The organism is Streptomyces sp. NPDC001663 (genome assembly GCF_042893105.1).
Classification (GTDB): domain Bacteria; phylum Actinomycetota; class Actinomycetes; order Streptomycetales; family Streptomycetaceae; genus Streptomyces.
The window spans coordinates 230687-287330 of record NZ_JBIAUR010000011.1 but is presented as its reverse complement, the minus strand read 5'-3'; the positions used below and the strand labels follow the sequence as shown (position 1 = coordinate 287330).

The following is a 56644-nucleotide window of genomic DNA, read 5'->3' as shown; positions in this document are numbered from 1 at the left end:
GTGCTTGCCGAAGCGCCAGCCGACGGCGTACGCACCCGTGTCGCTCACGACCGTGAGCAACAGGAACGTCAGCACGCGCCAGGCGCCGTCGTCGGCCGTCAGCATCAGCGCCACGAAGGTCGCCAGGAACGGCACGTAGAACGCCGCGAAGACGCCCGCCGTGACATCCCTGAGGTAGCCCTCGGGCGGCTCCGTCATGCGCCATACGAGCACTGCCAGCGCCGTGAGCGCCATGGCGACCCACGCGCCCTCGGCGTCGCGGACGTACCCGGCGACGACCATCGCCGCACCGCCGAGTGCCAGCGGGACCAGGGGCGCCTTGATGCCCTTGCGCTCCTGGAGCCGGCTGGTCAGCTCCCACAGACCCACCACGACGGCGACGGCGACCACACCGACGAAGACGGCCTTGACGACGAACAACGACGCGATGATCACCACGCCGAGACCGACACCGACTCCTATGGCCGCACCCAGGTCGCGCCCCGCGCTCTTCTTCTGCGGCGGGGGCGCCGGCTGTGGGGCGTCGGGCATGGGCTCCGGATTCTGCGGCACCGCCCCGTGGGGCTGCACCTGCGGCGTGTCGTAGGTCTGCGCCTGCGGCGTCTCGTCGCGGAACAAGGGGCCGCTCAGCCGAGCAGCCCCCCGGTCGTCATCCTGGTCTCCGCCATACGCGGGTACGTCGGGCACGGTGGGCATGGGGCGAGTCTGCTGCGCCTCAGGCGCATCGTACGCGGGACCCGCCGGGGCAGCCCCCTGGACAGGTCCCTGCGCGGTGGGCCCCCAGTACCCGGCCTGCGATCCGGTGTGTGGCGGCGCTCCCCAGGAAGAGTCGTTCATCAGACCTCGAGCAGCTCCGCTTCCTTGTGCTTCAGGAGCTCGTCCACCTGCGCCACGTACTTGTGGGTGGAGTCGTCGAGCTCCTTCTCGGCGCGGCGGCCCTCGTCCTCGCCGACCTCGCCGTCCTTGATGAGCTTGTCGATGGCGTCCTTGGCCTTGCGGCGCACGGAGCGGATGGACACGCGCGCGTCCTCGGCCTTGCCCTTGGCGACCTTGATGTAGTCGCGACGGCGCTCCTCGGTGAGCTCGGGGAACACCACCCGGATGATGTTGCCGTCGTTGCTCGGGTTGACGCCCAGGTCCGAGTCGCGGATGGCCTGCTCGATGTTGCGCAGGGCCGTCTTGTCGAACGGGGTCACTACTGCCATGCGCGGCTCCGGCACGGAGAACGAAGCCAGCTGGTTGATCGGCGTCGGCGCGCCGTAGTAGTCGGCCACGATCTTGTTGAACATCGCCGGGTGCGCACGACCGGTGCGGATCGCGGCGAAGTCCTCCTTGGCGACCACGACGGCCTTCTCCATCTTCTCCTCGGCCTCGAGGAGGGTCTCTTCGATCACCACTTGCTCCTGCGTGTCTTGAGTAGGCCCGGCTGCTGTTCCATGTGCGTGGGGGCGGCGGCCGGCTGCGTCGCGTCTTCTTCCTGCACGGTTCCCGACCGGCAGGACATTGTCCATCCCCCGGTCAGGGTCCATGGGTGTTGCTGGTCAGTGCCGGCTGTCCTGGTCACCCACAAGCGTGCCGATCTTCTCACCCTTGACGGCGCGGGCGATATTGCCCTCCACCAGAAGCTCGAAGACGAGGATCGGCAGCTTGTTGTCGCGGCACAGCGTGATGGCGGTGGCGTCGGCGACCTTGAGGTCGCGGGTGATGACCTCGCCGTAGCCGAGGGAGTCGAACTTGACGGCGTCCGGGTTGGCCTTCGGGTCGGAGTCGTAGACGCCGTCCACACCGTTCTTGCCCATCAGCAGCGCCTCGGCGTCGATCTCCAGGGCGCGCTGGGCGGCGGTGGTGTCGGTGGAGAAGTACGGCATGCCCATACCGGCGCCGAAGATGACCACGCGGCCCTTCTCCAGGTGTCGTACGGCACGCAGCGGGATGTACGGCTCTGCGACCTGGCCCATGGTGATGGCGGTCTGCACCCGGCTGTCGATGCCCTCCTTCTCCAGGAAGTCCTGGAGGGCGAGGCAGTTCATCACGGTGCCGAGCATGCCCATGTAGTCCGAGCGGGCCCGGTCCATGCCGCGCTGCTGCAGTTCGGCGCCGCGGAAGAAGTTGCCGCCGCCGATGACGACCGCGACCTCGGCGCCGTCCCGGACGACGGCGGCGATCTCGCGGGCGATCTTGTGCACCACGTCGGGGTCCACACCCAGGCCCCCGCCACCGGAGAAGGCCTCGCCGGACAGCTTCAGCAGAAACCGGCCGCGTACTTTGCCGTCGTCGCTCTTCTGGGGCTTGGTGGTCATGGAGATCCCGCCTCTTTCACGTGTTGCACATACGAAGAAGGCCATTGCCGGTGGGGTGTCGTTCGCAACCCATTCTCGGCAATGGCCTCCTCGTCAGATCTGCTGTCGTCCGTCACGCGCCCGCGTGACGGCGTACCGGACGACTGCACCCGACCCTATCGGGCCGACGCGCCGCTCGCGGCACGGACTCAGATGCCGACCTTGATGCGCGTGAAGCGCTTCAGGGTGACACCGGCCTCGTCCAGGACCTTCTGGACGGACTTCTTGTTGTCGAGCGCGTACGGCTGACCGAGCAGCGTGGCGTCCTTGAAGAAGCCGTTGAGGCGACCCTCGACGATCTTCGGCAGGGCGGCCTCGGGCTTGCCCTCGGCGCGGGTGGTCTCCTCGGCGACGCGGCGCTCGGACTCGACGACCTCGGCCGGCACGTCCTCCTTGGAGAGGTACTTCGGCGCGAAGGCGGCGATGTGCTGGGCGACACCCTTGGCCAGGTCGGCGTCGGCCTTGTCCAGCTCGACCAGGACACCGATCTGCGGGGGCAGGTCGGGCATGGTGCGGTGCATGTACGCGAAGACGAAACCGTCGGCGAACTGCGCGAAGCGGTCCAGGACGATCTTCTCGCCGAGGTTGGCGTTGGCCTCGTCCACGAACGCCTGGACGGTCTTGCCGGCCTCGATCTCGGAGGCGAGCAGGGCCTCGAGGTCGGCCGGGGAGGTCGCGGCGACGTGCTGCGCGATCTGGTTGGCGGCGGCCTGGAACTTCTCGCCCTTGGCGACGAAGTCCGTCTCGCACTTCAGCTCGACCAGGACACCGGAGGTGTTGTCGTCGGCGATGACGGAGACCACGGCGCCGTTCTCGGCGGAGCGGCCCTCGCGCTTGGCGACGCCCTTCTGGCCCTTGATGCGCAGCGCCTCGACGGCCTTGTCGACGTTGCCGTCGGCCTCGTCCAGGGCCTTCTTGCAGTCCATCATGCCGGCGCCGGTGAGCTCACGAAGCTTCTTGACGTCGGCGGCGGTGTAGTTCGCCATGAGTCTGTGAATCTTTCTCGAAGTCTGGAAGATCGAAGATCTACGGGGTCCACGACCCCCATGTAGTCGGGGCCGCTGACTCTCCGCCGACCTACGGGTGAACGGCGGGAGCGGACTTCACCACGCCGGAGGCGCTATCAGGTGCAGTACCGCTCCCGCCGTCAACGACTGACGCTGACGAGTCAGGCCTGCTCGGCGTCCGCGGCCGGAGCCTCGGCGGCCGGAGCCTCAGCCGCGGGGGCCTCGGCGGCCGGAGCCTCGGCCGGCTTCTCGGCCTCGGCGGCGGGAGCCTCGTCAGCCTTCTTCTCACCCTCGAGCAGGTCGCGCTCCCACTCGGCCAGCGGCTCGCCCGCGGCCTTCTCGCCCTTGTCGCCGGTGGCGACGCGGGAGCGGGAGATGAGGCCCTCGGCGACGGCGTCGGCGATCACACGGGTGAGCAGGGTGACGGAGCGGATCGCGTCGTCGTTGCCCGGGATCTTGTAGTCGACCTCGTCGGGGTCGCAGTTGGTGTCGAGGATGGCGACGACCGGGATGTTGAGCTTCCGGGCCTCGCCGACCGCGATGTGCTCCTTCTTGGTGTCCACGATCCAGACGGCGCTGGGCACCTTCTGCATCTCGCGGATACCACCGAGGGTCTTCTCCAGCTTGGCCTTCTCGCGCGAGAGCACGAGAAGCTCCTTCTTGGTCAGACCCGAAGCGGCGACGTCCTCGAAGTCGATCTGCTCGAGCTCCTTGAGGCGCTGCAGACGCTTGTAGACGGTGGAGAAGTTGGTGAGCATGCCGCCCAGCCAGCGCTGGTTGACGTAGGGCATGCCGACGCGGGTGGCCTGCTCGGCGATGGCCTCCTGCGCCTGCTTCTTCGTGCCGACGAACATGACCGTGCCGCCGTGGGCGACGGTCTCCTTGACGAACTCGTAGGCGCGGTCGATGTACGACAGCGACTGGAGCAGGTCGATGATGTAGATGCCGTTGCGCTCCGTGAAGATGAAGCGCTTCATCTTCGGGTTCCAACGACGGGTCTGGTGACCGAAGTGGACGCCGCTTTCCAGCAGCTCCCGCATCGTGACGACGGCCATGGCCGTTCTCCTTGAGTTTCTCGGTTGTGCCGCGGATGCCGGACGGCTCCCGCGCCTGACGCCCACATGCGCCGTGCCACAAGGACCGAGGGGCGCTGACACCGGCTTTTGATCACCTGATGTCGGGGCGTGCGAAGTCGACCCGGTGACCCGGATCGCCAGAAGAAGTGTACGGGACCGGCGAGGCACCGGGTGACGCCGCTGTCCACAACCGGGGAGTAGTCCACAGAGTCCGGCCATGATCGGCGGAGGTGCGGGACGGTTCTCGCATGCGAGCGATGCGATACGTGCACCTGATGGGAGCAGCGCTGTCGGGGCTGATCCTGGCCGTCCTGACCCCCTGGGCATGGGCGGACGACCCACTCCCGACTTCGGACTCCGGCCCACCGGTCCCCGCGATCGGCCGCGCCTGGCCCGTGGGGACACATCCCATGGTCCTACGAGGTTGGGAGCCCCCGGCGACGGTGTACGGCCGGGGTCATCGGGGCGTGGACCTGGCAGCGTCGGCGGGGACGCCGGTGAGAGCGGTGGCGGCCGGACGGGTGTCCTTCGCGGGCCGGGTGGCGGGGCGGGGCGTGGTCTCCGTGCAGCTGACCGGGACGGATCTTCGAACGACGTACGAGCCGGTACGGCCGTCGGTGAAGAGGGGAGACCAGGTAGCGGCGGGCGAGCCCGTGGGAACGGTGGAGCCGACGGGCAGCCACTGCGCGGTCACGTGCGTGCACTGGGGCTTACTGAGAGACGAGACGTATCTGGACCCACTGTCACTACTACCGCCGTGGCTGCTGAACAGGGGACCGTCGAGGCTGTTGCCGGTACTCGGAGTGCCGCTGCCCTCCGCATAGCCGCCTTGGCTGCGGGCAGTCGTGCCGCTGGGGCGACTCCCGACCCAAGGAGTGCGGCATCCGGCCGGCGCCGGCGAGCGGGCCCGCCCCCATGCAACTCCCACGGCGCCTCAGCCGCGAACCCCCCGCAGCGCCATGGCCACCGCCGCCTCAGTGATCGCCGCCGGATCCTCCGCCGCCCCCAGCTCGATCCGCCGTACAGCCGCATCCACAACGCCCTGCAACAACATCGCAGCCAACCGAGGCTCCGAATGCCCCATCTCCCCCAGCGCCTCGGCAATCATCGCGACAAGCCCCCCGTGCGCAGCCCGGATCTTCTCCCGGGCCCCCGCATCGAGTTCACTCGCCGAAATCGCCACAACGGCCCGATGCCGCCGATCCCCCACCAGCGCAAGCTGCCGCCGCACATACGCCTCGACCTTGGCCTCGGCCCCGTCCGCCGCCGCCATCGCCGTCGACACCTCGGCCGCCCACACGGGGAAGTCGACCTCGCACAACTCCTCGACGACAGCCGCCCGCGACCGGAAGTACTCGTAGACGGACGACCGCGCAAGCCCCGTCCGCTCGGCGAGAGCCGGAAACGTCAACGACTCCGTCCCGCCCTCGGACAACAACGACCGAGCCGCGTCCAGCAGGGCGGCTCGCTGCATCGACCGGTGCTCGGCCACGGAGGCCGCTCGAATCCTTGGCACGTCAACCACTTTACGGACAGGCCACCCCCGACGGGAGTGAGTCGCCTGGACGCACTCCCATTCGGCCGGGTCAACGACCGAAGCTCGCCAGCTTCGCACGCAGCTGCAGCACCGACTTGGTGTGGATCTGACTGACCCGGCTCTCGGTGACCCCGAGCACGTTGCCGATCTCGGCGAGCGTGAGCCCCTCGTAGTAGTACAGCGTGACGACGGTCTTCTCCCGCTCGGGCAGCGTGTTGATCGCCCGTGCCAGGAACCGGCGCAGCTCCCGGTCCTCGGCCACCTCCACGGGATTGTCGGCGGCGGTGTCCTCCAGCGTGTCCACCAGGCTCAGCCGGTCGCCGCCGCCCTCGCCCCCCACGTGCAGCAGCTCCTCCAGGGCCACCACGTTCGCCAGCGACAACTGACTGAACACGGCGTGGAGTTCGTCCACCGGGATGCCCATCTCGGCGGCCACCTCCCCCTCCGAAGGTGTCCGTCGCAGCCGGGCCTCCAGCGTCGCGTACGCCCGCTCCACGTTCCGCGCCTTCTGCCGCACCGACCGCGGAATCCAGTCCAGCGCCCGGAGCTCGTCGATCATCGCGCCCCGGATCCGCGTGATCGCGTACGTCTCGAACTTGATCTCCCGGTCGATGTCGAACTTCTCGATCGCATCGATCAGCCCGAAGACCCCGGAGGAGACGAAATCGGCCTGCTCCACGTTCGGCGGCAGACCGACGCTCACCCGTCCCGCCACGTATTTCACCAGCGGCGAGTAGTGCAGGATCAGCTGCTCCCGCAGCCGCTCGTCCCCCGTGTCCTTGTACGACCGCCACAGCTCGTCGAGTGTCGAGGGAGCGGGCGGCCGCACGCTGCCACCGTCGCGGGCGGCTGGGGGGATCGCCGCCCGGTCGGACCCGGAGGTGTGTTGGGGCATTCGTCGCCTTGTGCCGTTCTGCCGTGAAGTGGGGTTACCTGGGTGAGCTGTCGGTCTGATGTCGAGATGCCGGTCTGCGTCGGAATCCTCGTGAGCGTAGCGTGACTGGAGTGTCGCGGTGCGCGAAGGTCGGCGCGGAATGCGTGCGCAGATACGTTCCGCAGGGCGCCCCACCGAGTCACGAAGGTCGCTGTGCGTGACCGCCGGGGGACGCCAACTGCGGGTATTTCCACTGGTGTCAGGCTTCCCCCGGACGGCCGAACACGCTCGGTCAGCATCGACCGCGACCCCCGCGGACGGAGATCATCGCCTGGCGTGTCAACTTCCAGCCGTCGCCGTGTCGTTCGACGTAACCGAGTGATCGGAGTTCGTACAGTCTCGCGACGGCGTCGTCCGGCGTGGTCTGCGCGCCGCGCGCGATCTCGCCGGCCCGCGCCGCGCGACGTCCGGGCAGGGCGGCGAGGACGCGCCGCGCGGCCGGCTCCAGCAGGTCCCGCGGCAGCACGGTACCGCGCCGGTCCGGGGCCAGCTCCCCCATGTCGCCGACCAGCTCGACGACTTCCGCGGCGTCGGTGACGAGCACGGCGTCGCCTCGCAGGAGTTCGTGCACCCCCGCGGACAGGCCGCTGGTGGCCGGCCCGGGTACCCCCATCGTGTGGCGCCCCAGCCGCTGCGCCGCCCGCGCGGTGACGAGCGAGCCGCTGCGGTAGGCGGCCTCGACGACCACGGTGCCCCTGGTCAGGGCGGCGATCACTCTGTTGCGGACGACGAATCTGCTCGGCGTCGGGTGTTCTCCGGGCGGCAACTCCCCCACGACGAGTCCCTGTTCCGCGATCCTGTTGATCAGTTCGGTGTGTCCGCGCGGGTAGGACCGGTCGACACCGCAGGCCAGCACGGCGACGGTGGCTCCGCCGGCGCCGAGGGCGCCCCGGTGCGCGGCGCCGTCGACGCCGTAGGCCCCGCCGGACACGACCACCCATCCGCGCTCGGCGAGGTCGGCGCCGAGGGTGGCCGCCATGTGCGCCCCGTACTCGGTGCAGGCCCGCGCGCCCACCACGGCGACCGAGCGGAGCGCCCACATCCGCAGACTGGGCCGCCCCCGGACCCACAGCCCCACGGGCCGCGCATCTCCGAGATCGTCCAGCTGCCCCGGCCATTCACCGTCACCCGGCACAAGGAAGCGAACCCCGGCATCCCGCGCGGCGGCAAGATCCCGCTCGGGCTCGGCCTCCTGCGCCCGGTCCAGCAACCCGGCCCACCGCTTGTCGGTGATCCCGACCAGCTGCGGCCCACCGCCCCGCAGCACCCGCGCGACCTCGACGGCCCCCATCTCCCGCACCCACCGCCCACCGACCTCGTCCCCGGGTTCGAGAACCCGGCTCAGGAAGACACGGGCGAGCAGCTCGCCGTCCGGATCGTCGCCGGCGGTCATGTCAGCGCCCCGATGGCCATGGGCACGCCTCGCGGCACACCGGTGCGCAGTTGCAGCGCCAGGGCGACGTCCGTCGCGTCGGGGCGGTCGTGTCCGACGAGGTCGGCGACGGTCCAGGCGACACGCAGGACGCGGTCGAGCCCGCGGGCGGTCAGCACGCCCCGCTCCAGGTTGCGTTCGGCCTCGTCCATCGCGCCGCTCGCGGCGTGCCAGCGGCTGCGCAGCTCACGGCCGGGGACTTCGCTGTTCGTCCGCCATGGCGTGCCTGCCAGCCGCGCCGCCGCCCGCTCCCTGGCCGCCCGAACCCGGTTGGCGACCGTCGCGGTGGACTCGCCCCGCGCGCCGCGCCGGGTCAGCTGGTCGCGGGTGACGCGGTCCACCTCGACGCGCAGGTCGACGCGGTCGAGCAGCGGACCGGACAGCCGGGCCTGGTAGCGGCGGATCGCCGAGGGAGGACACTCACAGAAGTCGTCCATCTGCGAGAAACGACCGCACGGGCAGGGATTCGCCGCGAGGACCATCAGAAAGCGCGCCGGGAACCGCACGACACCCGCACTGCGCGCGATCACGACGTGCCCCGCCTCCAGTGGCTGCCGCAGCGCGTCGAGGACCTGGCTGCTGAACTCGGGCGTCTCGTCCAGGAAGAGGACACCCCGATGCGAGAGCGACACGGCTCCGGGCCGCGCGATCCCCGGTCCGCCGCCCACGAGCGCCTGCATCGTGGCCGAGTGGTGCGGGGCGCAGTACGGAGCGACGTCGATCAGGGGCTTGCCCGGCGGCAGCAGTCCCGCCACCGAGTGCACCGCCGTGACCTCCAGCGACTCCTGTCGACTGAGCCGGGGCAGGATGGCGGGCAGCCGCTCCGCGAGCATCGTCTTCCCGGCACCGGGCGGGCCCTCGAGAAAGAGGTGATGGCCGCCCGCCGCGGAGACCTCCACCGCGGTCCTCGCCGAGATCTGGCCGACCACGTCCGCGAGGTCGTGCCCCTGGTCGTGCTGTGCCGCGCCCAAGCTGTGCATGCCCGTGGCCGCGCCCGTACCGGGCACGCGCAGACCGGCCAGGAGCGGATCCGGGCGACCCACCTCGTCCGGTTCCTCGTCGGGCACGGGTTCGTCGGTGAGGACGGCGATCAGCTGCCGCAGGCTGCGCACCCCAAGGACGGACACGCCGGGCACCAGCGATGCCTCGGCGGCCGCGCACTCGGGCACCACCACCTGCTCGTAGCCGGCGTCCGCCGCGGCCAGCACCGCCGGCAGGATCCCCCGGACGGGCCGCACCCGGCCGTCCAGACCCAGCTCCCCGATCATCACGATATCGGCGAGCACCCGCGGATCGATCCGCTCCGAGGCACCGAGGACGGCACAGGCGACGGCAAGATCGAAACCACTGCCGGCCTTCGGCACCGATGCCGGGCTGAGCCCGACCGTCAGTTTCTTCTGCGGCCACTCGCCACCCGAATTGACCACCGCAGCCCGCACCCGATCCCGGCTCTCGCTCAGGCTCTTGTCCGGCAACCCCACCAACGTGAACGCCGCCACGCCCGGCTCCAGATCGGCCTGGACCTCGACCACCACGCCCTCGACGCCCACCAGCGCCACCGAGCACGTACGCGCGAATCCCATCAGGCCACCCCCCGCGCATGCTCGACCACGGGCGCGCCGCGGTCGGGGAGCAGGACGCCGACCAGGTCGATGCGGACGCCTCCCGGCGGAGCTCCTCCGTGTTCCTGGGCCCAGCGTTCCGCCAGGCCACGCAGGCGTTCCGCCTTCGTCGGCGTGACCGCGGCCATGGGGTGTTCGAAAGCGCCAGCGCGGCGGGTCTTCACCTCGCAGACCACCAGGACGTCGCCGTCCCGGGCCACGATGTCGATCTCACCTGTCCTGCCAGCGCGCCAGTTGCGCTCCAGGACGGTCATCCCGGCGTCCACCAGCCGCCTGGCGGCCAGATCCTCGCCGTACTTGCCCATCGCACCTCGTGCGTTCATGTCGGCACCACCTCCGGCGCCAACCGTCACGCATCCGGCCCCACCAAGTGGATCTTGGTGGACTACTCACCGGTTGTGGATATCTCCGTCACCCGCTCGGCAGCTCGAGATCGCTCTTGTTCAGCTCCTCGATGTTCACGTCCTTGAACGTCAGTACGCGAACCTGCTTCACGAAACGAGCCGGCCGGTACATGTCCCACACCCAGGCATCCGCCATGGACACCTCGAAGAACACCTCACCCTGGACCGAGTGCACCTGCATCTCGTAGTCGTTGGTCAGGTAGAAGCGCCGCTCGGTCTCGATCACGTATTTGAACAGACCGACGACATCGCGGTACTCCCGGTAGAGCTTCAGCTCCATCTCGGTCTCGTACTTCTCGAGGTCCTCGGCGCTCATGGCATGTTCCCCTTCAGCCGTGCGATCCCCCCATTGTGCGCCAGTCCCGCGCCCCTCTAGACAATTTCCGTGTCAAGGGTTACGGGTCCGGCCGGGGGACCTTCGTCGAGCAGCCGGCGGAGCAGCCCGGCGAGTCTGGTCGGATACACCGTCTCATGTGCCTGGCTCAGTTCCTGACACGTCCACCAGCGTGCTCCGGCGACGCTACGCCGCTCCAGCTCCGTCAGCCGCGTCGGCGCGGTCGCCGTCTGGCTCGTACGGGCCAGGTAGTACCACTCGTCCTGGTCCCAGCGGCGGCCCGCGAACGGGAAGGAGCACATCCGCCGCCACAGCACCGGGCCGAGTTCGACCTCGGTGATGCCGGTCTCCTCCGCGAGTTCCCTGAGCGCGGCCTCTTCACGAGTCTCGTCGCCCTCCACGCCGCCGCCGGGCGTGAACCACCAGTCGTCGGCCGGATCGCCCGGCTCGTGCCCGTGCAGGAGGAGGATGCGGTCGTCGGGGTCGAGCAGTACCACCCGGGCCACCTTGCGCAGCCCGCCGCGGTAGGAGTCCTCGTATGCGTCGATCGCCTCAGCGGGCACCCACGGGCTCCGTCCGCGTACGGGAGCGCCGGTTGCCCATCCGCTTGGCGACCGGGCCGTACGCGCCACCGGCGAGGACAAGGACGGCTCCCACGACGATCAGCGTGACGATCGTATGCAGCGGGCCCGGGGAGGAGATCGCCCCGAGCGTCTCGAAGCCGGTCGGGCGCTCCAGCATGCCCTTCATGGGCCAGACGACGGAGTCCACCCGGGCGGTCACGGCGGAACGCGCGACGGTGCCCTGGGCCGCGTCGCTGATGTGCGCGGAGGAGTCCAGGGAGCCCTGGCGCTCGTCGCCGAGGAGGAACAGTCGGCCCTTGGGGACCGTCACGGTCGGGATCTTCTTGTCCTCGACCACGCTGCCCTTGAGATAGGCCTCGTCGATCTGCTTGCCGTTGACGGTCAGCTTGCCGTTCGTGCAGCAGGAGACCTTGTCGCCGCCGACCGCGACCACGCGCTTGACCACGGCCGAGTTGGTCACCCAGCTCTTGTCCGTGAAGACGACGACGTCGCCCCGGCGGATCTCGTCGCCGTCGACGCGCTGCGCCAGGACCCGGTCGCCCGCGTCGATCGTCGGCGTCATCGAGGTGGTCGGCACGGTGTACGGCCGGTAGACCACCGCTCCCCAGGCGAATCCTCCGAGGAACAGCACAATGCCCAGTGCGACAGCGATTCCGGACAGTCGCTGTCCGGTCCTGCTGCCCACCGGGCTCGTGCTCTTGCCGCCGCTGCGCGGGGCCGTACGCGTAGTGCTCTCGCCACCCATGGGTCCGCACCCTACCCGGCGGTACCAGAGCCGGTCAGCCCCTCCGGGTCGACCGACGTCACAGCTGCACCAGGCTTTCACCAAGGCGAGGTCAGGCAGGGTGCACGGGGCGGCTTCAGCGGGTCTCGGCCGCCGCGATCTTCCTACGACGCCACAGCGCCACCGGCACCACGCCCGTGAGGGCGAGCGCGTTCGGCGCGGCCGTCAGAGCGGCGGACGCCGAGGACTGGTTGTTCAGGCCGGGCTGGTCGAAGGTGTCCGGGACCGGGAGCGTGTCCCAGCGGGTGATCGGCCATGCGATGACGATGGCGCGTCCGACGACCTTGTCCACCGGAACCATGCCGTTGTGCTTGTCGCTCTGGTTGTAGCGGGAGTCGCGCGAATTCTGGCGGTGGTCGCCCATGACCCAGATGTAGCCCTTGGGGACCTTCACCGTGAACTGGCCGCCCTGGTCGTCCACGCTGCACGGCGTGTTGCCGGCGTAGACGAACGATGTGTCGTTGAGCGCCTTGCCGTTCACCTTGAGCGGTCCGCTGCCCTTGCAGGAGACGGTGTCGCCGCCGACGCCGATGACGCGCTTGATGAGGTCCTTCTCCTCGGCGGACGGCATCAGGCCGATCCAGCTGAGGACCTTCTGCAGCGCGTTCGGAGTGGCGGTCGGCTCGCCCGCCAGCCAGTTGTCCGGGTCGTGGAAGACGACGACCTCGCCGCGCTCGGGCTTCGAACCGAACCACGGGGTGAGCTTGTCGACGAGGACGCGGTCGCCCTGCTGGAGGGTGTTCTGCATCGAGTCCGAGGGAATCGAGAACGCCTGCACCAGGAACGTCTTGATCAGCAGCGCCAGCACGAGCGCGATGCCGATCAGAATGGGCAGCTCCTTCCAGAAGGAGCGCTGCTTCTTGGACTTGGGGGTCGAGTCGCCCGGCCCTTGATCCCCGGGTTTGGTCTGCTCGTCGCGCGCGGGCCCGTCGTCGGCCGCCGGGGAGTCACTCCCGGAGGTCACGGCGCTGTCCGCGGCCGGGACGGCTTCCACGGGGTGTCCGCGGTGCTCCTCGCCGTCGTGTCCGGACCGTGCGCCAACCGCCACATCCCCCACGCCAACTCCTTACTCTGTGCCGCCGCCTGCCCCATATACGGCGCAGGCCCACCACTCCCATAACGAGCGGGAGTTCCGCAGGGGTCGGGAGCTGGATCGTTCCGTTCAGATCGTCGGGAGCAACCCTATGCGACAGCTGCGGGGACGCGGTCGTCCCCGACACGGAGTTGGAAACGGAGGAGAAAGTTTTAGGTTCTTTCAGCATGTTCCAGTGGCCGAAGGGCCAGGCGATGACCTTCGCCCGTCCCACCACTGAGTCCACGGAGACCGTGCCGCCGTAGTCGGTGTTCATGTGGGCGCGGGAGTCCGCGGAGTTGCCCCGGTGGTCGCCCATCACCCACAACCGCCCCTGGGGGACGGTGATATCGAACTGCTGCGTGGAGGGGGCGTTTCCGGGATAGAGGTAGTCACCCTCGGTCAGGGGCACGCCGTTGACGGTCACCCGCCCCTGCGCGTCACAGCACTTGACGTGGTCGCCGCCGACCCCGATGACCCGCTTGATGAGGTCCTTCTCGTTGTCGGACGGCAGCAGGCCGATGAAGGTGAGCCCCTCCTTGACCTGTTTGACGACGACCGGGTCGTCCTTCTTCGTCGTGGTCTGCTCGTCCGCGAGCCAGCCGCCGGGGTCCTTGAAGACGACGACGTCGCCACGCTTGGGCTTGGAGCCGAACCACGGGGTGAACTTGTCGACCAGGACGCGGTCGCCGATCCGGATCGTCTGCTCCATGGAACCGGACGGGATCACGAACGCCTGGACGAGGAACGTCTTCAGGACCAGGGCTATGAGCACCGCGACGCCGACGAGGAGGGGTATCTCCTTGACGGCGCTGCGCCGGCGCTTTCGCTTGACCTTGCGCTGCAGCTTGCGCCGCTCGGCACGGGTACGGCCGCCGCCCACACCGCCGCCGGTGCGGCGGGAGCCGGTGGGCAGCAGGTCCTCGGTACCGAAGGGGTTGCTCGGCGCGGCACCGCGCGGTTTGCCACGGTTACCCATGCGCACCGTCCGCGGCGGGCACGCGCGCGTAGGCGCCGGGACGCTGCAGGCGGGTCCAGTGGGCGGTGGGCCACACGATCCAGTCGGCCCGTCCGATGACGTCGGAGACCGGGATCATGCCGCCGCCGGGCGAGCCGAGGTGGTCGCGGGAGTCGCTGGAGTCGCTGCGGTGGTCGCCGAGGACGAAGAGGGTGCCCTGGGGCACGACGACCTTGAAGGGCACCGTGGACGGGGTGTCGCCGGGGAACAGGAAAGTCGACTCGTCGACCGACCGGCCGTTCACCTCGATCCTCCCCTCCTTGTCGCAGCAGACCACGTGGTCTCCTCCCACACCCACGACGCGCTTGATGTAGTCGGCGTTCCCGAAGTACCCGGTTCCGTCGAACACGACGACATCGCCGCGGCGCGGCTCGGCACCGAAACGGTACGCCAACTTATTTACGAGAACGCGGTCCCCGATCCTCAATCCGTTTTCCATGGATCCGCTGGGAATCTGGAATGGTTGGACCACGAAAGCGTTGAGGAGCAGCAAAAACACCAGGCAGAGCAGCAGGATCAAGGAGATCCAGCCACCGGGCAGCCAGTCGGTGATCCGCGTCACCAACGCGAAACGCGACCGTCCCTCCACAGCCGCTGATACAGGGCTGGAAGAGCGGTCGCGCTTCGTCGGCTGTGCTTCGGTGTCCATCGGGGCCAGATGCTATCCGGCCCCGCTATGCACACCCGCGCGAGCTCAGCTGTCGCGCTTCTCCTTGATCTTCGCGGCCTTACCGCGCAGCTCGCGCAGGTAGTACAGCTTGGCGCGACGCACGTCACCGCGGGTGACGAGCTCGATCTTCTCGACGATCGGGGTGTGCACCGGGAAGGTGCGCTCGACGCCGACGGAGAAGGAGACCTTGCGGACCGTGAAGGTCTCGCGGACACCGGCGCCCTGGCGGCGGATCACAACGCCCTTGAACTGCTGCACACGGGAGCGGTTGCCCTCGATGACGCGGACGTGGACGTTGACGGTGTCACCCGGGCGGAAGGCCGGGACGTCGCTGCGCAGCGACGCGCTGTCGACGGAGTCGAGCAGGTGAGACATTTCGTCTGCTTTCTTCGCTGATGCCACAGGTCATCAACGGGAGCTAGGTGTTCCAGAAGGATGCTGTCCGTGTCGGGACGGGCGTCGTGTCCCCCTGTGGCAGGGGCGCACGCCGGACGACGCACAACAGCGGTCTATTCTTCCACGCCCTGAGTCCTGCGCCAAAATCGGCCGTACGGCTCCCCCTCCGGGTCCGGGGCCCAGCCCAGGATGGAGAGCATCTCCCGGTCCTTCTTGTCGAAGACCTTGGGGTCGCAACGCTCAATGAGGTCGGGCCGGTTGAGGGTCGTACGCCGAAGGGCCTCGTCGCGGCGCCAGCGGGCGATCTTGCCGTGGTGGCCGCTGAGCAGCACGTCCGGGATGCCGCGGCCGCGCCACTCCGGGGGCTTGGTGTAGACGGGACCTTCCAGGAGGTTGGCCATCGCGCCGGGCGCGAAGGAGTCGTCACGGTGCGATTCCGCGTTGCCCAGGACGCCGGGCAGCAGGCGCGCGACGGCCTCCGTGACGACCAGGACGGCCGCCTCGCCGCCGGCCAGGACGTAGTCGCCGATGGACAATTCGTAGACGGGCATACGGGTCGCGTACTCGTCGATCACGCGACGGTCGATGCCCTCGTATCGCGCGGGCGTGAAGATCAGCCAGGGGCGCTCGGAGAGCTCTACGGCGAGTTCCTGGGTGAAGGGCCGTCCGCTCGGGGTGGGCACGATCAGCGCCGGCGCGTGGGAGCCGGTCTCGTAGCCGTCGGCGAGGGCGGAGTCCAGGGCGTCGCCCCAGGGGTCGGTCTTCATGACCATGCCCGGGCCGCCGCCGTACGGGGTGTCGTCGACGGTGTTGTGGCGGTCGTACGTCCACGCGCGCAGGTCGTGCACATGGACGTTGAGCTGTCCACGCGCGCGTGCCTTGCCGACGAGGGAGACGTTCAGCGGCTCGAGGTACTCGGGGAAGATCGTGACGACGTCGAGGCGCATTACGCCTCGTCCCGCGAGGACACGATGTCGGCCCGGTCGTCGATCAGGCCGGGCGGCGGGTCGATGATCGCCCGCTGCTCCTCCAGGTCGATCTCCGTGACGATCTCCTCGACGAAGGGGATGAGGACCTCGCTGCCGTCGGGGCGCTCCACGATGAACAGGTCCTGGGAGGGCAGGTGCGAGATCTCCGTGATCCGGCCGACCTCCACGCCGTCCTTGGTCACCACGTCCAGGTCCATCAGCTGGTGGTCGTAGTACTCGTCCTCCTCCTCGGGGAGCACCTCCGGGTCCACCTCTGCGATCAGGAGGGTGTTGCGCAGGGCCTCGGCTGCGGTGCGGTCCTTCACGCCCTCGAAGCGCAGGAGGAGCCGGCCGCTGTGGACACGGCCGGTCTCGATGGTGAGCGGGCCCGTGGAAGCGGGGTCCGTGAGCAGTACGGCGCCGGGCGCGAGCCTCAGCTCCGGCTCGTCGGTGCGGACCTCGACGGTGACCTCGCCCTTGATGCCGTGGGCACGGCCGATGCGAGCGACTACCAGCTGCACTGTGCTTGATCTCCTGTAGGTACGACTACGGGCCGGGGACGGCCCTGTGGCCCTCCCCGGCCCGAGCCGGTGCTGCGTTTGGCGTCAGCGGACGTGGTCGACGTCGACTAGGTCGACGCGGACACCGCGGCCGCCGATGGCACCCACGACGGTGCGCAGAGCGCGTGCGGTGCGGCCGTTGCGGCCGATCACCTTGCCGAGGTCGTCGGGGTGGACCCGGACCTCGAGAACGCGCCCGCGGCGCAGGTTGCGCGAGGCGACCTGCACATCGTCAGGGTTGTCGACGATGCCCTTCACGAGGTGCTCGAGAGCCTCCTCGAGCATGCTCAGGCCTCGGCCGACTCGGACTCGGCGGCAGCCTCGTCCTTCTTCTCCGCCTTCTTCTTCTGGGTGATCGCCTCACCCTTGCCCTCGTCGTCGCCACTCAGGGCCTCGAACGACGGGCGCGCCTTCTTCGGCTCGGCAACCAGCAGCGGAGCCGGGGCGGGCTCGCCCTTGAACTTCTGCCAGTCGCCGGTCTTCTTCAGAATGGCGAGGACGGGCTCGGTCGGCTGCGCGCCGACACCCAGCCAGTACGCCACACGGTCGCCGTCCACCTCGATGACCGACGGGTTGTAGGTCGGGTGGTACTTGCCGATCTCCTCGATCGCACGGCCGTCACGGCGGGTGCGGGAGTCGGCGACGACGATGCGGTAGTGAGGCGAACGGATCTTGCCCAGACGCTTCAGCTTGATCTTGACTGCCACGGGAGTGGGTTCTCCTGGATTTGACGTGGTTGGGCACGGCGAGATGGCCGCGTGGGGTTGCGGTACCCGAGTGCCCGATGGACGCGTCAGCCGGAGGCGAGAGGGTTCCTGTGCGGCTGTCGAGTACAGCTAGCCATTGTGCCACACCCGGCGGGTCGCTTCCGACCGGGTGCTCGGGGGCATGCCTGCGGGGCACCCGGCGTTCCAGGTGCCCACAGGCTGCGCACGTCCGCTACGGCTTCCGGGGTGCGGCTGCCACGAGCAGCCGCATCCTCACGCCGCGCCGACGACCTCCGGGATCCGGAACGGCTTCCCGCACCCTCCGCACACGATCGGCGCCTGGGCCAGCACGGACGGGACGACCCGTACGTTACGACCGCAGTCGCACACCGCCTTGACCCGCACGCCGCCGCCGGAGGAGCCGTGGCGGGCGGCCGGACCCCGGAAGCTCTTCGGGGTGTCGGCGGAGGTGGCTGCCGTGTGGGCCTTCAGGGCTCGCTGCAGCCGCTCGATGGTCGGGCGGTAGCGGCGCTTGGCCTCGGGGTTGAGCGTGACCAGCGAGAAGCCGCTGCTGGGATGCGGTTCCTCGGGGTGGTCCAGGCCCAGCTCCTCGGCGATCGCGAGGAATCTGCGGTTGTGGTACCGACCGGCGCGGGACGTGTCGCGCACGCCGCGGGCGGCGGCGATGCCATGGACTGCCTCATGGAGCAGTCGCTCGAAGGAGAGCTCGTGACCGCACGCGGACGAGGACTCTCCGATCAGGGACTCTGGCGCGGCAAGGTCCGGCAGCTCGGGGTGGTACCGCTGAATGTCGGCCCACGCCTCTGCCAGCTCTGCGGCGAGAACAGGTGGTGTCTGTGTCGTGCTCACGTAATGACAACGAGCGGGAGCTCGAATGTGTTCCTATTCCGGGTCATCCCAAATAATTTGCACGTACCCGTCAGTTGCCGCTGATGCGCCCTGACGAGGGCGGGTGCGCTGATCTGCGGAGAAACCTCACAGCTCGTACCAAGGTGGTACGTAGTCCGACCTACGACCGGGCGCGTAGACGATGTCCACGGCCCGGTGCGGGTGTGATCCGCAGATGCGCAAGGGGCGTTTCGGCCGCTCTGGCACCGGAGGGCGCTACTTCAGTAAGCGCGCGCGACGACCGCGACGTTACCGGGCGCGTCCTCGCGGTCGGGCACCGACCCGTCCTCCGCGACCAGACACCGTACGGTCATCGCGCGCTCGGCCAGTCTGGCCTCGCCTTCTTCGCCGAGGTCCGCCCACGGGATGCGCGCCCAGCCGCCGGCGCCGACGGACTCGACGGCCTCCTCGATCGTGGACACGTCCGCCGTACGGGACTCGCGGCGCTCGCGCGACTGCCGCAGGAGCAGCGCCTGGTCCTCGTCGAGGACGGTGGGGAGCAGGCTCACGAGGGAGTCGAGAGCCACCGGCTCCTTGCCTCCGGGGATGCGGCGGGCCAGCATCGCCGTGCCGCTGTCCAGGTCACGGGGCCCGACCTCGATCCGTACGGGCACGCCCTTGAGCTCCCAGTCGACCGCGCGGCGCCCGAAGGGGAGGTCCGTGCGGTCGTCCACGTGGACGCGGATGCCGGCGTCCTTCAGCCGGGCGCCGATTTCGCGGACCTTGGCCAGAACCGCTTCGTCGCCCTTGATCGCGAGGACGACGGCCTGGATCTGCGCGAGCCGCGGCGGCACCCGCAGGCCGTTGTCATCCCCGTGAGTCATCACCAGGGCGCCGATCATGCGGGTCGTGGAGCCCCAGGACGTCTGCCAGACGAGCTCCTGCCTGCCTTCCTTCGACAGGTACGAGGTGTTGAAGGCCTTGGCGAAGTTCTGGCCCAGTTCGTGGCTGGTGACCATCTGGAGGGCCTTGCCGTCGCCCATCATGCTCTCGAGCGTGAGGGTGTTGATCGCGCCCGCGAAGCGCTCCTTGACCGTCTTGCGGCCGGACAGGAAGTCCATCGCGAGGACGTTCTCGAGGAAATCCCCGTAGACGTGCCGCTGGATGTGCGCGGCGAAGTCCCGCGCCTCCTCGTAGGTGGCGTGCGCGGTGTGGCCCTCCTGCCACAGGAATTCCGTCGTACGGAGGAAGAGCCGCGGCCTGAGTTCCCAACGCACCACGTTCGCCCACTGGTTGATGAGCAGGGGCAGGTCGCGGTAGCTCTGCACCCACTTCGAGAAGTACTCGTTGATGATCGTCTCGGAGGTGGGGCGGACCACGGCGGGCTCTTCGAGTTCCTTTCCGCCGGCATGGGTGACCACCGCGAGTTCGGGGGCGAAGCCCTCGACGTGGTCGGCCTCGCGGGTGAGGTACGACTGCGGGATCAGCAGCGGGAAGTACGCGTTCTGGGTGCCCGTCTCCTTGATCCGGGCGTCCATCTCGGCCTGCATCCGCTCCCACAGCCCGTACCCGTACGGTCGGATCACCATGGTGCCGCGCACCGGGCCGTTGTCGGCCAGCTCCGCCTTGTTGATCAGATCCTGGTACCAGCGGGGGAAGTCCTCCGCCCGGGGCGTGAGAACGGATGCCTTTGCCATGGCGCGATGCTACGGGCCGACGTTGCCGGGATGTGAATTCTTTTCGCTCGCACAGCCAACCCACAAGCCGGGCCCTTCAACCTCTGGACGAGCGGTCGAGTGCGGAGTTACCTGGCATACGGGGGGAGTGCGAGCGCACGTCACGGGGGCTACGGAAACGGGCACAGCGGCAACTCTCGGCGGATTGGGGCGCTTTAGATGACACCTACGCTCGTGCGGCGGCATCTCACTCACGCGGGCGAGGTACCCCGCGCAGACCTGTGTGCACGCGCGCGTGACTGGTCCGAGATCCAGGAGCGGATGCTGGTCCCGCTCTACGAGGCCGTCTACGAGCGACTGGAAGTGGGCCCCGGCACACGGCTGTTGGGCCTCGGCTGCGGCAGCGGGCTGGCTCTTCTGATGGCCGCGTGCAGAGGCGCCGCGGTCACCGGTGTCGACCACTCCTCCCCCGAGCGGCTCGCCCTCGCGCGGGAGCGGCTGCTGCCGGAGGCCTGGAGCACGCGTGCGCGTGCGGACACGCGGCTCGTCGACGGTTCGCCCGAGGACGTAGGGGCCGCGGGCGACGCGGAGACGCCCGCGTACACCCTGGTGACCGCTTTCGAGCCCATCGGGTGTCTCGCGGGCGACTCGGAGGGGCTCGGCGGGCTGCTGCAGGCAGCGACACCGCTCGCCGAGCGCGGGGCGCCCGTGGTGCTCGCCGGCTGGGGCCCGCCGGAGCGCTGCACCACGTCGTCCGTGCTGCGGGTGGCCACCAAACTGGCGGATCCGCTGCGCAGCACGGGCAGTTGGCGCCCCGCCCTTCGCGACGACCTGGAGGAGGTGGCCCAGCGGGCGGGCCTGAAGCCCGACGGCTCGGGCCGGGTGGCCTGCCCGTTCGGCTACGCCGACACGGACAGCGCGGTACGGGGGCTGCTGTCGACGGGCCTGTTCGACGCGGCGATCTCGGCGACGGACCAGACCCAGGTCGACAAGGAGCTGACGGAGGCCCTGCACCCGTATCAGCGCCGGGACGGCACGGTGTGGATGCCGAACGTGTTCCGGTACCTGATCGCCCGTACGCCCTGACAGGACCGCTCCTGCCCGCAGTTGTGATTGGCGTGAAGCAGACGATGCGGTACGTACGCTGCTTCGTTGCACAGGGCACCACTCGCAATCTGGCACACAGGAGCTGTTTTGCTGCACCACAAGACCGCGCTGCGCCTCGCCGCGCCCGTGGCCGTTCTGGCCCTGACGCTCACCGCCTGCGGCGGCGGGGGCGACAAGGCCGACGCCAAAAGCCCGGCCACCGCCCGGGCCAAGGCCTCCCCGAGCCCCTCGGCGGCCTCCGGTGGCGAGCTGGCGACCGGTGAGGCGGCCACGGGGAAGTTCAAGGAGGACCCCGGTGTGGTCACGTACGGGATCGTGGCGCAGAAGGTCGTGCTCGGCACCGAGGCCGACGCCGCGAAGGCCGTGGCCGACGCGAAGAACGCCAAGGGCAAGGTGCTGGCCACCGCGCAGGTGAAGTTCACGCACCAGGGCGGTCCGGCGCTCACCGACTCCCCCGATGTCAACGACGGCACCGAGGTCTATGCCGACGGTGTGCCGGGGGCGATCCTCATCGGTGCGGACGAGAGCGCTGTCGCCGGCTGCGAGGACCCGTACGACATCGAGAGCTGGAGGCAGGGCGAGAGTCACGTCTTCTGCGAGACGTACCTGGTGCCCGCGGACGCGAAGAGCGTCGAGGTGCACTGGGCCGAGGAGGACGGGGCACCGTACGTCTGGAAGTTCCCGGGCAAGTAGGCGGTGCGGGGGTGGCCGGGCCGCGGTCACCCCTCGCCCTTCGCGAGCCGCGTGATGCCCGCGATGCGGTACGCGTCCGCCTCCTCCAGGGTCTCCCGCTCCAGCAACGCCTGGGCGAGGGCGTCCAGTTGGCCGCGGTGGTCGCGGAGCTTGCGGCAGGCCTCCTCGTAGCACTCGTCGACGATCCGGCGCATCTCGTGCTCGATCACGTCCAGGGTCTGCGGGGCCGCCGAGAGGCCGTAGGCCTGCTGGGCGTCGCCGGGCAGCGCCGACAGACGGCCGACGCGCTCGCTCATGCCCCAGCGGGCGACCATGCCGCGGACGATGTTGGTGACCTGCTCGAGGTCGTTCTCCGCGCCGGTCGTGATCACCCCGTAGACGACCTGCTCCGCCGCCATGCCGCCGAGCGCGCCGATGATCCGGCCGCGCAGGTACTCCTCCGTGTACGCGTACTTGTCGGACTCCGGCGTCGAGAGCGTCACGCCGAGCGCGCGGCCGCGCGGCACGATGGTGATCTTGCGGACGGGGTCGGCGCCGGGCTGCAGCATGCCGAGCAGGGCGTGGCCGCTCTCGTGGTACGCGGTGCGGCGGCGCTCCTCCTCGGGCATCACCAGGGGCCGTTCGGCGCCCAGTTGGACCTTCTCCAGTGCCTCCGAGAGGTCGGACTGCGTGACCCTCTCCTGCTTGCGCTTGACGGCGAGGAGGGCGGCCTCGTTGGCGAGGTTGGCCAGTTCGGCGCCGGTCATGCCCGGGGTCGTACGGGCGACATGGGCCAGGTCGACGTCCTTCGCGAGGGGGATCTCGCGGGTGTGGATCTGGAGGATGGCCTCGCGGCCGCCGCGGTCCGGGGGCGAGACCATGACCACCCGGTCGAAGCGGCCGGGGCGGGTGAGGGCCGGGTCGAGGACGTCGGCGCGGTTGGTGGCCGCGATGACGATGACGCCCTCGGAGCCCGAGAAGCCGTCCATCTCGGTGAGGATCTGGTTCAGCGTCTGCTCGCGCTCGTCGTGGCCGCCCATGCCGGAACCGCCGCCGCGGGCCCGGCCGATGGTGTCGATCTCGTCGATGAAGATGATCGACGGCGCCACCTTGCGGGCCTCCGCGAACAGCTCACGCACGCGTGAGGCGCCGACGCCGACGATCATCTCGATGAACTCGGAGGCCGAAGCCGAGAAGAACGGGACTCCGGCCTCGCCCGCCACCGCCCGCGCGAGCAGCGTCTTTCCGGTGCCGGGCGGGCCCGCGAGCAGCACGCCGCGGGGCATCTTCGCGCCCATACGGCGATACGCGTCCGGGTTCTTCAGGAAGTCCACGACGTCGTTGAGCTCGCCCTCGACCTCGTCGATGCCGGCCACGTCCTCGAAGGTGGTCCGCTGCTGTCCGGGCTCCAACTCGACCGGCTTGGGCGGTGCCTTGCGGCCGAGCATGCCGCCCGCGCCGCCCATCCCCGCGCTCATCCGCCGTGCGATGAAGACCCACACCGCGATCAGCAGCAGCATCGGTGCCAGCGAGATCAGCAAGTTGGCCAGAAAGCTGCGGTGCTGGACAACCGGCTCCGCCGTGACCGTGACGTCGTGCTTGGTCAGGTCGTCCCAGATCTGGTCGCTCGCGAACGTCGGCCGCTCGGTGTTGAACTTGGTGTACTTGCCGCCTCCGTCCGGGTTGCTCCGCTCCTTCTTGAGCTGGCCCTGGATCGCGTTGCCCTTGGCGTAGATCTTGCTGACGTTGCCCGCGTCGACCTGCTTGCTGAACTCGGTGTACGAGATCGTCGGCTCGTCGCCCTCGTTGAAGAACGACAGGATCAGGTTCGCGATCAGGTACACGACCAGCGCGGTGAGGATCAGACTCCACCAACCGCCCCGCATCTTCCGCCCGCCCGGCGGCTTCGGCGGCTCCTCGGGAGTGCCCTCGGTACGCCAGGGCTGGTCGGGCGACTTGCGTGGCGGCGCGGGGTTGGTCATATCCGGACGTTACGACAACGACCAACCCCTGGCACGCGCACAGGGTGAAGCAGAGGGTGAACTCAGCCCATGAACTTCTTGAACTCGTCCGGCAGCTCGAAGTCCTGAGGCGCCTGCTGGCCCGGCACACCGAAGGCGTTGCCGCCCTGAGCGGCCGCCGCCCTGCGTGCGGCCTCCTCCTGCTCCTGCTGCTTGCGCTTCATCGGGTTGCCGGAGCGCTGCTTGCCCTTGGCCTTCTTCGGCTGCTTCTTGGAGCGACCGGGACCACCGCCCATGCCCGGCATCCCGGGCATACCCGGCATGCCGCCGCCCTGAGCCATGCGGGACATCATCTTGCGGGCCTCGAAGAACCGCTCGACCAGGTTCTTGACCGCGCTGACCTCGACGCCGGAACCCTTGGCGATACGGGCGCGACGCGAGCCGTTGATGATCGTCGGCTCCTGGCGCTCGCCCGGCGTCATCGACTTGATGATGGCGGCCGTGCGGTCGACGTCCCGCTCGTCGAGGTTGTTGATCTGGTCCTTGATCTGGCCCATGCCCGGGAGCATGCCGAGCAGCTTGCTGATGCTGCCCATCTTCCGGACCTGCTCCATCTGGGCCAGGAAGTCGTCCAGGGTGAAGTCCTGGCCCTTCTTGGACGCCAGCTTGGAGGCCATCTTCTCGGCCTCTTCCTGGCTGAACGTCTTCTCCGCCTGCTCGATCAGGGTGAGCAGGTCACCCATGTCGAGGATGCGGGAGGCCATCCGGTCAGGGTGGAAGGCGTCGAAGTCGTCGAGCTTCTCGCCGTTCGACGCGAACATGATCGGCTTGCCGGTGATCTGGCGGATCGACAGGGCCGCACCACCGCGGGCGTCGCCGTCGAGCTTGGAGAGCACCACGCCGTCGAAGCCGACGCCGTCGCGGAAGGCCTCGGCGGTGTTGACCGCGTCCTGACCGATCATCGCGTCGACGACGAAGAGGATCTCGTCCGGCGAGACCGCGTCCCGGATGTCCGCGGCCTGCTGCATCATGTCCTGGTCGATGCCCAGGCGGCCGGCGGTGTCCACGATCACGATGTCGTGGACCTTGGTCCGGGCGTGCTCGATGGAGTCCTTGGCGACCTTGACCGGGTCACCCACGCCGTTGCCGGGCTCCGGAGCGTATACGGCCACCCCGGCCCGCTCGGCGACGACGCTCAGCTGGTTCACCGCGTTCGGGCGCTGGAGGTCGGCGGCGACCAGCAGCGGCGAGTGGCCCTGCTCCTTCAGCCAGCGGCCGAGCTTGCCCGCGAGGGTGGTCTTACCGGCACCCTGCAGACCCGCCAGCATGATCACGGTCGGCGGCTGCTTGGCGAAGCGCAGACGACGGGTCTCGCCACCGAGGATGGTGACCAGTTCGTCGTTGACGATCTTGAGGACCTGCTGGGCCGGGTTCAGCGCCCGGGACACCTCTACGCCGAGGGCGCGCTCCTTGACGTTCTTGATGAACGTACGGACGACGGGCAGGGCCACGTCCGCCTCGAGGAGCGCGATGCGGATCTCGCGCGCGGTGGCGTCGATGTCCGCCTCGGAGAGCCGTCCTTTGCCGCGCAGGTTCTTGAAAGTCGCTGAGAGGCGATCGGAAAGAGTATCGAACACGGCGCTCGCGGTCCTCGGGGTCGGTGGCTGCGGATGAATCGCCCTCCAGGGTATCCCGGCTCGCCACGACACCGGGATCCCGTGTCAGCCCCGCAACATCTCCTCCAGCTTCCGCGCCACGGAGGCCGCCTCCTCGCCGGGCAGGGGCGCCCCCTCGGGGCCGGTCACATAGAAGGCGTCGACGGCGTTGGCACCCAGCGTCGACACATGCATGCTGCGCACCCGCACCTTGGCGTCGTCCAGCGCCCGCCCGATCCGGTGCAACAGGCCGGGGGCGTCCTGCGCCCGCACCTCGATCACCGTGGCCAGGCGTGACGCGGCGGACGCGACCGTCACCCGCGCCGCCGGCGCCACGACACCCCGCCGGCGCGGATAGGCGGCGTCCCGCTCGGCGAGCCGCCCCGCGATGTCCAGGGAGCCGTCCAGCGCCCGTACGAGATCCGCGCGCAGGCGCGCGGCTTGGGGCAGCGAGCCGTACTCGGCGGCGACCCGCCAGTCCAGCAGCAGGACCGCGCCCTCGACACCGTCCGGCAGGTCCAGGGCGCGCAGTTCCGCGGTGCGGACGGTCAGGCGGTGCATGGCGAGGACGCCGGCGACCGCGGGCAGCACGCCCGGCTGGTCCGGTACGGCGATGAGCAGCTCGACGCCGAGCGGTTCGGGGTCGCCGGACGGCTGCTCCTCCGTCGGCGGCTCGGTCTGGGCGCGCAGGGACAGCACCGGGCTGCCGGTGGCGATCGCCTCGATGGCGAGCCGCTCCTGCTCGGCGGTGGGCGCGGCGGCCTCCGGCTCGTCCGGGACGTCCCCGGCGAGGACGGCCGCGACCCGCTTGACCAGGTCGGCCACGAGCGAGCCGCGCCAGGACGACCAGGCGGCCGGACCGGTGGCCAGCGCGTCCGCCTCGGTCAGCGCGTGCAGCAGCTCCAGCGTGCCCTGCGAGCCGACCGCGTCGGCGACCGAACGGACGGTGGCCGGGTCCTCCAGGTCACGGCGGGTGGCGGTGTCCACGAGCAGCAGGTGGTGGCGTACGAGGGTCGCGAGTACGGCGACCTCCTCGCGATCGAAGCCGATGCGCGCGGCGACATCCTTGGCGATGATCTCGCCGGCCACGGAGTGGTCGCCGGGCCAGCCCTTGCCGATGTCGTGCAGCAGCGCGGCGACCAGAAGGAGGTCGGGGCGGTGGACACGACGGGTGAACTCCGAGGCGCGGACGGCCGTTTCGATCAGGTGCCGGTCGACGGTCCAGATGTGCACGGCGTTGCGCTGCGGCCGGCAGCGCACCCGCTCCCAGTCCGGAAGCAGCCGCGTGATCAGGCCTTCCGCCTCCAGCGCCTCCCAGACCTCGATGGTGGGGTGGCCGGAGCCGAGCAGGGTGACCAGCTGTTCGCGCGCCTCGGCGGGCCAGGGCGTGGGCATCGGGCGCACATGGGCCGCCAGGCGCCGGACGGCGTGCAGGGAGAGCGGGAGGCCGGCCTGTGCGGCGGCGGCCGCGGCACGCAGCGGCAGCACGGGGTCGCGCTCGGGGCGTGCGGCACGGGCGAGCACCACCTCGCCGTCCTGCTCGACCACGCCCTCGGCCAGCGGAGAACGGTCGGTGACCGGCTTTCCGCCACCGAGCATGGCGCGCAGCCGCGGCCGCACGGCCCGCGACCTGAGCACCCGCCCCACCTCGCGCCAGGTGACGTCGCTGGCGTACGAGATGACCCGCGCCGCCTCGTACACCTGCCGCAGCAGCGTGTCCGCGTCGAGCAGGCCGAGCTCGGCGGCGACCTGGTCCTGCTCCTGGAGCGCGAGCCGGTCGGTGGCGCGCCCGGTGGTGAGGTGCAGTGCGTCACGTACGTCGAGCAGCCGGCGCCGGGCGTCGTCCAGGCCCTCGCGCGGGGCGTCGGCCAGCCAGGAGGCGGCGACGGCGCGCAGGGCGGTGGCATCACGGAGGCCGCCGCGGGCCTCCTTGAGGTCGGGCTCCAGCAGGTACTGCAGCTCGCCCTGGCGCTCGGCGCGCTCGGCACACAGTTCCTGGAGCTCGGGGAGACGTTTCGGCGCCTGGTTGCGCCAGTCGGCGAGGACGGCCGTGCGCAGACCGGCGGTCAGTCCCAGGTCACCGGCGATATGCCGGGCGTCCAGGAGGCCGAGCTGGACCTTCAGATCCTCCGCGGCCGTCTTGCGGGCCTCGGCCGGCGTACGCACCGAGTGGTCGAGGGAGAGGCCGAGGTCCCAGACGGGGTACCAGATGCGATCGGCCAGGGCGGCGACCGCCTTGGGGTCGCTGCCGTCGTGGAGGAGGAGCAGGTCCAGGTCGCTGCGTGGGGACAGCTCGCCGCGGCCGTAGCCGCCGACGGCGACCAGGGACGCGCCGCGCAGGTCCTCGGCGCCCGCGGCGAAGAGGCCCGTCAGCCAGTCGTCGGTCAGTTCCGACAGCGCCTTACGGCGCGGCGGCCCGGACTGCGCCCCCTCTGTGAGGAGACGCAGCCGGGCCGCCGCATAGCCGCTGGGTCCCGAGTCCTCTGCTTCCTTGCGCACGTCCGTACTCGACACCCAGCGACTCCTGTCCTTCTTTTTCTGTTAGAGCGCGTCCGGGCCGCGCTCGCCGGTCCGGACCCGTACGGCCGTCTCGACCGGGAGGGACCAGACCTTGCCGTCACCGATCTTGCCGGTGCGGGCGGCCTTGACGATGACGTCGATCAGCTGCTCGGCGTCGTCGTCCTCGGCCAGTACCTCGATACGGATCTTGGGGACCAGGTCGACGGTGTACTCGGCACCGCGGTAGACCTCGGTGTGGCCCCTCTGACGACCGTAACCGCTCGCCTCGGTGACCGTCAGGCCGTGTACGCCGAAGGCCTGGAGGGCTTCCTTGATCTCGTCGAGCCGGTGGGGCTTGACGACGGCGGTGATGAGCTTCATGCGTCCACCTTCTTGCTGTCGGCACCGACTCCGGCCGGGACGGCGCTCTTGGCCAGGCCGCCACCGGCACCGCTGAAGTCGTATGCGGTCTCGGCGTGCTCCGCCTGGTCGATGCCGGAGATCTCCTCGTCCTCGGTGACCCGCATACCGATGGTCTTGTCGAGGAGGAAGGCGAGGACCGCGGAAGCGATCAGGGAGTAGGCGAGGACCGCGCCGACACCGGCGAACTGCTTCCACAGCTGGGTGAAGGAGTGGTCGCCGTAGAAGACGCCGGTCGCGGTGGACTGGCCCTTGCCGGTGGCGAAGAAGCCGATGAGCAGGGAGCCGATGATGCCGCCGACCATGTGGACACCGACGACGTCGAGGGAGTCGTCGTAGCCGAACTTGTACTTCAGGCCCACGGCCGCGGCGCAGGCGACACCGGCGATGGCGCCGACGGCGATCGCGCCGAGCGGGCTGACCGCACCACCGGACGGGGTGATCGCGACCAGACCGGCGACCGCACCGGAGGCGGCGCCCAGCGTGGTGAACGCGCCGTGCCGGATCTTCTCGTAGGCGAGCCAGGCCAGCATGGCGGCGGCGGTGGCGACCTGGGTGTTGACGAACATCAGCGCGCCGACGCCGTCGTCGTTGCCGAGCCACGAACCGGCGTTGAAGCCGAACCAGCCGAACCACAGCAGACCGGCGCCGAGCATGACCAGCGGGAGGCTGTGCGGGCGCATCGGGTCCTTCTTGAAGCCGACGCGCTTGCCGATGACCAGGATGACGCCGAGGGCGCCGGCACCGGCGTTGATGTGGACCGCGGTACCACCGGCGAAGTCGATCACACCGAGCTTGAAGGCCCAGCCGTCGGCGCCCCAGACCCAGTGGGCGACCGGGACGTAGACGACCGTCAGCCACAGGGCGACGAAGAGCGCCCAGGCCGAGAACTTGACGCGGTCGGCGATGGCACCGCTTATCAGGGCCGGGGTGATGATGGCGAACATCATCTGGAAGACCATGAAGACGAAGATCGGGATGGTGTAGCCGTCCCAGAGCTCCGTCAGCCCGACGTTGCTCATGCCGAACCAGTCGGAGTTCCAGCCGATGAGGCTGTTGTTCGTACCGAAGGCAAGGGAGAAGCCGTACAGCACCCACAGGATGGTGACGATCCCGATGCTGATGAAGCTCATCATCAGCATGTTGAGAGTGCTCTTGACGCGGACCATGCCTCCGTAGAAGAAGGCGAGGCCCGGGGTCATGATCAGCACCAGGGCGGAACAGATGAGCATGAAGCCTGTGTTGGCGGCAGACAGCTTGGGTGCCTCCGCGGCAAGCGTGATGGCTGGTGCCATCGGCGTCTCCTCGTCGTTGGTACGGCCCCGTGCGGGCAGAGCCTTAAGCGGTCAAGAGGGGTGGGCCGGTTATGCGCCATGAGATTGGCGCAGCGCCGTTTCGGTGGAAGCCCCTCGTTGTTTCGCCGCCGTGACGAAGACGCCTTGCGTGTTACGCCTCGATGAACTGCCGGATGTCGGCCGGGTCGATCGTTATCGTGGCGCAACCTTCGCAGATGGTCGAGATCCGGCCGCGGGCGGCCTTCCGATGACCTGGCACGGGGGAGCCGAGTCGGGCAGTTCGGGAGGGCCGGCCGCGGCCGGGGCCAAGGGAATCAGACCGCTTCGGCGGTCTCCGGGAGCTCGATCGCGAGCTTCTCGGTGAGGTCCACGACCTCGGCCAGGTCCCCGAAGTCGCGTACGGCCGTGTCGACCGTCTTTCGAATACGAGTGTTCACGCGCTCGGAGCGGACCTTCTTGGCGATGTGCATGGCCTGCTCGGCCAGCTCCGCACTCCGCTCGGGCTCGCGCTGCAGCAGGTGGACCGTGGCCATGCCGATCAGGTTCAGTGCGTACGACCGCTGGTGCTCGGCGTCCTGGGCGAACAGGTCGACGGCCCGCTGCATCACGGGCTCGGCGAGCGAGGCGTACGTGGGGCTGCGGCCCGCGACGTAGGCGAGGTCGCGGTAGGAGTGGCTGTTCTCTCCGTGCAGCTCGGCCTCGGAGAAGAAGCGGATCCAGTCGGGGTCCGGGTCGTCCCACTCGTCGACGTCGGCGAAGGTGTCCTCGGCCATCCGGACCGCCCGCTTGCACTTGCCGGGCTGCCCCATGTTGGCGTACGCCCGAGCCTCCATCGCATACAGCATGGACTGGGTGCGCGGGCTCGCGCAGTCCCGGCTGCCGTACTGCGCGAGGTGGATCAGCTCCAGCGCGTCGTCGGGCCGCCCGAGGTGGATCATCTGGCGGCTCATGCTGGACAGGACGTACGAGCCGAGCGGCTTGTCGCCGGCCTCCTTGGCGGCATGCAGCGCGAGGACGAAGTACTTCTGCGCGGTCGGCTGCAGCCCGATGTCGTACGACATCCAGCCGGCCAGCTCCGCCAGCTCGGCGGCGACCTTGAAGAGCTTGCGGGTGGTGGTCTCGGGCTGGGGTTCCTGGAGGAGGTCGGTCACCTCGTGCAGCTGGCCGACGACCGCCTTGCGGCGCAGGCCGCCGCCGCACTGGGCGTCCCACTGGCGGAACATCACCGTGGTGGACTCGAGCAGGTCCAGCTCCGGCCGGGAGAGGCGGCCGCCGCGGCGGCTCGCGGCAAGCGGCTCGGGCTCCGGCTGCGGGGCCTGCGGCCCGGGCACCAGCCAGCGCTGCATCGGCTCGATGAGGGACGGGCCCGCGGACAGGGCCAGCGAGGTCCCGAGGAAGCCGCGCCGCGCCAGCATCAGGTCGCTGCGCGAGAACTCGCTGAGCAGGGCCACCGTCTGCGGACCCGTCCAAGGCAGGTCGACGCCGGACACGGAGGGTGACTGGCGGGCGGCGCGCAGGCCGAGGTCCTCGACGGAGACCACACAGCCGAAGCGCTCGGAGAACAGCTCGGACAGGATCCTGGGGATGGGCTCGCGGGGATTCTCGCCGTCCAGCCAGCGGCGCACCCGGGAGGTGTCCGTGGAGATGTGGTTGGCGCCCAACTGGCGCGCCCGGCGGTTGACTTGGCGGGCGAGCTCGCCCTTCGACCAGCCGCTGCGCACGAACCAGGACGCGAGCAGCTCGTTGGGGCGCTTCTCCGTGCTGCTCGCGGTCGTCCCGCTTCCGCCGTTGCCGCTCACTGGAACGCCCCCATCCCTGAGACCACTTGTCGCTGAGTGCGCCAAGCCCTATCAGAATGCCGGTAAATACGGCTGCCCGTCCGCCGGTTGTCACCCTTCGAACGGGATGCCGACTTGCCTCCGGCATACCCACGAGTGCATGTGCCCCCAGGACTCGTGCACTCAAAGTAATCCTACGATCACCCGTCCAGCCATGGCGATCCCGGAAACGCCACCATTCGCCACCCCTTCGAATGAACTCACGGTGGCCTCCGCGCGATTCACTTGACATAGGACGGCCGGGAGTAGGCGGAGCGATGCACTCTGGGGCGCGCACTGCCGAGTTCACCACCCGGGGCACTTCGGAGCGCCGCCTGGACCGAGCGGAGCCGGTGAGCCCGGAACACACAGGGTCACGTTCCGCATCCGCGTCGTAACCACCGACGCGTCGGACACGTTGGAGGGGGCATGGGCTTCACGATCGGCGGCATCCGGGAGATTCGCTCCGGCTCGCGTCGGCGCGGCCGCTCCTCGGAGTGCACCGCCGTCGCCGAGTTCACCGGGCTCTGGGGCTGGGACGTCGTACCGGGCGCGCGGGCCGCGGCGGGCGCCTGTTCCTGCGGCCGGGCGGACTGCAGCGCACCGGGGGCGCACCCCCTGGAGTTCGCGCCCCAGGTGCCGGCCGGCGCCACGCTCGACGAAGTGACCAAGGCGTGGGGCGAGTTCCCCGGGGCGTCCGTGATGCTGGCGGTCGGCCGTGCCTTCGACGTGATCGAGGTGGCCGAGCCCGCCGGCCGCCGAGCACTGGTCCGTCTGGAGCGCATGGGTCTCCCCCTCGGCCCGGTCACCGCGACCCCCGAGGGCCGCACCCACTTCTTCGTCGCCCCCGGCGCCGCCGCCGAGCTCCCCGAGCTCCTCTACCGCATGGGCTGGGACGACCCGACCTCCCTCGACCTCCGCGGCCTCGGCCCCGGTACGTACATCACGGCCCCGCCCTCCGACCGCGGCGGACTGGGCCCGGCGCGCTGGCTACGGCCTCCGGCGCTGGACTCGGCGACGAAGCCGCCGGCGGCGCGGTTGCTGCTGGGGACGCTGGCCTACGTGGCGCATCGGTCGCGCGCATAGTCGTACACAGCGAAGCGCCCGTTCCCCAACTGCACCTTGGGAGACGGGCGCTTCTTCAGCCGCATACCGACCTTGGTATGCGGTGTCACTCTCCGATAAGGGCGTCAACGAACGCCTCCGGCTCGAACGGTGCCAGGTCGTCGGCGCCCTCACCCAGGCCGACCAGCTTGACCGGCACGCCCAGCTCGCGCTGCACCGCGACCACGATGCCGCCCTTGGCCGTACCGTCCAGCTTGGTCAGGACGATGCCGGTGATGTCGACGACCTCGGCGAAGACACGGGCCTGGACGAGGCCGTTCTGGCCGGTCGTGGCGTCGAGGACGAGCAGGATCTCGTCGAGCGGGGCGTGCTTCTCGACGACGCGCTTGACCTTGCCGAGCTCGTCCATGAGGCCGGTCTTGGTGTGCAGGCGCCCGGCGGTGTCGATGAGCACGACGTCGGAGCCCATCTCCTTGCCCTCCTTCACCGCGTCGAAGGCGACGGAGGCGGGGTCGCCGCCCTCGGGCCCGCGAACGGTGTGGGCGCCGACCCGCTCGCCCCAGGTCTGCAGCTGATCGGCGGCGGCGGCACGGAAGGTGTCGGCGGCGCCGAGGACGACGGTGCGACCGTCGGCCACCAGGACGCGGGCGAGCTTGCCGGTGGTGGTGGTCTTGCCGGTGCCGTTGACGCCGACGACCATCACGATGCCGGGCTTGCTGGTCTCGGGCTCGGTCTTCACCGTGCGGTCGAAGTCGGTGCCGACCAGCTTCAGGAGCTCCTCGCGCAGCAGGCCGCGCAGCTCGTCGGGGGTGCGGGTGCCGAGGACCTTCACGCGTTCGCGCAGGCCGTCGACCAGTTCCTGGGTCGGGGCCACACCGACGTCGGCGGTGAGCAGCGTGTCCTCGATCTCCTCCCAGGTGTCCTCGTCGAGGTGCTCGCGCGACAGGAGCGTGAGCAGCCCCTTGCCGAGCGCGTTCTGGGAGCGGGAGAGACGGGCGCGGAGGCGGACCAGCCGTCCGGCCGTCGGCTCGGGAACCTCGATCTCGGGGATTTCGAGGGCGGGCGGTTCCTCGACGGCGACCGGGGCCGAGCCGTCCGGAAGATCCACCTCCTCTATCGTCCGGCGCGGTTCGTCGCGGGGCGTCTCGGCCTCGTCGCCGACGTGCGGCTCGGCCGGAGGGGCGGTGATGTCGGGCGCGGCGGGGGGCGGCGGGGGCAGCGACTTCTTGCGCCGGCTGCCGACGATGAGCCCGCCGAGCGCACCGAGCACGACCACGGCGATGACTACAGCAAGGATGACGGTTTCCATAACGCGTCCAGTATCAGTCATGGAGTCCTGCGACACCCCTCTGGATGTCTGACACACCGTCAGCTAACGTCCCCCTCCACACCCGCCCGGTGAAGGGGGCCCCATGCCCGTCACGGTCGTACGTTTCAACCTGGTCGAACCCGGTGCCAGCCCCGCCTCGCTCAGCGCCCGCTACAAGGCCGCCCTGGAGATGGCCGCGTACGCCGACGACCGCGGAATCACCACCGTCCAGACGGAGGAGCACCACGGCGTCGCGAACAACTGGCTGCCGTCGCCGTTCGCCTTCGCGGGCGCCGTCTTCGGCGCGACCCGGCACATCGCGGTCACCGTCTCGGCGGTCATCGGCCCGCTGCACGACCCGCTGCGGCTGGCCGAGGACATCGCCGTACTGGATCTGCTGAGCGGCGGACGGCTGGTCACCGTCGCCGGGATCGGGTACCGGCCTGAGGAGTACGCCCAGTTCGACGTGGACTGGAAGCGGCGGGGCAGGCTCCAGGACGAGCTGCTGGAGACGTTGCTCAAGGCCTGGACCGGCGAGGAGTTCGAGTACCGGGGCCGTACCGTACGGGTCACCCCGCGCCCCTTCACCGACCCGCACCCCCTGCTCCTGGTCGGCGGCTCCTCCAAGGCCGCCGCCCGCCGGGCCGCCCGCCTCGGCCTCCCCTTCTTCCCCAGCGCGCATCTCCCGGAGCTGGAGGCGTACTACAAGGAGCGGCTCGTCGAGTACGGCACCGAGGGCTGGACCATGATGCCGACCGCCGAGACCCCGCTGCTGCACCTCGCCGAGGACCCGGACCAGGCATGGGCCGAGCACGGGCAGCACTTCCTGCACGAGGCGCGGACGTACGCCTCCTGGCAGTCCGGCGACATCAAGTCGGCGGTGAGGTCGGCGGCCACGACCGTGGACGAGCTGCGCGCCGAGGGCGTGTACCGGATCCTCACGCCGGACGAGTGCGTGGCCCAGGGGCTCGACAACCTCGTACTGCATCCGCTGGCCGGCGGGATGCCGGTGGACGAGGGATGGCGCAGTCTGCGGTTGTTCGCGGAGCGGGTGATTCCGGCTCTGGGAGGCTGAGCCGGGGCGATAACCGGTGGTCGGGCGGGGCCCGGCGGTGGTCCACTGCGGCCATGAGTCTGCTGGTGGAAGTGTTCGTCCGCGCGCCGGACGGTGAGGTACGGATACTCGACGTGCCGGACGACGTGTACCAGTCCGGCGGCTTCGAGTCCTGGCGTACGACGGTGTGGGGATCGGAGTTCGTACGCTCGCTCGGTGCCCGCTTCCTGCCCGTACTGGCCGACCAGGACCTCTACGTCGAGGCCGAGGACGTATCGGAGTTCCGGCGCGAGGTCGCCCTGCTGCGCTCCCGTCTCGACGAGGTGGCCCACGGCACACAGCGGCCACGGACGGTCGAGGAGCACCGGCACCAGATCGAGACCCGGCTGCGGATCATCGAGGAGAGCATCCGCAAGGCCCTGGAGATCGGTGGCGGCGTCCTCATCTGGTGAGACATGGCACCGCCGCCCCTGCCCGGACAGTGACCGGGCAGGGGCGGCGGACGGTACGAGGAGAGGGGCAGCGGGGACTTGGCCCTTCTCCCCGAGTGTGCGGGGCCGCTCAGCCCATCTCCTCCAGCGCCTTGCCCTTCGTCTCCTTCACGAACTTCAGGACGAACGGGATGGAGAGCGCCGCGGAGACCGTGTAGATCACGTAGGTCGCGGAGAGGTTCCAGTCGGCCAGCGACGGGAAGCTCGCGGTGATGGCCCAGTTGGCGATCCACTGCGCGGAGGCGGCCACACCCAGAGCGGCGGCGCGGATCTTGTTCGGGAACATCTCGCCGAGCATGACCCAGACGACCACACCCCAGGACAGGGCGAAGAAGAGGACGAAGACGTGAGCGGCGATCAGGGCGGTCCAGCCCTGGGCCGCGGGGAGCTTGCCGTCCACCAGGTCGTACGAGAAGGCCCAGGCCTCGAGCGCGAGACCGACGACCATGCCGATCGAACCGATCAGGGCCAGCGGCTTACGGCCGATGCGGTCCACGAAGATCATGGCGATCACGGTGCCGACGATGTTGATGATCGACGTCGTGAAGGAGTAGAAGAACGAGTCCGTCGGGTCGACGCCGACCGACTGCCACAGGGTCGAGGAGTAGTAGAACGCGACGTTGATGCCGACGAACTGCTGGAAGACCGAGAGGCCGATACCGATCCAGACGATCGGCTTGAAGAAGAAGCCACCGCCGAGCAGGTCCTTGAAGGTGGACTTGTGCTCGCTGCTCATCGCGTGCTCGATCTCGGCGACACGGGCGTCCAGGTCGGTGTTGCCGCCCTCGACCTCGGCGAGGATCTCGCGGGCGCGCTCACGCTTGCCGACGGAGATCAGGAAGCGGGGCGACTCGGGGATGGCGAAGGAGAGCAGGCCGTAGAGGACGGCCGGGACCACCATGACGCCGAGCATGACCTGCCAGGCCTCCAGGCCCATCAGCTTGCCGCGCTGGTCGCCGCCGGCGGCGTTGAGCAGACCCCAGTTGACCAGCTGCGAGATGGCGATGCCGATGACGATCGCGGCCTGCTGGAAGGACCCGAGACGGCCGCGGTACGCGGGCGGGGCGACCTCGGCGATGTAGGCGGGGCCGATGACCGAGGCCATGCCGATGGCGAAGCCGCCGACGACGCGCCAGAGGGCGAAGTCCCACAGGGCGAAGGGCAGCGCCGAACCGACGGCACTGACCGTGAACAGCACGGCGGCGATCTGCATGACCCGGATACGGCCGATGCGGTCGGCTATTCGTCCGGCGTAGGCGGCGCCGATGGCACAGCCGATCAGGGCGATGGCGATGACCTGGGCCAGGGCCGCGGAGCCGATGTCGTAGCGGTCACGGATCGCTTCGACGGCGCCGTTGATCACGGAGCTGTCGTAGCCGAAGAGGAATCCGCCCATCGCGGCCGCCGCCGCGATGAAGATGACGTGCCCGAGATGATCGGGGTGAGCCGTTCCGGCTCCTGATTTCTGTGCCTGCGCTGTGCTGGTCACGTTCAACTCCTCGGGCCACCGGCAACGCTGCCGGGTGGGGGTGAGCCCTTCCAGATAGGTGGTACCTGAAGGTAAAAGCAACGTTGCCGAGACTATGCCTTCAAGTTTCGAAGTCAAGAGGTCGCGGCTGTGACTTTTCAGCGCAGCTGTGACGGGAATGTGTTCAAGTCTTGAAGAGATGTGGTCAGCGCAGTCGCTGGCTGATGACCTTCGAGACACCGTCGCCCTGCATGGAGACGCCGTACAGCGCGTCGGCGACCTCCATGGTCCGCTTCTGGTGCGTGATCACGATCAGCTGCGAGGCTTCCTGCAGCTCCTGCATGATGCGGATCAGCCGCTGCAGGTTGGTGTCGTCGAGGGCGGCCTCGACCTCGTCCATGACGTAGAAGGGGCTCGGCCGGGCCTTGAAGATCGACACGAGCAACGCCACGGCGGTGAGTGAGCGCTCGCCACCCGAGAGCAGGGAGAGCCGCTTGACCTTCTTGCCCGGCGGGCGTGCCTCGACGTCGACACCCGTGGTGAGCATGTTGTCGGGATCGGTGAGGATCAGCCGCCCCTCGCCACCCGGAAACAGCCGGCTGAAGACGCCCTCGAACTCGCGGGCCGTGTCCCAGTAGGCCTCGGTGAAGACCTGCTCGACGCGCTCGTCGACCTCCTTGACGACCTGGAGCAGATCGGCGCGGGTCTTCTTCAGGTCTTCGAGCTGCTCGCTGAGGAACTTGTGGCGTTCCTCCAGCGCGGCGAACTCCTCCAGGGCGAGCGGGTTGACCTTGCCGAGCTGCTGGTAGGCCCGCTCGGCGGCCTTGAGCCGCCTCTCCTGCTCGGCGCGGTGGAAGGTCCTGGGCTGGTTTCGGGGGTGCTCCGGGTCCTCGGGGAGCTCCTCGCCCTCGGCGGGCAGGGAGGGCGGTACGAGCTGGTGGGGGCCGTATTCGGACACGAGCCCGGCGGGCTCCACGCCCAGCTCCTCCAGCGCCTTGGTCTCCAGCTGCTCGATGCGCATGCGCTTCTCGGCGCCGAGCACCTCGCCACGGTGGACGGAGTCGGTGAGCTTGTCGAGCTCGGCCTTGAGATCGCGGCCGGTGCCGCGAGCCGCAGTCAGCTCCTGCTCGCGCCGGGCCTTGGCGGCGTCCGCCGCGGTGCGCTCCTCCTGCGCCCGCGCGAGCGACACCTCGACGTGCGCGAGCAGCTGCCGCGCACCGGAGGCGACGGCCTCGGCGACGGCGGCCTCGTGCCGCAGCCGGGCCCGGCGCTGCTCGGCACGCGCGCGTGCCTCGCGTTCCGCGCGGGCGGCCCGGTCGAGCGAATCGGCGCGTCCGGCAAGGCCCTTGACGCGTTCCTCGTGCGTACGGACCTGGAGCCGGGCCTCCATCTCGGTCTGGCGGGCATTCGCCCCGTCGGCGGCGAGACGGTCCCGTACCGACGTGTCGGGTTCCTCCTCGACCGGCATCTCCTCGGCGACGGCGAGCCGTTCGGCCAGTTCCTCGACGTCCTGGAGGGCCTTGTCGAGCGCGTCCTGAGCACGGGCAGCGGCGGCCACGGACCGCTCTGCCTCTCCCGCCGCTCCCCTGGCCTGTCCCGCGAGGCGGCCGAGCTGCTGGGCCACGGCGGACTTCTCCCGGTCGGCGGCCCTGCGCCGCTCCCCCAACTCCTCCACGAGCGCGGCATTTTCCCTGCGGCGCTCGGTGGCCGCGTGCTGTGCCTCCGTGAGTTCCTCGCAGCGGACGGCCAGCTCTTCCAGCTCGGCTGCGGCCTCGTCGACGGAAGCCTGCACCTCGAGGAGGCTGGGGGCGCCGGCGGAACCGCCGTGTGCGAAGTGGGCGCCGAGCAGGTCGCCTTCCGCGGTTACGGCGGTGAGGTCGGGGCGGGAGTAGACGAGGTCCTCGGCGTCTTCGAGGGTGCCGACGACGACGATGCCGTGGAGCAGGCGGCGGATGGCGGGGATCAGGTCGGAGGGGGCGCGAACCAGATCGGCGGCGAAGGGGGGTTCGGCGGCTGCAGGTTCGTTGTGGCCGGTCGCGCCCGCGCCCCTGAGGTCGGCTGCCGTACCGGTGTCTTCCGGTGCTCCCGCCAGCAGCAGTGACGCCCGTCCGCCGTCCTGCTTCCGCAGCAACCGGATCGCGTCCGCCGCGGCGGACGGGGAGGTCACTGCGAGGGCGTCCGCCGCCGCGCCGAAGGCCGCCGCCAGGGCGGCCTCGTAGCCCGGCGTCACCGTCAGCAGCTCCGCCGCCGGGCCCAACAACCCGGTGAGACGGTCCTTCGCGCCCAGCAGCGCGCCCGTCCCGTCCTTCCTGCGCAACCCCATCGCCAGCGCCTCGTGCCGCGCCTGGGTCGCCGCCCGCTTTCGCTCCGCCGCCGTGGCCGCCTCGCGGGCGGCGGTCAGGGCGGCCTCCGCCTCGGCCAGCGCCGCTTTCGCCGCGTCGTGCTGCTCGCCGAGTTCCGCGTCACCGGCGTCGAGGCCGTCGACCTCGGCCTTCAGCGCCTCGTACTCCTCCTGGGCGGCGGCGGCACGTTCCTGCGCCTCGTCGCGGGCGGCGGCCAGGCGGTCGATCTCGGCCTGGGCGGAGGCGGCGCGTGAACGGGCCGCGTTGACCTGGCCGTTCAGCCGGGCGAGGCCCTCGCGGCGGTCGGCGATGGCGCGGGCGACGTCCTTGAGGCGCCGTTCCTCCTGGGTGAGTTCGCGCTCCAGCTCGGCGCGGTGCGCGACGGTGTCCTCCAGGGCCCGCTCGGCCGCCTCCAGGGCAGCTTCGAGCTCGGCCTCCTGCTCACGGATGCGGGCGGCCTCGCGCTCCATGTCCTCGGGGTCGCGGCCGCGCCGCTCCTCCGGCGGCGCGGAGGTCGCGCTCTTCACGCGCGCGTCGGCCAGCGAGATCGTGCCGCGCACCCGCTCGGCCAGCTGCGAGAGCTCGTACCAGGTCTGCTGGGCGCGCTGCAGCCGCGGCGCCAGCTGCCGTACCTCGTCCTCCAGAAGCGCCTCTCGCTGCAGCGCCTTCTTCAGCTCCTGCTCGGCGGCTTCCTTGCGTTCCTTGAGCGCGGCCTCGTCCGCGACCTCGGTCTTCAGCGCCTCCCGCAGTCGTACGAGATCGTCGGCGAGGAGGCGAAGGCGGGCGTCACGCAGGTCGGCCTGGATCACGGCGGCCCTGCGGGCGACGGCGGCCTGGCGGCCGAGGGGCTTGAGCTGGCGGCGGAGTTCGTCCGTCAGGTCCTGCACGCGCGCGAGGTTGGCCTGCATCGCGTCCAGTTTCCTGAGGGCCTTCTCCTTGCGCTTGCGGTGCTTGAGGACGCCGGCCGCTTCCTCGATGAAGGCCCGGCGGCCCATGGGGTCGGCGTGCAGGACGGAGTCGAGCTGGCCCTGGCCGACGATGACGTGCATCTCGCGACCGATGCCGGAGTCGGAGAGGAGTTCCTGGATGTCGAGGAGACGGCAGGTGTCGCCGTTGATCTGGTACTCGCTGCCGCCGTTGCGGAACATGATCCGCGTGATGGTGACCTCGGCGTACTCGATGGGCAGTGCGCCGTCCGAGTTGTCGATGGTCAGCGAAACCTCGGCACGGCCGAGTGGCGGACGCCCGGTGGTGCCGGCGAAGATGACGTCCTCCATCTTGCCGCCGCGCAGCGACTTGGCACCCTGCTCGCCCATGACCCAGCTCAGGGCGTCCACGACGTTGGACTTGCCCGAGCCGTTCGGCCCCACGACACACGTGATGCCCGGCTCGAACCGGAGCGTGGTCGCCGAGGCGAACGACTTGAACCCGCGGAGGGTCAGGGCCTTGAGGTGCACGCCGCTGGACTCTACCTTCCGCCGGTATCTCACTCCATGAACCCGCGGTTTCACCCTTGAACGTGCAGGGCACACCAAACGTTAAAGAGGGTGAAAGGATGCGCGGGGGAAAGAAAGAAGGGACGCCGAAGCGTCCCTTGCAAACTCTGACAACTTAGCGGTTGATACGGGCGGCCCAACCACTGCTGTCGTGGTGCGATGCAGTGATCAGGTGAGCGCAGGCTCCGCCTGGTGTGCGTCGATGCTCTCCATGATCCTGTCGTGAGAAGCGGCAGCCGCGAGCGCGTCGTTCTCCGCCTGGATCCGTACGAGCTCGGATTCCAGGTCCTGGACGCGCTGCTGGAGCCGTCGCATCTCGGCGAGGAGTCGAGGGTCGGAGCCGCCGACGTAACCGAGAAGCGCCTTTGCCATGATGGATGGTCCTCCACACTGAGTGACCGACCGAAGCGGTGTGGGTCGTGAGGGAATCGCACCCGCGGTGCTTGACACTCTTGAGTTCGTGCTGCCGTTCATCCATGCCAAACAGCTAAGGTGCGCGGGGTGCTTTCAGCGTCTCACCAAAAAGTTTGACGGTCAACACGATCACGCCCTGTATTGGCGGGCAACCCGGGTGCACGCGGCCGGAAAGCGGCGGCGCTGCGACTTCTGCGGGGCCCTCAGGGCGTGGCGATCATTCTTAGGTGCGGAGCCTGCCAGAGCAAGCGATTCTTGGCAACCACCAGGCAATTTCTGCTCCGGGCAGCTGCCGGTGGCATGTTCCTCCGCTTCTGTCAGGCCCTCTTTACAGAATCCGGTCAGCGGATGGCGAAGCCGTCGTAGCCTCCGCGAGGTGTGTCCCAGATCTCGGTGACACCGTCCACACGTCCGGGCGTGTCGTCGCCCTGGAGCCAGTCGAGGAGTCCCTCGCACCGCTCCCGAGGGCCCTCCGCGACCACCTGGACCCGGCCGTCTCCCAAATTGAGAGCAAAACCACTCACGCCACCGAGCTCGAGGGCCTTGGCCCGCGTGAACCAGCGAAAACCCACACCTTGGACGCGTCCCCGCACCCAGGCAACCAACCGCACATCCTCGCTCATGGGTGCAACCTAACGGGCCAATGTCTCTTGGGACACTTCCTCCTCTGGCGCCATGCGGTACCGTCCCCACCCAATGAATCTCATATGAAACTCACTCGATCGAGTGAGTTGGGTCACCCGCAAGATCGTATGGGACCAGTTGATCGCAAGGACGAGGAAGGCCAAGACATGGGACGCCACCGACGCTCCGCCGCCGGCCGCGCCGCCACAGGCCGCGCCACGGGGGTCACAGGAAGGGACGGCTCGTACACGAGCAGCTACGACCCCCGGCAGTACTCGTACAGCTACGACCCGCCGCAGGAGTACGCGGGTGACGAGCAGCCCACGCTGGGCACCGCCCCGTATCTGAACTCCGACCCGCTTGCGGGCTCCGGGGAGTACGCCGAGGCCTCCGCTCTGAACTCCGACCCGCTTGCGGGCTCCGGGGAGTACGCCGAGGCCTCCGCGCGGAGTGCGGCCTACCTGTTCGCGACGGAGGACGACTACACCGTCGTCTTCCCGGAGCACGGCTTCAGCCCCGGCGACGGCCGGCGCGGGAAGTCGGGCCGGCGGCGCAAGAAGAAGGCCGTGACGCCCGTGAAGAGCGGGCTGCTCGGTGTCTCCGCGGCCGTCGCCATCGGCACGGTCGCGGTCGCCACGGGCGCTGTGCCCGGCCTCGACAACTACAAACTCGGCGGCGGCACCGGCGACAAGGTGCAGGCCGCGAACACTCCGTCGAACTCCGCGACCGAGCAGGGCGGCACCTCCGGCAGCGCCCAGGGGCGCGACGAGGGTTCCTCGACGAGCCGCGACGCCGACCGCTCGCCGTCCCCGGCGCCGTCCACCTCCTCGGCCGCGCCCACCACCGAGGCGCCGACGAAGAAGCCCAAGGCGACGCCCACCAAGAAGCCGAAGACGCCGCCCTCGAAGAAGGAGACCAAGCCGCCGAAGGAGACCACCGCGCCGGTGACCGTCTCCGCGGAGGCCGCCGCCGAGGCGGAGGTGCTCAAGCTGGTCAACGAGGAGCGGGCCAAGGTCGGCTGCAGCGCGGTGGCCGCCAACAGCACGCTGTCGGACCTGGCCGAGAAGTTCAGCGAGGCCATGGCCGCCGAGGGCTTCTTCGACCACACCGACCCGAGCGGCGCCTCGCCGTGGGACCGGGCGGCGAAGCTCGGCATAACCGACCTCGGCGGCGAGAACATAGCCCGGGGCCAGGCCGACGCGGCCGCGGTGATGGAGGCCTGGATGAACAGCCCCGGTCACCGCGCCAACATCCTGAACTGCGACTTCAAGACCCTGGGGGTCGGCGTGCACTTCGGGTCGGGCGGCCCCTGGTGGACGCAGGACTTCGGTTACTAGAAGGTCCTGGTACGAGGTCGCGGAGCACGCCGGTCCCGGAAACGGGGATCAGGCGGCGCGGCCCAGCAGGAACACCCGTGCCGTCTCCGTGACCCGGCGGCCCAGGTGCTCCGCGGTCTGGATGTCCGCCTTGTGGACGGCGTCCGGGCCCTCGTCGACGTTGGTCTGGGCGGCCGCGCCGGCGAAGACGCCGAGGCGATTGAGGTCGTGCTCGGAACCCTCGCTGTTGTTCCAGCCCGGGTGCAGGCCGAGGTTGACCCAGTGCATGCCGTGCTGCCCGGCGAGGATCTGGAAGAACTGCAGGGTGTGCAGCTTGTCGCCGCTCTTGGAGCCGGAGTTGGTGAAGCCGGCCGCCAGCTTGTCCTTCCAGTCCTGGCCGAACCAGCGCTTCGAGGACGCCTCGGCGAAGACGTGGAAGGCGCCGGACGCCGTACCCATGTAGGTCGGCGAACCGAAGACGATGGCGTCCGAACCGTCCAGCAGCGCCCACTGCTCGTCGGTGATCTCGTCGACGTTGATCAGATGCGCCTCGGCGCCCGCCTCGACGGCACCGGCACGGACGGCCTCGGCGAGGACGGCGGTGTGGCCGTAGCCGGAGTGGTAGGCGATGGAGACAACAGGGGTGGTCACGATGCGTACTCCTGGAATGAGCAGGTCACTGACAATGACAGAAGGAAAGCACTAACTCCTAGTTAGTGCAACCTGCCGGTTAGCGCTGCCTTCGAGTACGCTTGAGTAATGGACAGCACGCAGGAGCGCCCGCAGGCGCAGGACCTCCCGTTCAACGTGTTCGCCAAGGCGTGTCCCTCGCGCGGCACCCTGGAGCACGTCACGGGACGCTGGGGCGCACTCACGCTCGGCGCCCTGTACGAGGGTTCGCTGCGCTTCAACGAGCTGCGCCGCCGTGTCGACGGCGTGAGCGAGAAGATGCTCTCCCAGACGCTGCACGCGCTGGAGCGCGACGGTCTGGTGCACCGCGAGGCCCAGCCGACGAACCCGCCGCGCGTGGACTACGAACTGACCCCGCTCGGTAGGCAGGTCGCCGAGCGGCTCCTCGGCCTCATCCACCTGCTGGAGGGCCGCATGTCGGACGTCCTCGCGGCGCGCGAGCGCTACGACGAGACGCGCGGCGCCCTCTGACACTTCGGGCAGAAGTAGCTCGACCGGTTCATCCAGGGGCGCCGGCGCATCGGCGTGGCGCACCTCTTGCAGGGCAGGCCCTCGCGGCCGTACGCGTCGAGCGACCGGTCGAAGTAGCCCGACTCCCCGTTGACGTTGACGTAGAGGCTGTCGAAGCTGGTGCCGCCGACGGCGAGTGCCGCGTTCATCACGTCCCTTACGTGGCCGAGGAGTTCGGCGGTGCGCGGGCGGGTGAAGCCGGCCGTCGGACGCTCGTAGTGGACGCGGGCGCGCCAAAGGGCCTCGTCCGCATAAATGTTGCCGACTCCGCTGATCAACGACTGGTCGAGCAGGGCCCGTTTGATGGTCGTACGCTTGCGGCGCAGCGCCTGGTGGAAGGCCTCGTCGTCGAACAGCGGGTCCAGGGGGTCGCGGGCGATGTGCGCGATGACGTCGGGCAGGCCCTCGGGGGTGTTGTCGTGCAACGACAGGCCGCCGAAGGTGCGTTGGTCGACGAAGCGGAGTTCGGTGGCAAGGTCGTCGGCGAAGCGGACCCGGATGCGCAGGTGCTTCTCGTCGGGGGCCGTGTTCGGCTGGACCAGGAGCTGGCCGCTCATGCCGAGGTGCGCCAGGACCGACTGGTCGGTGTCCTCCAGCGGCAGCCACAGGTACTTGCCGCGGCGGCTGGGGAGGCCGACGCGGTGGCCCTTGAGGCGGTGCGCGAAGTCGTCGGGGCCGGCGATGTGACGGCGTACGGCACGCGGGTGCAGCACCTCGGCGTCGGCGACCACACGGTGGGCGACCCACCGCTCCAGGCCGCGCCGGACGACCTCGACCTCGGGCAACTCGGGCATCGGGACCCCCCGTACGGCTGTGTATGAGCCGAGCGCCCGCCCCGCGGCGGGGACGGGCGCTCGGGATGCGCTGTTCGTCAGGCAGAGACGGAGGTCGGGCCTTCGCCGTCGTGGGCGGCCTTCTCAGCGGCCGCCTTCTCGGCCGCCGCCTTCTTGGCGCGCTCGTCCGCCGCGGCCCGGATGGACCGCCAGGCGGACTCGGCGGCCTGCTGCTCCGCCTCCTTCTTGCTGCGGCCGGTGCCGGTGCCGTACGAGACGCCTCCGACGCGGGCGGCAGCAGTGAAGGTCTTCTCGTGATCGGGGCCGGTCTCCGTGACCAGATACTCGGGCACGCCGAGGCTCTCGGTCGCGGTGAGCTCCTGGAGGCTGGTCTTCCAGTCCAGGCCGGCTCCGAGGTTGGAGGACTTCTCGATCAGCGGGTCGAAGAGCCGGTGGACGAGCTCGCTCGCCGCATCGAGACCCTGGTCGAGATAGACAGCGCCGATCACCGCTTCAAGGGTGTCGGCGAGGATGGACGCCTTGTCCCGGCCGCCTGTGCCTTCTTCACCCCGGCCGAGCCGGATGAAGGAGCCCAGTTCGAGCCCGCGGCCCACCTCCGCCAGCGCACGCGAGTTGACCACCGCGGCCCGCAGCTTGGCCAGCTGGCCTTCGGGCAGGTCGGGGTGGGTGGTGTACAGCGTGTCCGTGACCACGAGGCCGAGCACGGAGTCCCCGAGGAACTCCAGCCGCTCGTTGGTCGGCAGACCGCCGTTCTCGTACGCGTACGAACGGTGGGTCAGCGCACGCACCAGAAGGGCGGACTCGAGCTTGTACCCGAGCCGCCCTTCCAGAAGCGTGTGGGACGAGGCTGTGTTGTCCGCCTTCTTCTTGGCGGTTGGGTCCGCCTGGGCGTCATCCGCCTTCTTGGCAGTGGACACGGTGCCTCTCACCAGCCGCTCAGACCTCGAGGACCTGGCGCTTGTTGTAGGTGCCGCAAGACGGGCACGCAATGTGCTGCTGCTTGGGCTCGTGGCAGCGCTCGCACGCAACCAGGGTGGGGACCGCAGCCTTCCACTGCGACCGGCGGTGGCGCGTGTTGCTGCGCGACATCTTCCGCTTCGGAACAGCCACGGCTACTTCTCCTGCTTCTCGTCGACGCCCGCTTCGGCGCCGCTCATCTCGTCCTTCTCGCCATCTTCGAGTGAACCGGCGAGTCCCTGCAGTGCCGCCCAACGGATGTCGACGGCGTCGTGGTGGTGGTCCGGGTCGTCCGTGAGCCGCGCTCCGCACTCGGAGCACAGGCCCAGACAGTCGTCCTGGCACACCGGCTGCATCGGCAGTGCGAGCACCACCGCATCGCGCAGCAGAGGTTCGAGGTCGAAGAGTCCGTCCTCGATGAAGAACCTGTCCTCGTCGTCCTCGGCGTCGTCGCCCGGTTCCGCGATCACGCGGCCCCGGTCGTCGGCGTCAGGGTACGAGAACAGCTCCTGGAATTCCGCTTCGACGTCCAGCTGAAGCGGCTCCAGACACCTTACGCACTCCCCCTCGGCCTGTGCACGGGCGGTGCCTGTGACAAGCACCCCTTCCATGACCGACTCGAGCCGGAGTTCGAGCTCCACCGGGGCGCCTTCCGGCACTCCGATGACTCCCTGGATTCCGAGGTCCTTGGGGGCGTCGATCGTGCGGGTCTGCCGCTGCAGCGCACCGGGACGCCGACCCAGCTCGTGCGTATCGAACACGAGGGGGTTGCGGTGGTCGAGGCGAGCGTTGGGGGCCATTCCTGCTTTCGATCTTCTGAGCTCAGAGGGACGCCACCCTGCCAGTCAGTGTCACCTGAACTTTGGGGCAGCGTTGATCGCGGACGTACGCGCGACCGAAGAGCCAGGATACTGGACCTTTCGCTCACGGCCCAATCCGGCTGTTTGTCGCTGGTCCTTACTGGCCGCGGCCCTGCTCGTACGCCCTCAGCTGCTCGGGCGTGATCATGCCGGTGTCGAAGAGGCTGGTCTCGTCGAGGGCGTACGACTGGTGACCCTGGTGCGTCTGGTTCTGCTGGTGCGCCTGGTTCTGCTGGTGCGCCTGGTTCTGGTCGTACGCCGCCTGCTGGGCGTCGTAGCCCTGGTAGGCGTAGGGATCGGCCTGCTGGTAGCCGTACGCGTCCTGCTGGCCGTAGCCCTGCTGCTGGTAGCCGCCCGCGTAGGGGTCGGTCTGCTGCTGATAGCCGTACGCCGGCTGCGGCTGGCCGTAGTCCTGCTGCTGGGCGGGCTGCTCGGCCGCAGTGTCCTTCTCGGCGAGGGCGGCGAGGTCGGCCAGGTAGTCGGCGTCGCTGGAGTGCTGGAAGGCCGTGGCGTCGTCGGCGAGGGCACCGAGGTCGTCGGTGGCGATCCGGCCGTGCAGCTTCTGGCGGCCCTTGCCGACGGCCTCCAGGGTCTTGGTGAGGACGGCCTCGAAGGCACCGAGCTTGGTGTCCACGTAGGCGTCGGCGTCCTTGCGCAGGGTCTCGGGGTCGTGGCTGCGCTCGGGGGCGTCCTCGTCCTCGTAGCCCTGCTCGTCCAGGCCCGGGCCGGTGCCGAGGAGCTTCTCGCGGCCGCGGCCGACGGAGCCGATGGTCTTGGTGAGGACGACCTCGAAGTTGGCGAGCTTGGAGTCGACGTAGTCGTCGGCCTCCGCGCGGATCTCCTCGGCCTCCTGGCGGGCCTCGGTGAGGATGCGGTCGGCCTCGGCCTGGGAGCGGCGGGCGACCTCGGTGTCGGAGATCAGCGAGCCGCGCTCGGCGTGCGCCGTGGAGATGATCCGGTCGGCCTCCTGGCGGGCCTGCTCGACCATCTGCTCGCGGTCGCCGATCAGCTCCTGGGCCTGCGCGAGGGAGCCGGGCAGCGCCTCGCGCACCTCTTCCAGCATCGAGAGCAGTTCGGCGCGGTTGACCACGCACGAGGCCGACATGGGCATCGACCGGGCGCCGGAGACCGCGGCGACGATCTCGTCGAGCTTCTTCTGCACGTCCACCGTGTGCTCGCCACTCTCTACCGATGTGTTGGAGACGGACGGGACGACTGTAGCCCCATCAGTCCTTGCGCAGGCGCTTGTTGAGGGCCTCGAGAACCACCGGCGGCACCAGGTGGGAGACGTCGCCGCCCCAGGTGGCGACCTCCTTGACCAGGGAGGAGGAGAGGAAGCTGTAGGTGGGGTTGGTCGGCACGAAGAGCGTCTCCACGCCCGTCAGGCCGTTGTTCATCTGGGCCATCTGCAGCTCGTAGTCGAAGTCGCTGACCGCGCGCAGGCCTTTGACGATGGCCGGGATGTCGCGCTCCTTGCAGTAGTCGACGAGGAGGCCGTGGAAGGCCTCGACGTTCACGTTGCCGTACTCGGCTGTGACCTGGCGGATCAGGTCGATCCGCTCGTCGATCTCGAACAGGCCCTTCTTGGACTTGTTGATCATGACCGCGACATAGACCTCGTCGTACAGACGGGAGGCGCGGGAAATGATGTCGAGGTGTCCGTTGGTGATCGGGTCGAACGACCCGGGACAGACGGCGCGGCGCACTTGAGATCCCTCGCTCTCCGGTCCGGTCATCGTGCGTCTTCGCACGTAGAGGCGGCGCGACCGTACCAAAACGTGCCCTCGCCGTAGCGACGGGCCCGGATCGCTTCGAAGCCGTCCGGCCACCGGAATTCGCCGCCTCTGGTGCTGCGCTCCACGGTGACGAGCGCCTCCGGCGCGAGCCAGCCCCCTGAGCGGAGTGTGAGCAGAATCTCGCGAAGATCGTGATCTGAGACAACGTACGGAGGGTCGAGGAAGACGATGTCGTACGGCTCTGCCGGCGCCGGGGTCTGGATGATCTGTTCCGCTTTGCCCGACCTCACCTCGGCGCCGGGGAGGCCGAGGGATTTGACGTTCTCGCGGACTGTGCGGGCCGCTCGTGCGTCCGCCTCGACGAGGAGGGTGTGGCTCGCGCCTCGGGAGAGGGCCTCCAGGCCCACAGCGCCCGAACCGGCGTAGAGATCGAGGACTCGTTCGCCGTCCAGGGGGCCGCCGAGCAGGGACTGCCAGGTGGAGAAGAGGCCTTCGCGTGCGCGGTCTGATGTTGGGCGGGTTCCGGTGCCGGGTGGCACGGAGAGGCGCCGTCCGCCTGCCCGGCCGGCGATCACGCGGGTCATTGTCGGGGTCCTTGTTCGTGGGCGGCTTTCGGTTCAGTTTGGCAGGCCTACTGGGTGGGTGCGTGTTCGCCGTCGGCGGGTGCGGGTTTGTTGTGGCTGGTCGCGCAGTTCCCCGCGCCCCTAAAAGAAAAGGGCGGCTCCCCCTAGCCCTTTTCCAAGTACTGCTCTCTTTCCTCGTCCAAGAGGGCGTCCAGGGCTGTCCGTAGGCCGGGGAGTCCCGTCAGTTCCGGATCCGCCGCCACCACCGCTGCCGCCTCCTCCCTCGCCTCGGCGATGACCTCCTCGTCCTCGATCACCGCGAGGACCCGCAGGCTGGAGCGGGCGCCGGACTGGGCCTGGCCGAGGACGTCGCCCTCTCGGCGTTGTTCCAGGTCGATTCGGGAGAGTTCGAAGCCGTCGAGGGTGGAGGCGACCGAGTTCAGGCGCTGACGGGCTGCGCTTGCCTCCGGCATCTCCGTGACCAGGAGGCAGAGGCCTGCCGCCGAGCCTCGGCCCACTCGGCCGCGCAGCTGGTGGAGCTGGGAGACGCCGAAGCGGTCCGCGTCCATGATGACCATCGCCGTGGCGTTCGGGACGTTGACGCCGACCTCGATGACCGTCGTGGCGACCAGGACGTCGGTGTCGCCGGCGGCGAAGCGGCGCATGACGGCGTCCTTGTCGTCGGGGTGCATGCGGCCGTGCAGCACTTCGACGCTCAGGCCCTGGAGGGGGCCCTTGGCCAGCTGGTCGGCCACTTCGAGGACGGCGAGCGGCGGACGCTTCTCGGCCTCGTCCTCCGGGGACTTCTTCTTGCCGGACTTCTTGGGGTCGTCGTCCTCGTCGCCGATGCGGGGGCAGACGACGTACGCCTGATGGCCGTTGCCCACCTCCTCGCGGACGCGCTCCCAGGCACGGGCCAGGAAGTGCGGCTTGTCGGCGGCCGGGACCACGTGGCTGGCGATCGGGGAGCGGCCCGCCGGGAGTTGGTCGAGGACCGAGGTCTCCAGGTCGCCGAAGACGGTCATGGCGACCGTGCGCGGGATGGGGGTGGCCGTCATGACGAGGAGGTGCGGGGGCTGTTTGCCCTTGCCGCGCAGGGCGTCGCGCTGTTCGACGCCGAACCGGTGCTGTTCGTCGACCACGACCAGGCCCAGGTCGTGGAACTGGACCTTGTCCTCGATCAGCGCGTGCGTGCCGATGACGATTCCGGCCTCGCCGGTGGCGAGGTCCAGCATCGCCTGGCGGCGCCCGGCCATGCCCATCGAGCCGGTCAGCAGCACCACCTTGGTGGCGTGCTCGGAGCCACCGAGCATCCCGCCCTCGGCCAGCTCGCCCATCATCTCGACGATCGACCGGTGGTGCTGCTGGGCGAGCACCTCGGTGGGCGCGAGCATGGCCGCCTGACCACCGGCGTCGACGGTGGCGAGCATGGCGCGAAGGGCCACCATCGTCTTGCCCGATCCGACCTCTCCCTGCAGCAGCCGGTGCATCGGATGCTCGGTCGCCAGGTCGTCGAAGATCTCCTTCGAGACCTTCTGCTGGCCCTCGGTGAGGATGAAGGGGAGGCGGTCGTCGAAGGCGGTGAGGAGGCCGTCGGGCTTGGGTTTGCGGGCGATCGCCGGGAGTTGGGCGTCGGCGTGCCGGCGGCGGGCGAGGGCCACCTGGAGGACGAAGGCCTCGTCCCACTTGAGGCGGGCCCGGGCGTCCTCGATGTCGGCCTTGGTGTGCGGGCGGTGGATCTTGAGGAGGGCCTCGGGGAGGGGGACCAGACCGCGGCCCTCGCAGAGCGTGGACGGGAGGGGGTCCACGGCTTCCTGGGCGGTGGGCAGGACCGTCTGGATGGCCTTGCCGATCTTCCAGGACTCCAGTTTGGCGGTGGCCGGGTAGATGGGGATGAGGGCACCGGCCCAGGTCTCCACTGTTTCGTCCGTGTCGCCTCGTAGCAATTCGTAGGCCGGGTGGGCCAGTTGGAGGCGGCGGTTGAAGACGGAGACCTTGCCCGCGAACATCGCGCGTGTGCCCGGCAGGAGTTCCTTGTGGGGCTTGTGGACGCCGTTGCCGAAGAAGACCAGTTGGAGGCGCCCGCTGCCGTCCGTGATCGTGACCTCCAGGCGCTGGCCCTTGCCGCGGGGCGCCTTGGCGGAGGCGAAGGTGTGCAGGCGGGCGTCGGCGACCATCGCGACCACCGTGACGTGCTCGTCCATCGGGAGGTCGGCGAGGTGGGTGAGCTGGCCGCGCTCCTCGTATCTGCGCGGGTAGTGGTGCAGGAGGTCGCCGACCGAGTGCAGGCCGAGGTGCTCGGCCATCACCTTCGCGGTGGCGGGGCCGAGCACCGACTTCAGCGGTTGTTGCAGTGGTTCTTGCAGTGCGGGCACGAGATCCATTGCACACCACGCCACTGACATTGCCGTATACGTCTCGGGAAACCCCTGGTCAGACGGCTCGTTCGGGCTCTAGGATGACGCGCTCCGGCCATCCCCCGCGGTCACCGCCCCACCAGGGACCGCCCGACCCCGCGCCGCGATCGTCCCCCCACCGGCGCTGCGACGATGGACTCCCAGACCTCACAGTCATCCCAGCCGTCCCAGTCACCTCAGCCACCTCATACGTTCCAGGTCGACCTGCGCGGTCTGGTGGACCTGCTCTCGCACCACCTCTACTCCAGCCCCAAGGTCTATCTGCGCGAGCTGCTGCAGAACGCCGTGGACGCCATCACCGCCCGGCGTGCGGAGCAGCCCGATGCCCCGGCCAAGGTGCGGCTGCACACGGAAGCGGGTGCCCTGCGTGTCGAGGACACGGGGGTCGGGCTCACCGAGGCGGACGTGCACAACCTGCTCGCGACGATCGGGCGCAGTTCCAAGCGCGCCGACGGGATCGCCGACGGGCTTCAGGCGGTCCGCTCCGACTTCCTGGGGCAGTTCGGCATCGGTCTGCTGGCCTGTTTCGTGGTCGCCGAGCGGATCCGGGTGGTGAGTCGCAGTGCCCGTACGCCGGACGCGGCGCCCGTGGAGTGGACGGCGAGCGACGACGGTTCGTACACCGTGCGGACGCTGCCGCACGAGGCGCGGCCCGAACCGGGCACCACCGTGCACCTGGTGGCACGGGCGGGGGCCGGGGAGTGGCTGGCGCCCGAGCGGGTCCTCTCGCTGGCACGGGACTTCGGGTCCCTGCTGCCGTACGACGTCCGGGTGGACGACGAGGCGATCACGGACCTGCCGGCGCCCTGGGACCGGTCGTACCCCTCCCCCGCCAACCGGCGGGTGGCCCTCGCGCGGCACTGTCACGAGCTGTTCGGCTTCACCCCGCTGGACTCGATCGAGCTGGACGTGCCGCTGGCCGGGATCCGCGGGGTGGCGTATGTGCTGCCGTCGGCGGTCAGCCCGGCGCAGCGGGCGACCCACCGCGTCCATCTCAAGGGCATGCTGCTGACCGAGCGGGCCGAACAGCTGCTGCCCGACTGGGCGTTCTTCGTGCGGTGTGTGCTCGACACGGACAGTCTGCGGCCGACGGCCTCGCGCGAGTCGCTCTACGAGGACGAGACGCTGGCAGGCGTACGGGAGGCGCTGGGCGAAACGATCCGGTCCTGGCTGACCGGGCTCGCGGCCGGCGATCCGGAACGGCTCGCAGCCTTCCTGTCGGTGCACTACCTGGGCGTGAAGTCCCTTGCGCGGCACGACAAGGAGATGCTGCGGACGATGCTGCCGTGGCTGCCCTTCGAGACGACCGACGGGCGGCTGTCCCTGGAGGAGTTCGCGCAGCGGCATCCGGTGGTGCACTTCACGCGGACCGTCGAGGAGTACCGGCAGGTCGCGCCGATCGCGTCCGCGCAGGGCGTCGGGGTGATCAACGGCGGTTACACGTACGACAGCGAGCTGGTCGAGGCGCTGCCCTCGGTACGGCCGGGCACGGTGGTCGCCGAGCTGGACGCGGACACGGTGACGGCGCATCTGGATGCGGTGGATCCGGCGGAGGAGCTGGCGCTGTCGGGGTTCCTGGCGATCGCACGGGCCAAGCTGGACCCACTGCAATGTGACATCGTACTGAGGTCCTTCCACCCCCTCTCGGTCCCCGCCCTGCACCTCGACGACCGCGCAGCCCGCCACGAGCAGGCCCGCGCCGAGGCCGAGGAGCAGGCCGACGACCTGTGGGCGGGCATCCTCGGTTCGCTGCGCGGCAGCGCCCCACGCGCGCGTCTGGTGCTCAACCACCTCAACCCGCTGATCCGGCGCATCAGTTCGCTCGGCGACCCGGAACTGATCGGCACCGCCACGGAGTCCTTGTACGGGCAGGCGCTGCTGATGGCGCAGCGCCCGCTGCGGCCGGCGGACACCGCGCTGCTGAACCGGGCGTTCATCGGGTTGCTGGAATGGGCGACCCACGGCGAATCCGACGCGACGGGCAACTCTTCGGGGGGCGGTCACTGATGAGCGGGATCACGGACTTCGACTCGCTGCGCCGGGCGATGGCGGAGAACTCCGAGCGGCCGGAGGGCCCCGCACGCAACGCGCGCGCGGAGCAACTCCTCGCCGAGGCCGAGAAGCTGGGCATCCCGCTCGCGGTGATCGAGGCGCTCGGACACCAGCTGAAGGTCTACAACTACAGCTCCGAGAAGGACAAGATGTTCGTCCCCTTCGCGCGTCTGCTGCGCATGTGGGACGAGCGGCCCGAGGACTTCGACGAGTACGAGGTCCACTCGCTGCACTGGGTCTTCAAGTGGATGTCGTCCGGCATGCTCGACCAGCCGCACGTCCCGCTCGCCTCCATCGAGAAGTGGCTCGGCGAGATGGAGCACCGCTACCGGCTCGCCGGGCACTCCGAACGGGCCGTGCGCAGCGCCGAGTTCAGTGTGGCGGCACATGTCGGCGACCTCACGCGCGCGGAGCGTGCGTACGCCGCGTGGCTGGCCGCCGACCGGGACAGCATGGCCGACTGCCATGCGTGCGAGCTGCACGGGCAGGGCTGGTGGCAGGCCGAGCGGGGGCGGGACGCCGAGGCGCTCCAGCTGTGGGCGCCGGTCCTGGAGGGCGAGTTCACCTGCGCCCACGAACCGCACACCGTCCTCGCCTCCTCCCTGACGCCCCTGCTGCGGCTGGGCCGCCAGGACGAGGCGCGCGCCCACCATCTGCGGGGCTTCCGGCTGGTGCGGGGCATGGAGAGCATGCGGGGCGCGTACGCGGACCACGTGGAGTTCTGCGCGCTGACCGGCAACGAGGCGCGTGGCCTGGAACTGCTGGCGGAGCGGCCCGCGTACTTCACGGACGACGGACATCCGCGCAGCAGGCTGGACTTCCTGAGCGTGGTGACGCTGCTCATGGACCGCCTCGAGGAGCTGGGCCTGGGCGGCCGGCAGGTGCCGGGACCGGCCGGCCGGGCGTGGACGGCGCGCGAACTCGCCACGCACGCGCGTGCGGAGGCGCTGGCCCTGGCGGCACGCTTCGACGAGCGCAACGGCTCCTCGTACGTCAGCGAGCGGGCACGCGCGCGTATGGAGCAGCGCCCGCTGGTGGACCGGCTGCCTCTCGGGGTGCGCGCGGTGCGCCAGGTCTCCGCGCCTGCGGTGGTGGCACCGCCGGCGCCCGTGAACGCGGCGGAGCAGCCGGACCTGTCCGCCCTGCTGGCCGAGGCCCGCCGCCTGTCGGACACCCTGCAGCCGAACGCCGTCGAGGCGTGGGCGGCGGCGTCCCGGGCCGCCGAGGGCGCCGAACTGGACGCCCGCGACCGCGCCGAGATCGTCGACCACGAGGCGATGGACCGGGGCCCCGAGGGCGCCGAACTCTTCGAGCGCGCCGCCGAGTTGTACGCACAGGCGGGCGACCTCGGGGAGGCACTCGCGGCACGCACGCGTGCGGCGTACGTACGCGCGCTGACGGGGCAGGTGGACGAGGCGCTCGCGGCGGTCGCCGAGCCGTACGACGAGGTCCTGGCGCTCTACGCCGACGACGCCACCGGCGTACGGCAGACCGCGTCCGTGCTGATGGGGCGGGCGCGGATCCTGATGCGGCGGGTGCAGGAGGCGGGCGAGGCGGGTGAGGCCGGCGGCGGAACGGTTCTCCCCGACGCCGAGTCGGCCGTACGGGAGCTGCTGGCGCTCGTCGGCGGGTACGCGGGGGACGACGTGCGGATCGCCTCGCGGGACGCCGAGGCGCAGGCCATGCTCGCCGAGCTGGCGGTGCAGCACGGGGACCTGGAGGCGGCCGTCGAGCTGTTCGGGCGGGCCTCGGCGGGGTTCGTCGGGGCGGGGCTGCCGTGGTTCGCGGTGGAGTACGAGGCTCGGCTGGCCGGGCTGGCCCATCACCTGGGCGACATCTCCGGGGCGGAGCGGGCGCTGCGGGCGGCCCTGGAGCACGGCGGTGCGCATCTGGAGGCGGTCGGGCGGGCCCAGCTGCATCTCCAGCTCGCCGAGGTGCTGGGCGGCCGGGGGCTGTCCGCGGAGGCCGCCGAGCACGCCCTGGAGGCGGCGCACTGGGCCGACGAGGCGGGCGAGGGCCCGACGCTCGGCGCCTGGGCCCGGCAGCAGCTGGGCGGGCTGCTGGTGCGGCAGGGGCGGTGGGCCGAGGCCGCCGAGGTGCTGGAGTCGGCGCTGCCCGACCTGAGCGCCGAGACGCACGGCGACGGCGCCGTCGTACAGACGCAGTGGTGGCTCGGCGACTGTCTGAGCGAGCTCGGCGAGCACCGTGCGGCGGCCGAACGGCGGCTGCAGGCGGCCGAGATCGCCAAGGAGTGGCCCGAGCAGCACGATCACGCCACGCTCGCCCACCTCGCCGCCGAGTCGCTCGGGGCGGCGGGGCTGCCGGAAGAGGCCGACCTGGCCTACGCGCGCGCGGGCGAGCTGTGGCGCTCGCTCGGCAACGTCCACGGCCTCGTCCGCTCCCTGCGCGCCCGCGCGTGGCTGGCGCTGCGCGCGGACGACGGGGCGGACGCGGCACGGGAGTTGATGGCGGGCGCGGTCCGGGAGTGCGAGGCGGCGCTGGACGCCGGAGCGGCCGACGAGGAGGCACGCGAGCGGCTCGTCGCCGAACTCGGGCACACCCACCGGCAGTTCGGCGACCTGCTGGCCCGTTCCGCCTCGGACGACGCCGACGACGACTCGATCCGGGCCGTGCTCGAGGACGCCCTCTCCGAGGTCACCGAGGCCATCGCGGTGTTCGCGTCCCTGGGGGACCACGCCCTGCACAGCCGCACCGGCGCCGAACTCGCCGCCGGCTGGCTGGAGGCCGACCTCAGCCGCCCCGCCCGCGCGGCGGCACGCGCGCGTGCGGTGCTCGCGGCGTACGACGGCGCTCTCGACGCGGACGAGACGGCCCAGGAGCGCCGCGCGGAGGCGGAACAGATGCTGCAGGTCGTCCAGGAGCAGGGCGCCGGCTGAGGAGCTACTCGACGCCGATCAGCAGCAGTGCCCCCTGCCGTCCGCCCCGGTACACCACCGTGTCGACGGCGAGGTACGACTCACGCACGCGTGCCTCCAGGCGGGCGGCGACGGACTCGGGGGCCTCGTCGCCGAGGACGAGGGTGACCAGTTCGCCGCCGGCCTGGAGCATGCGGTCCAGGACGGTCTCGGCG

Annotated in this window: 53 protein-coding genes and 1 pseudogene (2 of these 54 cut by a window edge); 10 read left to right on the top strand and 44 right to left on the bottom strand. The window is 70.1% G+C overall.

Annotated features, from left to right (window positions below):
• The 5 genes from ACFY1L_RS33540 to rpsB form a co-directional block, all read right to left on the bottom strand.
• Positions 1-837: the 5' portion of a phosphatidate cytidylyltransferase gene (locus ACFY1L_RS33540; RefSeq protein WP_388832467.1), read on the bottom strand. 324 nt of this gene lie to the left of the window's left edge; 837 of the gene's 1161 nt are visible here — the first part of the coding sequence; the start codon lies at positions 835-837; its stop codon lies beyond the left edge, outside the window.
• Positions 837-1394: a ribosome recycling factor gene (gene frr, locus ACFY1L_RS33535; protein WP_030943211.1), complete on the bottom strand. Its 558-nt coding sequence runs from the start codon at positions 1392-1394 to the stop codon at positions 837-839. The genes ACFY1L_RS33540 and frr overlap by 1 nt, the downstream gene beginning before the upstream one ends.
• Positions 1395-1541: 147 nt before the next feature.
• Complete coding sequence (gene pyrH, locus ACFY1L_RS33530; RefSeq protein WP_388832464.1) at positions 1542-2300, bottom strand: UMP kinase; 759 nt, start codon at positions 2298-2300, stop codon at positions 1542-1544.
• Positions 2301-2488: 188 nt separating this feature from the next.
• Positions 2489-3325 (bottom strand): translation elongation factor Ts, encoded by an 837-nt coding sequence (tsf, locus tag ACFY1L_RS33525; protein ID WP_388832461.1) that lies wholly within the window; start codon positions 3323-3325, stop codon positions 2489-2491.
• 182 nt (positions 3326-3507) lie between these two features.
• Complete coding sequence (gene rpsB / locus ACFY1L_RS33520; protein WP_388832458.1) at positions 3508-4401, bottom strand: 30S ribosomal protein S2; 894 nt, start codon at positions 4399-4401, stop codon at positions 3508-3510.
• A gap of 296 nt (positions 4402-4697) precedes the next feature.
• Here rpsB and ACFY1L_RS33515 point away from each other — a divergent pair, with 296 nt between their 5' ends.
• On the top strand, positions 4698-5246 hold the full coding sequence (locus ACFY1L_RS33515) for a murein hydrolase activator EnvC family protein (protein ID WP_388832756.1): 549 nt from the start codon (positions 4698-4700) through the stop codon (positions 5244-5246).
• A 110-nt stretch (positions 5247-5356) separates the two neighbouring features.
• Here ACFY1L_RS33515 and ACFY1L_RS33510 read toward each other — a convergent pair whose 3' ends face one another.
• The 18 genes from ACFY1L_RS33510 to proS all read right to left on the bottom strand — a co-directional run bounded on the left by ACFY1L_RS33510 (position 5357) and on the right by proS (position 19990).
• Positions 5357-5914 carry a TetR/AcrR family transcriptional regulator gene (locus tag ACFY1L_RS33510; protein WP_388832455.1) on the bottom strand — a complete coding sequence of 186 codons (558 nt, stop codon included), beginning with the start codon at positions 5912-5914 and terminating at the stop codon, positions 5357-5359.
• A gap of 94 nt (positions 5915-6008) precedes the next feature.
• A complete protein-coding gene (whiG, locus tag ACFY1L_RS33505) occupies positions 6009-6854 on the bottom strand; it encodes an RNA polymerase sigma factor WhiG (protein ID WP_361270716.1) in 846 nt (281 codons plus the stop codon).
• Between the two features lie 271 nt (positions 6855-7125).
• Positions 7126-8286, bottom strand: coding sequence for a DNA-processing protein DprA (gene dprA, locus ACFY1L_RS33500; protein WP_388832451.1), 1161 nt, complete (start codon positions 8284-8286; stop codon positions 7126-7128).
• Positions 8283-9908 (bottom strand): YifB family Mg chelatase-like AAA ATPase, encoded by a 1626-nt coding sequence (locus tag ACFY1L_RS33495; protein ID WP_388832448.1) that lies wholly within the window; start codon positions 9906-9908, stop codon positions 8283-8285. The genes dprA and ACFY1L_RS33495 overlap by 4 nt, the downstream gene beginning before the upstream one ends.
• Complete coding sequence (locus tag ACFY1L_RS33490) at positions 9908-10300, bottom strand: YraN family protein (protein WP_361270725.1); 393 nt, start codon at positions 10298-10300, stop codon at positions 9908-9910. Before ACFY1L_RS33490 ends, ACFY1L_RS33495 begins: the two co-directional genes overlap by 1 nt.
• Before the next feature lie 58 nt (positions 10301-10358).
• Positions 10359-10667, bottom strand: coding sequence for a DUF2469 domain-containing protein (locus ACFY1L_RS33485; protein ID WP_003993268.1), 309 nt, complete (start codon positions 10665-10667; stop codon positions 10359-10361).
• Between the two features lie 56 nt (positions 10668-10723).
• The gene (locus tag ACFY1L_RS33480; protein WP_388832444.1) at positions 10724-11248 is read right to left on the bottom strand and encodes an NUDIX hydrolase; all 525 of its coding nucleotides are present in this window, start codon (positions 11246-11248) and stop codon (positions 10724-10726) included.
• A complete protein-coding gene (gene lepB / locus ACFY1L_RS33475; protein ID WP_388832441.1) occupies positions 11238-12014 on the bottom strand; it encodes a signal peptidase I in 777 nt (258 codons plus the stop codon). Before lepB (ACFY1L_RS33475) ends, ACFY1L_RS33480 begins: the two co-directional genes overlap by 11 nt.
• 115 nt (positions 12015-12129) lie before the next feature.
• A complete protein-coding gene (gene lepB / locus ACFY1L_RS33470; RefSeq protein WP_388832439.1) occupies positions 12130-13110 on the bottom strand; it encodes a signal peptidase I in 981 nt (326 codons plus the stop codon).
• A complete protein-coding gene (lepB, locus tag ACFY1L_RS33465; protein ID WP_388832436.1) occupies positions 13001-14104 on the bottom strand; it encodes a signal peptidase I in 1104 nt (367 codons plus the stop codon). The genes lepB (ACFY1L_RS33470) and lepB (ACFY1L_RS33465) overlap by 110 nt, the downstream gene beginning before the upstream one ends.
• A complete protein-coding gene (gene lepB / locus ACFY1L_RS33460; RefSeq protein ID WP_388832433.1) occupies positions 14097-14792 on the bottom strand; it encodes a signal peptidase I in 696 nt (231 codons plus the stop codon). The genes lepB (ACFY1L_RS33465) and lepB (ACFY1L_RS33460) overlap by 8 nt, the downstream gene beginning before the upstream one ends.
• Before the next feature lie 45 nt (positions 14793-14837).
• Positions 14838-15188: a 50S ribosomal protein L19 gene (gene rplS / locus ACFY1L_RS33455; protein ID WP_030866123.1), complete on the bottom strand. Its 351-nt coding sequence runs from the start codon at positions 15186-15188 to the stop codon at positions 14838-14840.
• A gap of 134 nt (positions 15189-15322) precedes the next feature.
• A complete protein-coding gene (gene trmD / locus ACFY1L_RS33450) occupies positions 15323-16156 on the bottom strand; it encodes a tRNA (guanosine(37)-N1)-methyltransferase TrmD (protein WP_388832429.1) in 834 nt (277 codons plus the stop codon).
• On the bottom strand, positions 16156-16698 hold the full coding sequence (gene rimM / locus ACFY1L_RS33445; RefSeq protein ID WP_388832426.1) for a ribosome maturation factor RimM: 543 nt from the start codon (positions 16696-16698) through the stop codon (positions 16156-16158). The genes trmD and rimM overlap by 1 nt, the downstream gene beginning before the upstream one ends.
• 84 nt (positions 16699-16782) lie before the next feature.
• The gene (locus tag ACFY1L_RS33440; protein ID WP_003973401.1) at positions 16783-17022 is read right to left on the bottom strand and encodes an RNA-binding protein; all 240 of its coding nucleotides are present in this window, start codon (positions 17020-17022) and stop codon (positions 16783-16785) included.
• 2 nt (positions 17023-17024) lie between these two features.
• Positions 17025-17444: a 30S ribosomal protein S16 gene (rpsP, locus tag ACFY1L_RS33435; RefSeq protein WP_388832423.1), complete on the bottom strand. Its 420-nt coding sequence runs from the start codon at positions 17442-17444 to the stop codon at positions 17025-17027.
• Positions 17445-17717: 273 nt separating this feature from the next.
• The gene (locus ACFY1L_RS33430) at positions 17718-18314 is read right to left on the bottom strand and encodes a hypothetical protein (RefSeq protein WP_030943152.1); all 597 of its coding nucleotides are present in this window, start codon (positions 18312-18314) and stop codon (positions 17718-17720) included.
• Positions 18315-18574: 260 nt separating this feature from the next.
• Positions 18575-19990: a proline--tRNA ligase gene (gene proS, locus ACFY1L_RS33425; RefSeq protein ID WP_388832419.1), complete on the bottom strand. Its 1416-nt coding sequence runs from the start codon at positions 19988-19990 to the stop codon at positions 18575-18577.
• A gap of 198 nt (positions 19991-20188) precedes the next feature.
• Here proS and ACFY1L_RS33420 point away from each other — a divergent pair, with 198 nt between their 5' ends.
• Positions 20189-21055, top strand: a complete 867-nt coding sequence (locus ACFY1L_RS33420; protein ID WP_388832416.1) for an SAM-dependent methyltransferase — start codon at positions 20189-20191, stop codon at positions 21053-21055.
• A 108-nt stretch (positions 21056-21163) separates the two neighbouring features.
• Positions 21164-21769 carry a hypothetical protein gene (locus ACFY1L_RS33415; protein ID WP_388832413.1) on the top strand — a complete coding sequence of 202 codons (606 nt, stop codon included), beginning with the start codon at positions 21164-21166 and terminating at the stop codon, positions 21767-21769.
• Between the two features lie 26 nt (positions 21770-21795).
• Here the strand turns inward: ACFY1L_RS33415 and ftsH are convergent, their stop codons facing one another.
• The 6 genes from ftsH to ACFY1L_RS33385 form a co-directional block, all read right to left on the bottom strand.
• A complete protein-coding gene (gene ftsH / locus ACFY1L_RS33410; protein WP_388832410.1) occupies positions 21796-23730 on the bottom strand; it encodes an ATP-dependent zinc metalloprotease FtsH in 1935 nt (644 codons plus the stop codon).
• 62 nt (positions 23731-23792) lie between these two features.
• Entirely contained in the window at positions 23793-25346 is a 1554-nt protein-coding gene (gene ffh, locus ACFY1L_RS33405) for a signal recognition particle protein (RefSeq protein ID WP_388832407.1), read from the bottom strand.
• An 84-nt stretch (positions 25347-25430) separates the two neighbouring features.
• On the bottom strand, positions 25431-27878 hold the full coding sequence (locus tag ACFY1L_RS33400; RefSeq protein WP_388832404.1) for a [protein-PII] uridylyltransferase: 2448 nt from the start codon (positions 27876-27878) through the stop codon (positions 25431-25433).
• Between the two features lie 27 nt (positions 27879-27905).
• Entirely contained in the window at positions 27906-28244 is a 339-nt protein-coding gene (locus tag ACFY1L_RS33395; RefSeq protein ID WP_003997576.1) for a P-II family nitrogen regulator, read from the bottom strand.
• Positions 28241-29578 carry an ammonium transporter gene (locus ACFY1L_RS33390; protein WP_388832401.1) on the bottom strand — a complete coding sequence of 446 codons (1338 nt, stop codon included), beginning with the start codon at positions 29576-29578 and terminating at the stop codon, positions 28241-28243. The genes ACFY1L_RS33395 and ACFY1L_RS33390 overlap by 4 nt, the downstream gene beginning before the upstream one ends.
• Positions 29579-29892: 314 nt before the next feature.
• A complete protein-coding gene (locus ACFY1L_RS33385; protein ID WP_388832398.1) occupies positions 29893-31377 on the bottom strand; it encodes a hypothetical protein in 1485 nt (494 codons plus the stop codon).
• 447 nt (positions 31378-31824) lie between these two features.
• Here ACFY1L_RS33385 and ACFY1L_RS33380 point away from each other — a divergent pair, with 447 nt between their 5' ends.
• The gene (locus tag ACFY1L_RS33380) at positions 31825-32481 is read left to right on the top strand and encodes a bifunctional DNA primase/polymerase (protein WP_388832395.1); all 657 of its coding nucleotides are present in this window, start codon (positions 31825-31827) and stop codon (positions 32479-32481) included.
• An 85-nt stretch (positions 32482-32566) separates the two neighbouring features.
• Here ACFY1L_RS33380 and ftsY read toward each other — a convergent pair whose 3' ends face one another.
• Positions 32567-33769 (bottom strand): signal recognition particle-docking protein FtsY, encoded by a 1203-nt coding sequence (ftsY, locus tag ACFY1L_RS33375; RefSeq protein WP_388832392.1) that lies wholly within the window; start codon positions 33767-33769, stop codon positions 32567-32569.
• Between the two features lie 103 nt (positions 33770-33872).
• Here ftsY and ACFY1L_RS33370 point away from each other — a divergent pair, with 103 nt between their 5' ends.
• Together ACFY1L_RS33370 and ACFY1L_RS33365 are read left to right on the top strand one after the other, a co-directional pair.
• On the top strand, positions 33873-34844 hold the full coding sequence (locus ACFY1L_RS33370) for an LLM class flavin-dependent oxidoreductase (RefSeq protein WP_388832390.1): 972 nt from the start codon (positions 33873-33875) through the stop codon (positions 34842-34844).
• 53 nt (positions 34845-34897) lie between these two features.
• The gene (locus ACFY1L_RS33365; protein WP_388832387.1) at positions 34898-35275 is read left to right on the top strand and encodes a hypothetical protein; all 378 of its coding nucleotides are present in this window, start codon (positions 34898-34900) and stop codon (positions 35273-35275) included.
• A 109-nt stretch (positions 35276-35384) separates the two neighbouring features.
• Here ACFY1L_RS33365 and ACFY1L_RS33360 read toward each other — a convergent pair whose 3' ends face one another.
• The 4 genes from ACFY1L_RS33360 to ACFY1L_RS33345 all read right to left on the bottom strand — a co-directional run bounded on the left by ACFY1L_RS33360 (position 35385) and on the right by ACFY1L_RS33345 (position 41657).
• Entirely contained in the window at positions 35385-36803 is a 1419-nt protein-coding gene (locus ACFY1L_RS33360; protein WP_388832384.1) for a sugar porter family MFS transporter, read from the bottom strand.
• 184 nt (positions 36804-36987) lie between these two features.
• Positions 36988-40581 (bottom strand): chromosome segregation protein SMC, encoded by a 3594-nt coding sequence (gene smc / locus ACFY1L_RS33355; protein ID WP_388832381.1) that lies wholly within the window; start codon positions 40579-40581, stop codon positions 36988-36990.
• Between the two features lie 207 nt (positions 40582-40788).
• Entirely contained in the window at positions 40789-40992 is a 204-nt protein-coding gene (locus ACFY1L_RS33350; protein ID WP_016432419.1) for a hypothetical protein, read from the bottom strand.
• Positions 40993-41375: 383 nt separating this feature from the next.
• Positions 41376-41657: an acylphosphatase gene (locus tag ACFY1L_RS33345; RefSeq protein ID WP_388832378.1), complete on the bottom strand. Its 282-nt coding sequence runs from the start codon at positions 41655-41657 to the stop codon at positions 41376-41378.
• A 168-nt stretch (positions 41658-41825) separates the two neighbouring features.
• Here ACFY1L_RS33345 and ACFY1L_RS33340 point away from each other — a divergent pair, with 168 nt between their 5' ends.
• Complete coding sequence (locus ACFY1L_RS33340; RefSeq protein ID WP_388832375.1) at positions 41826-42995, top strand: CAP domain-containing protein; 1170 nt, start codon at positions 41826-41828, stop codon at positions 42993-42995.
• A gap of 48 nt (positions 42996-43043) precedes the next feature.
• Here ACFY1L_RS33340 and ACFY1L_RS33335 read toward each other — a convergent pair whose 3' ends face one another.
• Positions 43044-43625 carry a flavodoxin family protein gene (locus ACFY1L_RS33335; RefSeq protein WP_388832373.1) on the bottom strand — a complete coding sequence of 194 codons (582 nt, stop codon included), beginning with the start codon at positions 43623-43625 and terminating at the stop codon, positions 43044-43046.
• A gap of 108 nt (positions 43626-43733) precedes the next feature.
• Here ACFY1L_RS33335 and ACFY1L_RS33330 point away from each other — a divergent pair, with 108 nt between their 5' ends.
• On the top strand, positions 43734-44135 hold the full coding sequence (locus tag ACFY1L_RS33330) for a helix-turn-helix domain-containing protein (protein WP_361270791.1): 402 nt from the start codon (positions 43734-43736) through the stop codon (positions 44133-44135).
• Here the strand turns inward: ACFY1L_RS33330 and mutM are convergent.
• The 8 genes and pseudogenes from mutM to recG form a co-directional block, all read right to left on the bottom strand.
• Complete coding sequence (gene mutM, locus ACFY1L_RS33325) at positions 44108-44968, bottom strand: bifunctional DNA-formamidopyrimidine glycosylase/DNA-(apurinic or apyrimidinic site) lyase (protein ID WP_388832369.1); 861 nt, start codon at positions 44966-44968, stop codon at positions 44108-44110. The genes ACFY1L_RS33330 and mutM overlap by 28 nt on opposite strands.
• Positions 44969-45045: 77 nt before the next feature.
• A complete protein-coding gene (rnc, locus tag ACFY1L_RS33320) occupies positions 45046-45897 on the bottom strand; it encodes a ribonuclease III (RefSeq protein ID WP_388832366.1) in 852 nt (283 codons plus the stop codon).
• Positions 45898-45904: 7 nt separating this feature from the next.
• Positions 45905-46078 (bottom strand): 50S ribosomal protein L32, encoded by a 174-nt coding sequence (gene rpmF / locus ACFY1L_RS33315; RefSeq protein WP_003951102.1) that lies wholly within the window; start codon positions 46076-46078, stop codon positions 45905-45907.
• Between the two features lie 2 nt (positions 46079-46080).
• Positions 46081-46725 (bottom strand): YceD family protein, encoded by a 645-nt coding sequence (locus ACFY1L_RS33310; RefSeq protein WP_388832363.1) that lies wholly within the window; start codon positions 46723-46725, stop codon positions 46081-46083.
• 157 nt (positions 46726-46882) lie between these two features.
• Positions 46883-47953 (bottom strand): ATP synthase F0 subunit B, encoded by a 1071-nt coding sequence (locus tag ACFY1L_RS33305; RefSeq protein WP_388832360.1) that lies wholly within the window; start codon positions 47951-47953, stop codon positions 46883-46885.
• Positions 47954-48011: 58 nt separating this feature from the next.
• Positions 48012-48491, bottom strand: coding sequence for a pantetheine-phosphate adenylyltransferase (coaD, locus tag ACFY1L_RS33300; protein WP_388832754.1), 480 nt, complete (start codon positions 48489-48491; stop codon positions 48012-48014).
• A 26-nt stretch (positions 48492-48517) separates the two neighbouring features.
• A pseudogene (gene rsmD / locus ACFY1L_RS33295) lies at positions 48518-49117 on the bottom strand (16S rRNA (guanine(966)-N(2))-methyltransferase RsmD); the annotation flags it as partial.
• A 131-nt stretch (positions 49118-49248) separates the two neighbouring features.
• Positions 49249-51468 (bottom strand): ATP-dependent DNA helicase RecG, encoded by a 2220-nt coding sequence (gene recG / locus ACFY1L_RS33290; protein WP_388832357.1) that lies wholly within the window; start codon positions 51466-51468, stop codon positions 49249-49251.
• A gap of 165 nt (positions 51469-51633) precedes the next feature.
• On the opposite strand from recG, the gene ACFY1L_RS33285 reads away from it, so the two are divergent.
• Positions 51634-53508, top strand: a complete 1875-nt coding sequence (locus tag ACFY1L_RS33285) for an HSP90 family protein (RefSeq protein WP_388832354.1) — start codon at positions 51634-51636, stop codon at positions 53506-53508.
• Positions 53508-56450: a tetratricopeptide repeat protein gene (locus ACFY1L_RS33280; RefSeq protein ID WP_388832351.1), complete on the top strand. Its 2943-nt coding sequence runs from the start codon at positions 53508-53510 to the stop codon at positions 56448-56450. The genes ACFY1L_RS33285 and ACFY1L_RS33280 overlap by 1 nt, the downstream gene beginning before the upstream one ends.
• Before the next feature lie 4 nt (positions 56451-56454).
• On the opposite strand, the gene ACFY1L_RS33275 is transcribed toward ACFY1L_RS33280, so the two are convergent.
• Positions 56455-56644, bottom strand: the 3' portion of a protein-coding gene (locus ACFY1L_RS33275) for a DAK2 domain-containing protein (RefSeq protein ID WP_388832348.1). The gene runs 1541 nt beyond the window's last position; the window shows 190 of its 1731 coding nt (coding positions 1542-1731); the start codon falls outside the window, past its right edge — the gene reads right to left on this strand; its stop codon occupies positions 56455-56457.

Coding starts and splice junctions, on each gene's coding strand:
- pyrH (WP_388832464.1), bottom strand. CDS start 2,300: ATGACCACCAAGCCCCAGAAGAGCGACGACGGCAAAGTACGCGGCCGG.
- tsf (WP_388832461.1), bottom strand. CDS start 3,325: ATGGCGAACTACACCGCCGCCGACGTCAAGAAGCTTCGTGAGCTCACC.
- rpsB (WP_388832458.1), bottom strand. CDS start 4,401: ATGGCCGTCGTCACGATGCGGGAGCTGCTGGAAAGCGGCGTCCACTTC.
- ACFY1L_RS33515 (WP_388832756.1), top strand. CDS start 4,698: ATGGGAGCAGCGCTGTCGGGGCTGATCCTGGCCGTCCTGACCCCCTGG.
- whiG (WP_361270716.1), bottom strand. CDS start 6,854: ATGCCCCAACACACCTCCGGGTCCGACCGGGCGGCGATCCCCCCAGCC.
- dprA (WP_388832451.1), bottom strand. CDS start 8,286: ATGACCGCCGGCGACGATCCGGACGGCGAGCTGCTCGCCCGTGTCTTC.
- ACFY1L_RS33495 (WP_388832448.1), bottom strand. CDS start 9,908: ATGGGATTCGCGCGTACGTGCTCGGTGGCGCTGGTGGGCGTCGAGGGC.
- ACFY1L_RS33485 (WP_003993268.1), bottom strand. CDS start 10,667: ATGAGCGCCGAGGACCTCGAGAAGTACGAGACCGAGATGGAGCTGAAG.
- lepB (WP_388832441.1), bottom strand. CDS start 12,014: ATGGGTGGCGAGAGCACTACGCGTACGGCCCCGCGCAGCGGCGGCAAG.
- lepB (WP_388832436.1), bottom strand. CDS start 14,104: ATGGGTAACCGTGGCAAACCGCGCGGTGCCGCGCCGAGCAACCCCTTC.
- lepB (WP_388832433.1), bottom strand. CDS start 14,792: ATGGACACCGAAGCACAGCCGACGAAGCGCGACCGCTCTTCCAGCCCT.
- rplS (WP_030866123.1), bottom strand. CDS start 15,188: ATGTCTCACCTGCTCGACTCCGTCGACAGCGCGTCGCTGCGCAGCGAC.
- trmD (WP_388832429.1), bottom strand. CDS start 16,156: ATGCGCCTCGACGTCGTCACGATCTTCCCCGAGTACCTCGAGCCGCTG.
- ACFY1L_RS33440 (WP_003973401.1), bottom strand. CDS start 17,022: ATGCTCGAGGAGGCTCTCGAGCACCTCGTGAAGGGCATCGTCGACAAC.
- proS (WP_388832419.1), bottom strand. CDS start 19,990: ATGGCAAAGGCATCCGTTCTCACGCCCCGGGCGGAGGACTTCCCCCGC.
- ACFY1L_RS33420 (WP_388832416.1), top strand. CDS start 20,189: ATGACACCTACGCTCGTGCGGCGGCATCTCACTCACGCGGGCGAGGTA.
- ftsH (WP_388832410.1), bottom strand. CDS start 23,730: ATGACCAACCCCGCGCCGCCACGCAAGTCGCCCGACCAGCCCTGGCGT.
- ACFY1L_RS33395 (WP_003997576.1), bottom strand. CDS start 28,244: ATGAAGCTCATCACCGCCGTCGTCAAGCCCCACCGGCTCGACGAGATC.
- ACFY1L_RS33390 (WP_388832401.1), bottom strand. CDS start 29,578: ATGGCACCAGCCATCACGCTTGCCGCGGAGGCACCCAAGCTGTCTGCC.
- ACFY1L_RS33380 (WP_388832395.1), top strand. CDS start 31,825: ATGGGCTTCACGATCGGCGGCATCCGGGAGATTCGCTCCGGCTCGCGT.
- ftsY (WP_388832392.1), bottom strand. CDS start 33,769: ATGGAAACCGTCATCCTTGCTGTAGTCATCGCCGTGGTCGTGCTCGGT.
- ACFY1L_RS33370 (WP_388832390.1), top strand. CDS start 33,873: ATGCCCGTCACGGTCGTACGTTTCAACCTGGTCGAACCCGGTGCCAGC.
- ACFY1L_RS33365 (WP_388832387.1), top strand. CDS start 34,898: ATGAGTCTGCTGGTGGAAGTGTTCGTCCGCGCGCCGGACGGTGAGGTA.
- ACFY1L_RS33350 (WP_016432419.1), bottom strand. CDS start 40,992: ATGGCAAAGGCGCTTCTCGGTTACGTCGGCGGCTCCGACCCTCGACTC.
- ACFY1L_RS33345 (WP_388832378.1), bottom strand. CDS start 41,657: ATGAGCGAGGATGTGCGGTTGGTTGCCTGGGTGCGGGGACGCGTCCAA.
- ACFY1L_RS33340 (WP_388832375.1), top strand. CDS start 41,826: ATGGGACGCCACCGACGCTCCGCCGCCGGCCGCGCCGCCACAGGCCGC.
- ACFY1L_RS33330 (WP_361270791.1), top strand. CDS start 43,734: ATGGACAGCACGCAGGAGCGCCCGCAGGCGCAGGACCTCCCGTTCAAC.
- mutM (WP_388832369.1), bottom strand. CDS start 44,968: ATGCCCGAGTTGCCCGAGGTCGAGGTCGTCCGGCGCGGCCTGGAGCGG.
- ACFY1L_RS33310 (WP_388832363.1), bottom strand. CDS start 46,725: ATGGCCCCCAACGCTCGCCTCGACCACCGCAACCCCCTCGTGTTCGAT.
- recG (WP_388832357.1), bottom strand. CDS start 51,468: ATGGATCTCGTGCCCGCACTGCAAGAACCACTGCAACAACCGCTGAAG.
- ACFY1L_RS33285 (WP_388832354.1), top strand. CDS start 51,634: ATGGACTCCCAGACCTCACAGTCATCCCAGCCGTCCCAGTCACCTCAG.
- ACFY1L_RS33280 (WP_388832351.1), top strand. CDS start 53,508: ATGAGCGGGATCACGGACTTCGACTCGCTGCGCCGGGCGATGGCGGAG.